General features: G+C 42.9%; 39 protein-coding genes. 19 read left to right on the plus strand and 20 right to left on the minus strand.

Features of this window, described 5'->3' with window-relative positions; all coding sequences use genetic code 11:
- Positions 1–167: 167 nt before the first annotated feature.
- The 3 genes from AC6CHI_RS15670 to AC6CHI_RS15680 form a co-directional block, all read right to left on the minus strand.
- On the minus strand, positions 168–737 hold the full coding sequence (locus AC6CHI_RS15670) for a peptidylprolyl isomerase (RefSeq protein ID WP_498122404.1): 570 nt from the start codon (positions 735–737) through the stop codon (positions 168–170).
- Positions 738–936: 199 nt separating this feature from the next.
- On the minus strand, positions 937–1,998 hold the full coding sequence (locus tag AC6CHI_RS15675) for an alpha/beta hydrolase (protein ID WP_498122406.1): 1,062 nt from the start codon (positions 1,996–1,998) through the stop codon (positions 937–939).
- 267 nt (positions 1,999–2,265) lie between these two features.
- Positions 2,266–2,502, minus strand: a complete 237-nt coding sequence (locus AC6CHI_RS15680; RefSeq protein ID WP_498122408.1) for a hypothetical protein — start codon at positions 2,500–2,502, stop codon at positions 2,266–2,268.
- Between the two features lie 814 nt (positions 2,503–3,316).
- On the opposite strand from AC6CHI_RS15680, the gene grpE reads away from it, so the two are divergent.
- The 4 genes from grpE to AC6CHI_RS15700 all read left to right on the plus strand — a co-directional run bounded on the left by grpE (position 3,317) and on the right by AC6CHI_RS15700 (position 7,441).
- Entirely contained in the window at positions 3,317–3,865 is a 549-nt protein-coding gene (grpE, locus tag AC6CHI_RS15685) for a nucleotide exchange factor GrpE (RefSeq protein ID WP_458893538.1), read from the plus strand.
- A gap of 121 nt (positions 3,866–3,986) precedes the next feature.
- On the plus strand, positions 3,987–5,930 hold the full coding sequence (dnaK, locus tag AC6CHI_RS15690) for a molecular chaperone DnaK (protein ID WP_458893537.1): 1,944 nt from the start codon (positions 3,987–3,989) through the stop codon (positions 5,928–5,930).
- A 116-nt stretch (positions 5,931–6,046) separates the two neighbouring features.
- Positions 6,047–6,943 (plus strand): matrixin family metalloprotease, encoded by an 897-nt coding sequence (locus AC6CHI_RS15695; protein WP_498122411.1) that lies wholly within the window; start codon positions 6,047–6,049, stop codon positions 6,941–6,943.
- Positions 6,944–7,063: 120 nt separating this feature from the next.
- On the plus strand, positions 7,064–7,441 hold the full coding sequence (locus AC6CHI_RS15700) for a hypothetical protein (protein ID WP_458893535.1): 378 nt from the start codon (positions 7,064–7,066) through the stop codon (positions 7,439–7,441).
- Positions 7,442–7,493: 52 nt separating this feature from the next.
- Here AC6CHI_RS15700 and AC6CHI_RS15705 read toward each other — a convergent pair whose 3' ends face one another.
- The 4 genes from AC6CHI_RS15705 to AC6CHI_RS15720 all read right to left on the minus strand — a co-directional run bounded on the left by AC6CHI_RS15705 (position 7,494) and on the right by AC6CHI_RS15720 (position 11,749).
- Complete coding sequence (locus AC6CHI_RS15705; RefSeq protein WP_498122439.1) at positions 7,494–8,789, minus strand: lytic murein transglycosylase; 1,296 nt, start codon at positions 8,787–8,789, stop codon at positions 7,494–7,496.
- 674 nt (positions 8,790–9,463) lie between these two features.
- Complete coding sequence (locus AC6CHI_RS15710; protein ID WP_498122413.1) at positions 9,464–10,585, minus strand: 5-(carboxyamino)imidazole ribonucleotide synthase; 1,122 nt, start codon at positions 10,583–10,585, stop codon at positions 9,464–9,466.
- Between the two features lie 14 nt (positions 10,586–10,599).
- Positions 10,600–11,115: a 5-(carboxyamino)imidazole ribonucleotide mutase gene (purE, locus tag AC6CHI_RS15715; protein WP_458893533.1), complete on the minus strand. Its 516-nt coding sequence runs from the start codon at positions 11,113–11,115 to the stop codon at positions 10,600–10,602.
- A gap of 295 nt (positions 11,116–11,410) precedes the next feature.
- Positions 11,411–11,749 (minus strand): DMT family protein, encoded by a 339-nt coding sequence (locus tag AC6CHI_RS15720; RefSeq protein ID WP_458893531.1) that lies wholly within the window; start codon positions 11,747–11,749, stop codon positions 11,411–11,413.
- A 253-nt stretch (positions 11,750–12,002) separates the two neighbouring features.
- Between AC6CHI_RS15720 and mpl the strand changes: the two genes are divergently transcribed.
- A complete protein-coding gene (gene mpl / locus AC6CHI_RS15725) occupies positions 12,003–13,370 on the plus strand; it encodes a UDP-N-acetylmuramate:L-alanyl-gamma-D-glutamyl-meso-diaminopimelate ligase (protein ID WP_498122415.1) in 1,368 nt (455 codons plus the stop codon).
- A 63-nt stretch (positions 13,371–13,433) separates the two neighbouring features.
- Here the strand turns inward: mpl and AC6CHI_RS15730 are convergent, their stop codons facing one another.
- Positions 13,434–13,718: a GNAT family N-acetyltransferase gene (locus AC6CHI_RS15730; protein ID WP_458893529.1), complete on the minus strand. Its 285-nt coding sequence runs from the start codon at positions 13,716–13,718 to the stop codon at positions 13,434–13,436.
- A 635-nt stretch (positions 13,719–14,353) separates the two neighbouring features.
- Between AC6CHI_RS15730 and AC6CHI_RS15735 the strand changes: the two genes are divergently transcribed.
- From AC6CHI_RS15735 to AC6CHI_RS15755, 5 genes are all read left to right on the plus strand, one after another.
- Positions 14,354–15,316, plus strand: coding sequence for a TerC family protein (locus AC6CHI_RS15735; protein ID WP_498122417.1), 963 nt, complete (start codon positions 14,354–14,356; stop codon positions 15,314–15,316).
- A 188-nt stretch (positions 15,317–15,504) separates the two neighbouring features.
- Positions 15,505–16,560, plus strand: coding sequence for a Rieske 2Fe-2S domain-containing protein (locus AC6CHI_RS15740; protein ID WP_498122419.1), 1,056 nt, complete (start codon positions 15,505–15,507; stop codon positions 16,558–16,560).
- Between the two features lie 52 nt (positions 16,561–16,612).
- Positions 16,613–17,944, plus strand: a complete 1,332-nt coding sequence (gene guaD, locus AC6CHI_RS15745) for a guanine deaminase (RefSeq protein WP_498122421.1) — start codon at positions 16,613–16,615, stop codon at positions 17,942–17,944.
- A 193-nt stretch (positions 17,945–18,137) separates the two neighbouring features.
- The gene (hpt, locus tag AC6CHI_RS15750; RefSeq protein WP_458893525.1) at positions 18,138–18,665 is read left to right on the plus strand and encodes a hypoxanthine phosphoribosyltransferase; all 528 of its coding nucleotides are present in this window, start codon (positions 18,138–18,140) and stop codon (positions 18,663–18,665) included.
- A gap of 206 nt (positions 18,666–18,871) precedes the next feature.
- Positions 18,872–19,129 (plus strand): GlsB/YeaQ/YmgE family stress response membrane protein, encoded by a 258-nt coding sequence (locus tag AC6CHI_RS15755; RefSeq protein WP_458893523.1) that lies wholly within the window; start codon positions 18,872–18,874, stop codon positions 19,127–19,129.
- Between the two features lie 57 nt (positions 19,130–19,186).
- Here the strand turns inward: AC6CHI_RS15755 and AC6CHI_RS15760 are convergent, their stop codons facing one another.
- Together AC6CHI_RS15760 and dmeF are read right to left on the minus strand one after the other, a co-directional pair.
- The gene (locus AC6CHI_RS15760) at positions 19,187–19,888 is read right to left on the minus strand and encodes a DsbC family protein (protein ID WP_458893521.1); all 702 of its coding nucleotides are present in this window, start codon (positions 19,886–19,888) and stop codon (positions 19,187–19,189) included.
- Positions 19,889–20,016: 128 nt separating this feature from the next.
- On the minus strand, positions 20,017–20,964 hold the full coding sequence (gene dmeF, locus AC6CHI_RS15765) for a CDF family Co(II)/Ni(II) efflux transporter DmeF (RefSeq protein ID WP_498122423.1): 948 nt from the start codon (positions 20,962–20,964) through the stop codon (positions 20,017–20,019).
- A 53-nt stretch (positions 20,965–21,017) separates the two neighbouring features.
- Between dmeF and AC6CHI_RS15770 the strand changes: the two genes are divergently transcribed.
- Together AC6CHI_RS15770 and AC6CHI_RS15775 are read left to right on the plus strand one after the other, a co-directional pair.
- Positions 21,018–21,284: a metal/formaldehyde-sensitive transcriptional repressor gene (locus AC6CHI_RS15770; protein WP_458893519.1), complete on the plus strand. Its 267-nt coding sequence runs from the start codon at positions 21,018–21,020 to the stop codon at positions 21,282–21,284.
- A 91-nt stretch (positions 21,285–21,375) separates the two neighbouring features.
- On the plus strand, positions 21,376–22,560 hold the full coding sequence (locus AC6CHI_RS15775) for an MFS transporter (protein WP_498122441.1): 1,185 nt from the start codon (positions 21,376–21,378) through the stop codon (positions 22,558–22,560).
- 48 nt (positions 22,561–22,608) lie between these two features.
- On the opposite strand, the gene mnmE is transcribed toward AC6CHI_RS15775, so the two are convergent.
- From mnmE to rpmH, 5 genes are all read right to left on the minus strand, one after another.
- Positions 22,609–23,964: a tRNA uridine-5-carboxymethylaminomethyl(34) synthesis GTPase MnmE gene (mnmE, locus tag AC6CHI_RS15780; RefSeq protein ID WP_458893518.1), complete on the minus strand. Its 1,356-nt coding sequence runs from the start codon at positions 23,962–23,964 to the stop codon at positions 22,609–22,611.
- 101 nt (positions 23,965–24,065) lie between these two features.
- A complete protein-coding gene (yidC, locus tag AC6CHI_RS15785; RefSeq protein ID WP_498122425.1) occupies positions 24,066–25,820 on the minus strand; it encodes a membrane protein insertase YidC in 1,755 nt (584 codons plus the stop codon).
- Positions 25,821–25,825: 5 nt separating this feature from the next.
- Complete coding sequence (yidD, locus tag AC6CHI_RS15790; RefSeq protein ID WP_458893515.1) at positions 25,826–26,146, minus strand: membrane protein insertion efficiency factor YidD; 321 nt, start codon at positions 26,144–26,146, stop codon at positions 25,826–25,828.
- Positions 26,147–26,155: 9 nt separating this feature from the next.
- A complete protein-coding gene (rnpA, locus tag AC6CHI_RS15795; protein WP_498122427.1) occupies positions 26,156–26,545 on the minus strand; it encodes a ribonuclease P protein component in 390 nt (129 codons plus the stop codon).
- A 30-nt stretch (positions 26,546–26,575) separates the two neighbouring features.
- On the minus strand, positions 26,576–26,710 hold the full coding sequence (rpmH, locus tag AC6CHI_RS15800) for a 50S ribosomal protein L34 (RefSeq protein WP_000831329.1): 135 nt from the start codon (positions 26,708–26,710) through the stop codon (positions 26,576–26,578).
- A gap of 649 nt (positions 26,711–27,359) precedes the next feature.
- On the opposite strand from rpmH, the gene dnaA reads away from it, so the two are divergent.
- The 5 genes from dnaA (at position 27,360) to AC6CHI_RS15825 (ending at position 34,110) form a co-directional block, all read left to right on the plus strand.
- Positions 27,360–28,739, plus strand: a complete 1,380-nt coding sequence (gene dnaA, locus AC6CHI_RS15805) for a chromosomal replication initiator protein DnaA (RefSeq protein ID WP_458893513.1) — start codon at positions 27,360–27,362, stop codon at positions 28,737–28,739.
- A gap of 110 nt (positions 28,740–28,849) precedes the next feature.
- Complete coding sequence (gene dnaN, locus AC6CHI_RS15810; RefSeq protein WP_458893512.1) at positions 28,850–29,998, plus strand: DNA polymerase III subunit beta; 1,149 nt, start codon at positions 28,850–28,852, stop codon at positions 29,996–29,998.
- Between the two features lie 14 nt (positions 29,999–30,012).
- Positions 30,013–31,095: a DNA replication/repair protein RecF gene (gene recF / locus AC6CHI_RS15815; RefSeq protein ID WP_458893511.1), complete on the plus strand. Its 1,083-nt coding sequence runs from the start codon at positions 30,013–30,015 to the stop codon at positions 31,093–31,095.
- A 43-nt stretch (positions 31,096–31,138) separates the two neighbouring features.
- On the plus strand, positions 31,139–33,607 hold the full coding sequence (gene gyrB / locus AC6CHI_RS15820) for a DNA topoisomerase (ATP-hydrolyzing) subunit B (RefSeq protein ID WP_498122429.1): 2,469 nt from the start codon (positions 31,139–31,141) through the stop codon (positions 33,605–33,607).
- A gap of 131 nt (positions 33,608–33,738) precedes the next feature.
- Positions 33,739–34,110, plus strand: a complete 372-nt coding sequence (locus AC6CHI_RS15825) for a hypothetical protein (RefSeq protein WP_498122430.1) — start codon at positions 33,739–33,741, stop codon at positions 34,108–34,110.
- Between the two features lie 57 nt (positions 34,111–34,167).
- Here the strand turns inward: AC6CHI_RS15825 and tyrS are convergent, their stop codons facing one another.
- Positions 34,168–35,400, minus strand: a complete 1,233-nt coding sequence (gene tyrS / locus AC6CHI_RS15830; protein WP_458893508.1) for a tyrosine--tRNA ligase — start codon at positions 35,398–35,400, stop codon at positions 34,168–34,170.
- 63 nt (positions 35,401–35,463) lie between these two features.
- On the opposite strand from tyrS, the gene AC6CHI_RS15835 reads away from it, so the two are divergent.
- Positions 35,464–36,594: an anhydro-N-acetylmuramic acid kinase gene (locus AC6CHI_RS15835; protein WP_498122431.1), complete on the plus strand. Its 1,131-nt coding sequence runs from the start codon at positions 35,464–35,466 to the stop codon at positions 36,592–36,594.
- A 47-nt stretch (positions 36,595–36,641) separates the two neighbouring features.
- Here the strand turns inward: AC6CHI_RS15835 and erpA are convergent, their stop codons facing one another.
- The 4 genes from erpA to AC6CHI_RS15855 all read right to left on the minus strand — a co-directional run bounded on the left by erpA (position 36,642) and on the right by AC6CHI_RS15855 (position 40,524).
- A complete protein-coding gene (gene erpA / locus AC6CHI_RS15840) occupies positions 36,642–36,977 on the minus strand; it encodes an iron-sulfur cluster insertion protein ErpA (protein WP_458893506.1) in 336 nt (111 codons plus the stop codon).
- 124 nt (positions 36,978–37,101) lie between these two features.
- A complete protein-coding gene (locus AC6CHI_RS15845) occupies positions 37,102–38,109 on the minus strand; it encodes a putative solute-binding protein (protein WP_498122432.1) in 1,008 nt (335 codons plus the stop codon).
- A 175-nt stretch (positions 38,110–38,284) separates the two neighbouring features.
- Entirely contained in the window at positions 38,285–39,295 is a 1,011-nt protein-coding gene (locus AC6CHI_RS15850) for a putative solute-binding protein (protein WP_498122434.1), read from the minus strand.
- 221 nt (positions 39,296–39,516) lie between these two features.
- Positions 39,517–40,524, minus strand: coding sequence for a putative solute-binding protein (locus AC6CHI_RS15855; protein ID WP_498122435.1), 1,008 nt, complete (start codon positions 40,522–40,524; stop codon positions 39,517–39,519).
- Positions 40,525–40,709: 185 nt separating this feature from the next.
- On the opposite strand from AC6CHI_RS15855, the gene AC6CHI_RS15860 reads away from it, so the two are divergent.
- Positions 40,710–42,641: an ATP-binding cassette domain-containing protein gene (locus AC6CHI_RS15860; protein ID WP_498122437.1), complete on the plus strand. Its 1,932-nt coding sequence runs from the start codon at positions 40,710–40,712 to the stop codon at positions 42,639–42,641.
- Positions 42,642–42,900 lie beyond the last annotated feature (259 nt).

Here is a 42,900-nt window from a genome sequence, read left to right on the forward strand (position 1 = left end):
AGTGCATTATAGGGGAAATAAATTCCCATGCAAGTGCTTTTAACTCGCTGTTTTATCGTGTGTTGCATTTTTATGCACTATTTTGGTTCATTTATGCACTAATTAAGACATAAGTATTTAATTATACAGTAGAAATATGAATAAAATATTTCTACTGTATTTTTTTCTTATTTTGATTTGTTCGCCTGTTTAATACTCACACTCAGAATTTTTACAGGTTTTTTCGGTACATCTTGGTGCATACCATAGCTCCCAGTCGGTACTTTGACGATTTTATCCACGACATCCATGCCTTTAGTCACTTTGCCAAATACGGCATAGCCAGCATTCATCGCTCCTTTATTCAAAAAATCATTGTCTGCAACATTAATAAAAAATTGGCTAGTCGCGGAATTAGGATTATTGGTGCGTGCCATCGCTAATGTGCCACGACTATTCTTCAAGCCATTGGATGATTCATTTTGAATTGGTGCTTTGGTTTGTTTTTCTACCATGTTGGCATCCATCCCCCCACCCTGAATCATAAACCCAGGGATGACTCGATGGAAAATGGTGCCATTGTAGAAGTTGGCTTTGGCGTAGTCTTCAAAGTTTTTAGCCGAAATTGGTGCTTTATCATTAAAAAGTTCAATTTCAATATTTCCCATTGATGTTTTCATTTCCACCAGTGTATTGGCTGCATATGCACCCAGACTGAATGTCGTTGCAGTCAATAACGCGAGGCTTTGCTTGAACATGTAATGGCTTCCTAATTGTGGTGTTATCTCGTTGCTTATATTTAACACAACCGCATCAATTCAGCTATTTTTATACGTTGTTGCGCAACGCTACTCTGCAGGCGGCAAGTTTAAAACGGTTCTCCGATTCGGAATCAAGGTCATACTCGACATGCAAGATAAGACTAACTTGAGGTGCCTTTTTCTATTTACCAAACCCTTAACTCTGTTTATTCCAAAATCTTCTAAATTTTTTTGCCATTTCAATATAGTTCTTTTTCGCAGCTTGCGATAAGCCTGTCATATTAATAAAGCCATGAGTCATTGCTGGGTAATCTTGATAAGCCACTGCAACCCCTTGATGACGTAACTTATAAGCATAGATTTTTGCTTCATCATGTAAAACATCATGTCCTGCAGTGACAACAAAGGTCGAAGCCAATTTTTTTAAATTACCATATGTAGGTGAAATAAGCGGATCATCCAGTGCAACCTGATGCTGAGTGGCATAGTGAGCCGTCACCGTATCCACATCATCACCAGTTAAGATCAGACCATCTTTATAGGCAAAAAATGAAGGATGACGGCTTTTGAAATCTAGAGCTGGATAAATCAAAAACTGGACTTGAGGTGCATAAGCCTTCCCCGCACTGCGCTGAGCCACGACCGCACTTAGATTGCCACCAGCACTATCTCCAGCAACGGCTATACGGTTTTTCAGAACTTTTAATTGTTTACGGTTTTGATAAGCCCAAGCCAAGGCATCTTCACAACTTTGTACAACCTGATAAGGCGATGCTTCGGGTGCTAAGGGATAATCGATACTTAAGACCTGTACATTGGCATGCAGTGCCAATAAACGACAGACTTCATCATAGCTATCCATACTACCCACCACAAAGCCCCCACCATGGTAAAAAACCACCAGCGGCAACTTTTTATTCGGTGCAGGATGATAATGCCGCGCAAAGATCGTGCCGCTTTGTAACGGTAGGCGTAAATCTTCAACCTGTTTAATGCGGGTGGCTTTTCCTGTAATCAGTTGGCTCTGTAATTCAAAGGCTTTACGGGAGCGTTGTGCATCGGTAGAAATAAATCCTGTTTTGTTCTGCTTATACTGCACTGCCAAAATACATTTAATAAAAGGATCTAACTCAGGATAGTGATAAGGATAAGACAGTGCCTTTACAATATTTTCTTGGACAAAATTAGGCAGCTTATCCATCAATCGTGCTGCTGTACTTTGATTTTTCTCGATCAGTTCTTGTATTGATACGCCCATAAACGACTTAATCCTTGTTGTTTTATGTTGCAATTGAGCATTCACTCGCTAAAACCAACGTTGTATTACGGTTTTTAGCATAAAAGCTAATCGGCTTTGAAGCGCTTGTCATTAACACTGTTGCAACAAGTTCAAGTCAGAAACATCAATACCATACCCAACACGACAACTGAAATGATGAATAGCCTGATGAAAGACAGCACACCTCATTCAAGTACTGTCTTGACTCTATTTTCAGACTTTAAGGTCTTATTCCATGGCTAAGGTTTACTGCTGCATGGCGTTGGGCTGATTAGGGATTTGTTCCATGTTTGCCTGTGGAGCATTGATATTGGCAGATCCATCCACCTGCGCTGCAATGCCGACTTGTCCTTGTGCGCCAACTTCAGCCCCTGTCGACATTTGAGCTGCTTCAGTCGCTTGTACAGGGTCTTTAGAAGCACAACCCACTGCAAACACTGAAATAGCTAACATAGAAATAGAAAATAAACTGATTTTTTTCATACCTTGTTCCTTTTAACTTAAAAAACACAAAGCCTTGCTCCAGCTTTGCCAGAGCCATGATTCATGCTTTTGATCAGGCTTGCGCACATCTATAGTTAAGGTTTTTTATCTGTTGGTTGCTTTCTGCAAAATTTTATTAAGCGATTCTTTATCAGGATTAATCTTAAAAGCGGTCAAAAAATTCAGACAAACACTTATTTTTCATCAAATTATCTATATTAAGAGAAGATGAACAACCTAAAAATTCATAGATCGTGAACAAAAAATTGAGATCAAACTGCTTATGATTCTTGCCAAGTATCAACACAACAGCCAAATCACAACGTAGTGAGCCTTTTTTTGCTATAAAAAGTAGCAATACTCAGCAATTTCACAAAAAAAAAGCTTATTCGGAGGTTGAATAAGCTTAGAAAATACATTCTGAAAATATCAATCAGAAACTACAGCAACGATTGCTGTAGACCATATTAAAAAATGCTGCAAAAAATGTGAAATATTTAATTCCGTTTACCATGATCGTTTTTTGCTCTTAATCCACTTTTCGATCTGTTCCGTTCTGCCACCGCATCATATGCAATTCACCAAATCATTTTTTCTAAGATTTCTCCGCAAAATGATTTGGTCTAAGTATCAATGATCTGAAAAAGTAAAAATTTGCAAATTTAATCAAGCCTTCAACTTGAATTTTCTATGCCTGCCCCGACCTCTTTAGTAATCATGAATTCCACTATACATGGCAGTTCAGAATTCACCCCTTAGCACTAACGCCAAAGGACTGTACATGTTTAAAAACCCTTTTAAACGGAGTAAATCAATGACAACTGAGCAAAACGAACAAGCTCAAGACCTTCAACAAGAGCCAGCGGATCAACAAACAGCGCAAACTCAAGCTGAAACCGAGCAAGCAGACGTTTCAGTTGAAGATTTACAAGCACAAATTGGCAAGCTTGAAGAAAGTCTAAAATTGGAAAAAGCCCGTACAGCAAATGCAGTTTATGAAGCTCAGAAAAGTGTTGAACGTATTCAACGTGAATCTGAAAAGCATAAAGACACTGTACTGGAAAAATTTGCCAAAGAATTACTCGACTCTGTTGACAATTTAGAACGTGCCATTCAAGCCGCTGGTGCAGAAGAAACGCCTGTACTGGAAGGTGTCAAGCTGACTTTAAAATCATTGCTGACGACACTTGAGAAATTTGGTGTGGTCGAAGCCGATACGCAAAATGGCTTTAATGCCGATTTGCACCAAGCGGTGGGTATTGATCCAAATGCCAAAGCCAATGAAATTGGCACAGTTTTACAGAAAGGTTACACCCTAAATGGCCGTTTACTTCGCCCTGCGATGGTGATGGTTGGTCAATAAGCGCTATAAAAACGAGAGTTTGTGAAATATTTTCAGAAAATCAACTTGAAAAATTTTGAACGGCTCTCATATCGGATAACAAGCGAAAACATTGCACAAGAATTTTTGAGGAACAGATCTAATGGCTAAAATCATTGGTATTGACTTAGGTACTACAAACTCATGTGTTGCTGTACTTGAAGGCGACAAAGTTAAAGTAATCGAGAACGCTGAAGGCGCTCGTACAACTCCATCGATTATTGCGTATAAAGATGGCGAAATCTTGGTGGGTCAATCTGCAAAACGTCAAGCAGTGACTAACCCGAAAAATACATTATTCGCGATCAAACGTTTGATCGGTCGTCGTTATGAAGACCAAGCGGTACAAAAAGATATCGGTCTTGTACCATACAAAATCATCAAAGCTGACAATGGTGATGCTTGGGTTGAAGTTAACGACAAGAAACTTGCACCACAACAAATCTCTGCTGAAATCTTGAAAAAGATGAAGAAAACTGCAGAAGACTACTTGGGTGAAACAGTAACTGAAGCAGTGATTACGGTTCCTGCTTACTTTAACGATGCGCAACGTCAAGCAACTAAAGATGCAGGTAAAATTGCAGGTTTAGACGTTAAACGTATCATTAACGAACCAACGGCTGCGGCACTTGCGTTCGGTATGGACAAAAAAGAAGGCGACCGTAAAATCGCAGTTTACGACTTAGGTGGTGGTACTTTTGACGTATCAATCATTGAAATCGCTGACCTTGATGGCGACCAACAAATTGAAGTGTTATCTACCAACGGTGATACTTTCTTGGGTGGTGAAGACTTTGACAACGCATTGATCGAGTTCTTGGTTGAAGAATTCAAGAAAGAACAAAGCGTTAACTTGAAAAATGATCCACTTGCGTTACAACGTTTGAAAGAAGCTGCTGAAAAAGCAAAAATTGAGCTTTCTTCTTCTAACGCAACTGAAATTAACCTTCCGTACATCACGGCTGATGCGACGGGTCCTAAACACTTAGTGATCAACGTAACCCGTGCAAAACTTGAAGGTTTAGTGGCTGACTTGGTTGCTCGTACCATTGAGCCTTGCCGTATTGCGCTTAAAGATGCCGGTCTTTCGACTTCTGACATCTCTGACGTAATCTTGGTGGGTGGTCAATCACGTATGCCAATGGTTCAACAGAAAGTTCAAGAATTCTTCGGTAAAGAGCCACGTAAAGACGTGAACCCTGACGAAGCAGTCGCAATTGGTGCTGCGATTCAAGGTGCGGTATTGGCGGGTGACAAAACTGACGTACTTTTACTTGACGTTACACCATTAACTTTAGGTATTGAAACAATGGGCGGTGTATTGACTCCGATCATTGAGAAAAACACCACGATTCCTGCGAAGAAATCACAAGTGTTCTCTACCGCTGCTGACAACCAGCCTGCAGTAGACATTTCGGTTTACCAAGGTGAGCGTAAGATGGCTCAACAAAACAAATTGTTGGGTAACTTCCAGTTAGGTGACATTCCACCTGCGCCACGTGGTGTACCACAAATTGAAGTATCGTTCGACATCAACGCAGATGGTATCTTGAAAGTCTCTGCGAAAGATAAGAGCACAGGTAAAGAGCAATCGATCCAGATTAAAGCAAACTCAGGTTTGTCTGATGCTGAAATCGAAGCCATGATTAAAGATGCTGAAGCGAATGCTGAAGAAGACCGTAAGTTTGAAGAATTGGCAAAAGCACGTAACGAAGCTGATGCATTAATTTCAAGCTCACAAAAAGCAGTGAAAGATCTTGGCGAACAAGTGACGGCTGATGAAAAAACAGCGGTTGAAACAGCAGTGTCTGAACTTGAAGCTTCAACCAAAGAAAATGATGTTGAAGACATCAAAGCGAAAACTGAAGCGTTACAAAACATCTTGATGCCAATTACCCAACGTGCTTATGAGCAAGCTCAACAAGCAGGTGGTGCACAAGGTTTTGATCCAAATGCATTCCAAGGTGGCGATGCGGGTCAACAACAAAAAGCGGACGACGGTGTTGTAGATGCTGAGTTCACAGAAGTTAAAGATGACAAAAAATAATTTGTCAGATTGAAAAACCGCGCGTCAGCGCGGTTTTTTTATTTTTAACAGCGGCATATTTGCAGCAGACTGACTTTTCGCTACATTAAGCACAAACGCAAAAGAAAAAATAATCTATGCATCGACTTGGGCTAATGCTTCTCTTCTTGGCTTTACTTTGGTTGAGTTATCAAACTCATGCGCACCATCAACTCCGCTATAATGCCTGGTCAGATCGTCTACTACATCCTTTTGACCAACGCCTGCGCTTTAAGGTGGGCGATGTTGATCCCCGCTTCGGCTTAACCCCCGCACAAGTGATTGAACTGACTCAGGAAGCCGTTGACATCTGGCAGCAAGGTACACAGCAAACACTTTTTGTTTACGATCCCAATGCCAAATTAAGTATTGATCTGATTTATGATCAACGTCAGCAAGATGCCAATGATTTTAAAACCACTCAAAACCATCTGGATCAGCACAACCATCAAAATCAACGCTCTTCGGACAATATTGAACACGCTCGTAGTCAACTTGAATTGACTCAACATCGTTTAGAACAGCAAAAACAGTTACTCGAAACCGAATACCAGCAGTTACAGGCTCAACGTGCGACAGCTCAGTCTCGGCAACAGCAGCAATATTTACAAGACCAACAGCAGCAACTACACCTAAAAATCCAACAGTTTGAACAAGAAGTCTCTTACTATCAGCAACAGAATCATTCTTTTAATCAGAAAGTAGATCAACACAATCTGAATATCCAGCAGTACAATCAACAGATTGTGCAAGCCCAGCAGCGTTTTCCAGCTCGAGAATTTCACAAAGGCGTGTTTATGGGCAATAAAATTGAAATTTATCAGTTTGATGGGCCGGATGATCTCAGACTGACGCTTGCGCATGAATTGGGCCACGCCTTAGGACTGATGCATCACGATGATCCACAAGCCCTAATGTATCCGATTTTAGGGGAACAAAATCTAGTGCATTTTCAACTTAAGCCGACTGATTTACAACTGTTTTTGGCACGCTAGGCCAGCACCTTCAAATACCCATAGGTTTTATAAGGCATTCGGTCGATTTGCACAGCAAAAGATCCAGTTTCATGCTATTGTGATAGAACCATCCACACAGCAAACTGAGCGGAGAACAATGTGAGTTACTATCATATTCTCATTGAAGTGAATGATCATATCAGCACTATTGAACAAACTCGTGATTTAGAATTGTTTGATATTATTGAAATTCAGCCTTATCTCTACTCTATTCTCCTGCCATATTTCAATGAGCAAGAAATTGAACTGGAAGATGAAAATATTGAATTTCAGGATATCTTGCATTTAGAAATCAAGCAGACTTTGCTGCCAATTCAACACCTGATTGAAGAAGAACAACGACTCTTACCAAGCGATACAGATGTCACCATTACCGCACATGAAATTTTCAATAACCGTGATTTAAGTCAGGATGTCACTACTGTGATTTTTGACATTTTAGAAGCGGTGAAACTCGATCCGATCGAAATCGAATAAAGCACCTTAAATGCAATGACGGTGCAGATACACCGTCATATTTTAGTATTTTCTACTGCATCATCAGCTTGGCATTTTCATGACGAAATGCTGTTAAAGTTTGCTGACCAGCTCGTCCTGTCGGATTTAAACCCAAACGCATCTGCTCATCACGAATGGCTTGTCGGGTTTTATCCCCAATCAAACCATCCACTTTGCCAATGTCATAACCACGATTGAGTAAATATTGCTGGATTTCACGGCGTTCTGCACGTGATGTCCCTGCATCATTGGTTGGCCAACTTTGTTGAAACTGACCTTTGCCTTGTAAACGATCGGATAAATGGGCAATTGCTAGAGCATAGCTTTCAGCCGCATTATAACTATAAATGGCATCAAAATTTTTAAACACCAAGAATTTCGGACCATTTTCACCTGCTGGTGCCATTAATCCTGCAGGCGTACTGGCTGATAAATTGCCTTGAATTAAGGCACTGCCATCCGCACGCGTCACGCCTTGATTCATCCAATAGGATAAACTTTTCTTATTGCGACGCCCTTCACCAGAAATCGAGAGACTCACTGGTGTAGTCACCTCAAAGCCCCATGGCATACCAGTTTGCCAACCACGTTTGCTCAGAAAGTTGGCAGTGGAAGCTAACGCATCGGAGGTACTCGACACCAAATCACGGCGGCCATCTCCATCAAAATCTACCGCAAGCTCTTCATAGGTCGAAGGCATAAACTGGGTATGTCCAAATGCACCCGCCCAAGAGCCATACAGTTGATCTACGCTCAGATCACCGCGCTGTAAAATACGCATGGTGGCAAAAAACTCGCCACGGAAGTAACTTTGCCGACGCCCTTCACAGCTGAGTGTGCCTAAAGCCTGTAATAAAGGATAACTCCCTGAAATATTACCAAAATTACTCTCGACACCCCACACCGCAACCACAGTTTCGGCAGGTACGCCATAGGCTTGAGCAACCCGATTTAAGACATTCTGATGTTGGGCAAGTTTTTGTCGTCCCATCTCAACCCGTTCTTCATCCACCAAACCGGAGAGATAATCCCAAATAGGAGTTGAAAATTCTGGCTGATAGTTCAACTTGTCAATGACGCTATAATCTGGCGTCAAATTCTGGGTATAACGATCATAGGTAGAAGCACTGACACCTGCAGCAAGTGCTTGGCTACGCAAATTTGATAAGCAGCCTTGAAAATTTTGCTGCGAACTATAACTCTGCTTTGTTAAGTTATTGTTATAAGTGGAAACAGTAGCTGGTTGCCCATTAATAATCAGCTCTGCCTGAGATGGTGTTGCAACCCAAAAAATGGATCCAAAAATAAAATAATTGACTCGTTTCATCATCACTAAGGTTTTAAATTCAAATTATGCGTTTACCTTAACACTCCAACACAAAATTGACAGATAAGAAACGTAACTTTGAATTCATTTCCTTGGTTTTAAATTCATAATTTACTTTTAAATTTAAAATATTTTATCCACACCCCATATTCAGCTTCAATTTAAATTCAAAAGTAGTGTTTTAAATTCAAAACCCCAGATTTGAATTTAAAACAGGTTATCCACAGCCGTATTTTTTAAATTCAAAGCTAACAACCCTAAGTTTCAGAAGATTGCATGCGAATTATCTGGTTTAGAAGCAATGTTTGAATTCAAAACTCTCATTTTAAATTCATAAACACCTACTTTTAAATTCAAAAAAATGAATTTAAAACTGCACTCCTTTTTTGAATTCAAACCATTTTATCCACAATTGATGATTCACGCTTCTTTTGAATTTAAACTTTCCATCCAAATCCAGTTTTAAATTCAAAGTTTAATTTCTGTTTTTTTATTCTTAATCAGCAAAAAAACATGCTGTATAGCTTATTTTTCATTCTTTCAACCCACAATAAAAAGCTCAAATTTACGATAAAAGGCAACCTCTGAGCCTAGGGTCGCGTAGCATGCCTGAGTTCAAGGCATAAAAAAAGCGATCCACAGAGTGATCGCTTTTTTGCTAAACAGTTCAGGATTTAAATGGTCATATCTTCGCTTAATGCTAAAGGCACTGGCAAAATTTTTGCCAATTGATGGCATAAGCTGGTCAATTGACTGCTGTCATTCGGCATGAGCGTGATGTGTCCAATCTTGCGACCTGCACGTTCTGTTTTGTTATACAAATGCAGATGTGCGCCATTCAAAGCCAAAACCTGTTCAGATTTTGGATATTGTCCAATGATATTAATCATCACAGTCGGGCGCACGACTTCCGTTGAACCCAAAGGTAAGCCTGCAACAGCACGAATATGATTTTCAAATTGCGAACAGACTGAACCTTCAATTGACCAATGTCCTGAGTTGTGCACACGTGGTGCCATTTCATTGGCAAATAGACCTTGTTCTGTCACAAACAATTCTAGGGTGAGCACACCCACATAATTCAAGTGATTCAACAAACGCGTAATGTAGTCTTGTGCAACTGGCTGTAAATCTGCACTGTTTGGTGCAGGAACAATCGAATGCGACAAAATCCCGTTATGGTGATGATTTTCCGCCAAGGGCCAAGTTTTGACTTCACCATCTTGACCACGGACTGCGATAATCGACACTTCACGCGAGAACGTCACAAAACTTTCTGCAATCAAGCTCTTGGCAGGACCCAGTTCTGCCCAAGCCTGTTCAATTTGCTCTTCGCTACGCAGGACAAACTGACCTTTGCCGTCATAACCACCTGTCGCTGTTTTCAACACCAGTGGTAAACCCAGCACTGCAACGGCTTGTTGTAAACTCGCTAAAGAATCTACCGCTTGATACGGCGCGACAGGAATCTGTAATTGATCGAATAAGGCTTTTTCCATTAAACGATTTTGTGCTGTCGCAAGGGCTTGGCGCGGTGGGTGAATCATTTTACTTTGCGTTAAAAGATCCACATCCGCAAGCGGGGTATTTTCAAACTCTAGACTAAAAACGTCCGCGCTTTGAATAAACTGGTGCAAGCCTTGTTCGGTTCGGCTCGAAATCACCGGGCCCAAAGCCGCAGAAGGGCAGTCTGTATCTGCTTCAAAGAAGGTACATTGAATATTCAGTGGCAAGGCAGCCTGCGCCATCATGCGACCCAATTGACCACCACCAAAAATACCGATGGTTTTGTTCATAACCTGTGTCCCGTTTAAGCTTGACCCGGAATGTTATTGCTTGCCACTTTTTCGGTTTGAGCAGCGCGGAAATTTGCGACATTGGCCGCAATCTCTGGGCGAGTTAAACCTAAAATTTGAGCCGCCATAATCGCTGCATTGGTTGCCCCTGCAGGACCAATTGCCAATGTACCGACCGCAATACCTGCTGGCATTTGTACAATTGAAAGCAGTGAATCAACACCATTTAAAATAGAAGATTTAACTGGTACACCTAACACAGGTAAGTCAGTTTTTGCCGCACACATACCTGGTAAATGTGCTGCGCCACCTGCACCAGCAATAATCACTTGAATACCGCGCTCACGTGCAGTTTCTGCATATTCAAATAAGCGATCTGGGGTACGGTGTGCAGAAACAACTTCAGCTTCAAATGGGACACCAAGTTGCTTAAGCATATTGGCAGTGTGTTCGAGAGTCGCCCAATCAGATTGAGAACCCATAATAATTCCGACAAGGGGTTGAGCGTCTTGTGCTGCGGCCGCATTCATTGCTAATGTTCCAGAGACTAGAGTGAAAGAGGTTAAATCTCGACGATAGCCAAGCTTTAAATGGTTCAGAAGCCGAATATTATAGACTGATTTTTCATCTCACCAAAATTTAAGCAGGGCTGTTGTGAAATATTTTTTAGTTTTTTTAACTAAAAGTCGCTAAATGCTGATCCGAATGAAAAAAGCCATGCTGTGCACAGAGCGTCTGGCAGCACAGGCAAAAGTGATTACAAAGCTTGGTCGGCGAGCCAGCAGAGTAGAGCGCAATTCAAACACAGCCCAAACCCTTGCACATTTACTGGCTTCTAAATACAAAATATACGCAACCCAATAAACATAAACCCGCCCAAATATAGTCGAGCTTAAAAGGCTGCTTAAACATATACATCATAAATGGCACGAAAACCAATAAGGTCATGACTTCTTGGGTAATTTTCATTTGCCCCAAAGACCAGCCATCTTGGGCCAATAAGCGTGTGGCAGGAATCATAAAAGTATATTCAAGCAACGCAATCAACCAGCCAAACAAAATCGCTTGCCACAACGGTGCACCATGCAAAAATTTGAGATGCCCATACCAAGCCAAGGTCATAAAACAATTGGAAATCACCAACAATGCAAAAGGGGTTAGCATGGTATGTATCATTACGCTACATTCACAATCAAGACCAAGAATGGGCTGAAAAGTATACGCCAATGTGCCCATTTTAGGGGATTTTATCGACTTTAATCCTAGAAAAGTTCTGGTTAAATTGGCCGTCTAAATTGATACAAGAAAAACTATCTTTTCCCGAAGAGCCTTGCTATCGTTGCTGTCAAATCGATTCAATTCTGACAACAACACCAATGATGAAGTGCTGTGTCAAAAGCAGTGGAGTTAAAAATAGATGCATCTGCATATTTTGGGTATTTGCGGCACCTTTATGGGTTCATTGGCGTTACTTGCACGAGATTTAGGACATCAGGTGACCGGTTCAGACCTGAATGTTTATCCGCCCATGTCCACCCAACTAGAAAATGCAGGCATTACCTTAATGCAAGGCTATGACCGTAGCCACTTACAACCACATCCTGACTTGGTTATTGTTGGTAATGCCATGAAACGTGGCATTGATGCAGTTGAATATATGCTGAATGAAGGACTCCCGTATATTTCCGGTCCACAATTCCTAGCCGATCATGTCTTGCAAGGCAAACATGTGCTCGGTGTTGCAGGTACGCATGGCAAAACCACCACCACCACCATGCTGGCTTGGGTGCTTGATCAAGCGGGTTTAGAACCGGGCTTTTTAATCGGTGGCGTACCACTCGGTTTTTCTGAAAGTGCACGTTTAGGCGCTGGCAAATATTTCTGTGTCGAAGCGGATGAGTATGACTCAGCATTCTTCGACAAACGTTCCAAGTTTGTGCATTACCATCCCAAAACAGCCATTCTCAATAACCTTGAATTTGACCATGCGGACATTTTTGATGATTTGGCTGCGATTCAAAAACAATTCCATCATCTGGTACGTACCATTCCAAGCGAAGGGCGCATTATTGCCCCGATTACCGAAACCCATATTGATGAAGTCTTAGACATGGGTTGCTGGACTCCTGTGCTGCGTACCTCTTTAGAAGCCCATGCTGATGCCGCACTCTCTGCAGAACAGCTTTCCGCAGATGGCTCACACTTTAAAGTCTTACAGCACGGCGTGGTCAAAGGCGAAGTGAAATGGAACATGACCGGACAACATTCGGTTGCGAATGCCTTAGCGACCATTGCTGCGGCAGAACACGTCGGCGTGGCGATTGAAACCGCTTGCGAAGCCTTATCCAATTTTGGTGGTGTGAAACGTCGCATGGAACTGTTGGGAACCATTCAAGGCATTGAGGTTTATGATGACTTTGCCCATCATCCTACTGCAATCGAAACCACATTGGACGGTGCCCGTAAGCGTTTAGGCGAGCGTAAACTATGGGCGATTATTGAACCTCGCTCCAATACCATGCGTATGGGCAGTCATAAAGATGGCTTGGCATATTCAGCGCGTTTAGCCGATGAAGTGATTTGGTATCAACCCGAAGGTTTGGACTGGGACTTACAACCTGTCGTGGATGCAGCACCGAATAAAGCCGTGGTTGCCCGTTCTCTGGAAGATATTATTCACACCGTGGTGACTGAAGCGGGGCAGGGCGATGCCGTGGTGATTATGTCGAATGGTGGTTTTGGTGGCTTACATCAGAAATTAATTCACGCCTTAGAAACACAATAAATACTGAACTGAAAAAGCCCGCTGCAAGCGGGCTTTTTTATTTTTTCAATCCTGTATTAAAGATTAAGCAGCGACATCCAACAGGCTTTGGTCACGTTTAAACATCACATCGACATAAGAACACACGGGGACAATTTTGAGCTGTTGTTCACGAGCATACTCCACCAACACATCCAATAACTGACGTGCCATACCTTGCCCGCGCAAACTGTCATCCACCCAAGTATGGTCAGCCACAATCGTCGTCGCATCGCGCCATACATAGCTAATTTCAGCAATGCGCTGACCCGCAGCATCATTCAGAAAAAATTCACCTTTTTGCGCATTATTTTGATGTTGAAACTGCATTGTTGGCTTTCCTTTATACGGAGAAATTGCAGTTAACATGCCACAAACACTGCAGAAAAAACACCCGGTATTTTTATGCCTCGACCAAAGTTTAAAATCTGGTTACACCTTCATCAAGAAATCACCATTTTAAGGGATGAAGCCTAACCAATTTGTTTCTATGCTTAACATGTAGCACGCACAGGAGCAGCGACATGTTCATTTATTTTGTTTTAATGCTCTGTGGTTCATTATTAGCGAAAATACTAGCGAAATATGACAGCCCAGTTCCGTTAAAACTCTAAAAACCAGAATCAAACTTTTTACTGACCCAAAACCAATGACAACGGGAAAGGGCTTGACGCTATTGTTTTATATTTGCACTTCGGCTCAAAATATGCGATTCTTGCCACATATTTTGGATTCAGTCCAATACAGAATTTGAACAAGGGGAGTAGCCTCCTCCAAACGTCGATCACCATATGGTGTGCAGACGTGTCAGAATATCGTCATTACACTTTGCAAAAAGTCGGTATCTGAGCATTACCTAAGGTAATGTAGGCAAGACCTTGATCATGTTGACACAGATGTTTTTATCATCTGGCAACAGGTCAAGGTTTTTTTGTGACCAATTGCCAGATGCAGAGGATTTTTTTATGGAATCTATCGGCAATTTATGGCTGTATTTGGTCTTCTTCGGCATTGTGATTATCATGCTGTTGATCGACTTTCTTGGGTTTAAACAAAAGCAAGGACAACCAGTTGCCATTAAAACGGCAGCTTACTGGAGTGTTGCTTGGGTCAGTGTTGCCATGCTCTTTGCAGGCGGACTCTGGTTCTATTTACAACAAACGGTTGGGGTAACCATCGCCAACCAAAAAACCATGGAATATTTGGCGGGTTATTTGCTGGAAAAATCGTTGGCGATTGACAACGTCTTTGTCTGGTTAATGATTTTTGCAGCCTTTGCCATTCCACCTGCACTACAACGTAAAATCTTACTCTACGGCGTACTGGGCGCCATTGTCCTGCGGACCATCTTTATTTTCATCGGGGCATGGTTTGTTCAAGAATTCTCTTGGATTTTATACCTGTTTGGCGCGTTCTTGGTCTACACAGGCTTTAAGTTCCTGAAAGGGCAGGACGATGATCCAGACATTGAAAACATGCCGTTATTGAAGTGGTTACGTAAACATTTACGCATTACTCCTACTCTGCAAGGGGATAAATTCATGGTTCGCCAAAATGGCGTGCTGTGGTTCACACCGCTGTTTTTAGTGTTGGTTTTGGTTGAAGCTTCGGACGTTATTTTCGCCGTCGACTCTATTCCTGCAATCTTTGCAGTGACTAGCGATCCATTCATTGTCTTAACGGCAAACCTGATGGCAATTTTGGGTCTACGTGCCATGTTCTTCTTGCTGTCTGGTGCTGCTTCGAAGATGCATTACTTACCTTATGGTCTGGGCATTATCCTGTTATTCATCGGCTTTAAGATGTTAATGCTCGATGTATTCCATATGCCGATCTGGATTTCCCTAGGCTTTATTGTGCTTGTGCTGAGTATCACTGCATGGCTATCGGTTCGTCACAATAACAAGCAATTACCACCATCTGCATAAGCCGAATATTCACACGGCTTGATCAAACAGATTCAGTTCGCTGAATCTGTTTTTTTTTTGCTCAAGATTAATCTGTTCAATTTCCGTTTAAAACAAAAGTTCGAATTTCCCCTCTTCTCATCAAACATTCATGCATTTGGCAAAAAACTTGCTTGATTCAAGACAATAATCCAGATGAGTCAAACCTTATGAATGCGATTCCGACCCTCAATCCCATCTCGATGCCCTGTCAAAGCCAATTTGAACCGAGCGACTGGGAGATTTTAGCCCAATTTTGGTATCCCATAGCCCGTATTCAAGACGTTTCGATACAGCCGCAACGCGTAACCTTACTGGATGTCCACATGGCACTTTATCAAACCGAAGCGGGTGAAATTCATCTGGTTCGGGATCTGTGTCCGCATCGTGGCGTACCCTTGTCCAAAGGCTGGGTGAAAGGCGAGGAGATTGTTTGCCCTTATCACGGACTGCATTACAACACCCAGGGCCAATGTACCAAAATTCCGGCTCAGCCTAATTTAAACAATATTTCCTCACGGTTTAACCTGACACCATTTCCCGTAATTCTGCGTTATGGCTTGGTCTGGACCAGTTTGCATGCCCGAGATATCTCTCAAACCAATATCCCAGTATTAGAAACTTGGGAACAGTCAGAGCATCAATCCATCTTACCGCCCTTTGTCGATATTGCTGGCTCCAGTGGTCGGCAACTCGAAGGATTTATTGATGTTGCCCATTTCGCATGGGTTCATCATCAAGCGTTTGCAGACCGAGACAATCCCGTAGTGCCAAAATACCAGACCGAACGCACCGCATATGGTTTAAAAACGGTGTATATCAGTAATGTCAGCAACTACCCGCATGGCTTACAGCACTTGGCCCCTGATGACTTTGTATGGGTTCGCACTTTTGACGTCTATCCGCCTTTTTCAGCCATTCTCAGCATTGATTTTCCCAACGGCGGCATCTTAAAGATTCTGAATGCTTGCTGTCCGGTATCACACAATCAAACCTGCTTATTTGTGCCCTTAACCCGTAATTTTGATCAAACAGGCGATTTAGAATCGGTTTATGCTTTCAATGCGCAAATTTTTGCCGAAGACCAAGACATGGTGGAATCACAGAAACCAGAAGAACTGCCGCTGGATTTAATGATGGAAGCCCATTTTGAAGCCGATCGTTCTTCTACCACCTATCGCCGTATTTTGGCAGAGTGGGGACTGAGTCAACGTTATACAGTTTAGTCAGACATTTTCAGGTACAATCAATCGAAAAAATAAAAGTTGTAGGTTTTCCATGTCTTCATTGTTGCAGACCACCGTGGTTCGTGGTCGTTTCTTAGATATTCAAAATTTAGTTGCTCAAGCTGCGGATATCGCAGATCAAGTCCGCTATTTAGAAGATGGCGTGCTCATCAGTGAAGCTGGAAAAATTAAATGGTTTGGCCCGTGGCAAGATGCAGCTGCCCATCTGCCAGAAGGAATTGCAATTCAGCATTATCCCGAAAAACTGATTGTCCCAGGCTTTATTGATACTCATATTCATTTCCCACAAACCGAAATGGTCGGTGCTTACGGCGAACAACTGTTGGAATGGCTAAATACCTATACTTTTCCAACAGAAATACAATTTGCCGATCCTGCATATGCAGCTCAAATTGCCGAATTCTTTGTGCAGGAACTGTTAAAAAATGGTACGACGACAGCCTTGGTGTTCTGTACCGTGCATCCTGAATCGGTGGATGCCTTGTTTGAAGCAGCACAGCGCCAGCAGATGCGTCTGATTGCAGGTAAGGTGATGATGGATCGTCATGCGCCTGATGCTTTGTGTGACACGCCAGAACGTGCATATAGCGACTCGAAAGCCCTGATTGAAAAATGGCATGGCAAGGGGCGGGCACTGTATGCCATCACCCCGCGTTTTGCCCCAACATCGACCCCAGAACAATTACAGCTGGCTGGGCAACTCAAAGCCGAATATCCCGATGTGTATGTGCATACCCATCTCAGTGAAAATAAAAATGAAATTGCTTGGGTCAAAGAACTCTTCCCGGCACAGCAAGGCTATTTAGATGTTTACCACCACTATGGACTTACCGGTTCACGTTCTGTTTTTGCCCACTGTGTGCATTTGGAAGACAGTGAATGGGAATGTATGCATGCCACGGATTCTGCGATTGCATTCTGTCCAACTTCCAACCTGTTCCTTGGCAGCGGTTTATTTCCCTTAAAGAAAACGTGGGAAAAACAAGTCAAAGTCGGTTTGGGGACTGATATTGGGGCGGGCACGTCGTTCAATCAGCTACAAACGCTAAATGAAGCCTATAAAGTACAGCAGTTACAAGGGGATAAACTGTCTGCCTTTGAGTCTCTGTATCATGCCACTTTAGGCGGTGCCAAAGCCCTCAGCCTAGAGCATCAACTGGGTAATTTTAATGTCGGCAAAGAAGCCGATTTTGTAGTGTTAGATTTACATGCCACAGCACTGCAAAGTTTAAGACAGCAACGTGCTAAAGGGATTGAAGATGCCTTGTTCGCCCTGATGACGATGGGGGATGATCGTAATATTCATGCCACTTATGTGTATGGCCAAGCTGCTTATGTCCAAGCCGAATCAACCCAGCACTAAGTCATGCTGCACATTCTCGCTATGTCTGCTCTTGCTGGGCTGCAGTGTTGTGCTCCGCGCGGATACACGCAAAAAGGATAAAAAATAAACAACAAAGGATGCATCTGATTTTAACTTGTATTAAAATAGAGGCATATTTTGAGGTGTTGCAGGTCAACACCTTTTTTATTTTTTGATTTTTAGGTATCTGCCCATGACCGTTCAAATGAGCGTAATGATTTCAGCTGAAGAGATCCAAGCGAAAGTGCAAGAGCTTGGTGCTAAAATTAATGCCCACTATGCCCAAAGCGATAAAGAACTTGTCTTGATTGGCTTATTACGTGGTTCCGTTATTTTTATGGCTGATTTATGCCGAACAATTGAAAAACCGCATGAACTCGATTTTATGACGGTTTCGAGCTATGGCAAATCCACGGTGTCGAGCCGTGACGTGAAAATTTTGAAAGATTTAGACGGCGAGATTCGTGGTAAAGATGTCCTTGTGGTTGAAGACATTATTGACTCAGGGCATACCTTAAGCAAAGTCCTGGAAATCTTACAAACTCGCGAACCGAACTCCATCGAGCTGTGTACTTTAGTCAGCAAACCGTCACGTCGTGAAATTGATTTAGATGTCAAATTCCTCGGTTTTGAAGTCGAAGATAAGTTTATTGTGGGCTATGGTCTCGACTACGATCAAAAATATCGCCACATTCCATTTATTGGTGAAATTGGTCTCTAAGTCTTAGACCCGTTCCATTCTTAAAAGCCTTTTAAAGCGGTGATTCATCGTGTTTAAAAGGCTTTTTTTCTGCTGCAGTTAAAATGTCCACCACACAAAAACACGACACTCGGTTGCATTTTTACTGTTGGGTCGCACCAGCATATTCTTCAAAATCATAAAGATCACTTAATGCTTCATGCAATGATAACAACAAGGAGAACTCTATGTGGTCACTGATAGTTGCCATTTTTGTCGGTTTTATTGCGGGTCTAATTGCGCGTGCCATCCATCCCGGTGACGACAAAGCTGGCTTTTTGTTTACCACCTTATTGGGGATTGCGGGTTCGTTATTAGCAACTTATGGCGGACGTATGCTCGGACTTTACGCCGATCATGCCGCAGCAGGATTCTTCGCTTCGGTCCTTGGTGCGATGATTATTTTGTTTATCTACAATCTGTTCAGCAAAAAATCATCAGCTTAATGCATAAAAAAAGCCTTTTCAGCCTGAGCTGAAAAGGCTTTTTGTTGCCTGTGTTAATTACAAACCGAATTCCTTCCAGATCAACTCAATTTGCTCCGCAGGGAAGCCACCTGAGGTTTTAAACCCATTTGAGAAAATAATGGTTGGTGTACCTTTCACCCCTAAGGCTTGTCCGAGCTTTAAATTCCGCTCGATTGGATTAGCACAGCTCTTGTTGCCCGCAGGAGCAATCCCTTTGGCAATCAAGTTTTCCCATGCATAACTCTGATCTTTTGCACAATAGACGGCTTTAGAAGGTGCAACCGACTGCGGCTTAATTGGATAGATGAAAGTATAAATGGTCACGTTATCCAGTTTCTTTAGTTCAGCCTCAAGTTGTTTGCAATACGGGCAATTTGGGTCAGAAAAGATGGCCAACTGACGTTTACCAGTACCTCGTACAGTTTTCACCGCATCCTGTAACGGGAGTTTTTTCCAATCAACTGAATTTTGTTTTAGGATCAAGTCTTTGGTCAAGTTCTGCTGATCCTTGAGTCGGATCATCGACCCGACCAGCATATGCTGTGCATTTTCCCCTAAATACACCACCTGACCATCCATAGACCCACTGTAAATGCCCGGCATTTCTGTGGCTTGAATATTCTGTATTTTCAACTCTGGATGTTGTTTGGCAAGATTAGTTTTGACCTGCTCGACACCTGCAAAACTCGACCAAGATGCTAAAGCGGCCACTACAGCGACCATGGTTTTTTTCAACATGAATTCGGCTCGTTCACGTAAGTTATCAAAGTGCCTCAGTTTAATCATAATTATTATGCTGATTGAAAGTTTTTATCAGGTATTTGGTAAAGCAAAGCCCTAAAGGTTTCACGTGGAACCAGCAGAACTCAAACCGATAATGGATTAATCTCAACTGAAATATGCACAATTTCATCATGCACAGCCAAGGCCTCGCGGACTTGATCAGCCGTTAAGGTTGCATCACTACTCAGGGCCAAAATGCAGGCAAATTTGCCTTTGGCCACTTTCCAGACATGTAAATCGGTCACTTCCACCGCAACCCCAAAATCTGCAACCACTTGCCAAATCTCATTCACTACGGGATGGTTCATCTCTGCATCCAACAAAGTTTTTGCCGTTTCCTGCATCAGCGCTACAGCCCAGCGTGCCACCAAGATTGCCCCGACAATCCCTAACAGCGCATCAAGAAATGACCACCCCATATATTTCCCTGCAAACAAGGCCATAATGGCAAATACTGAAGTCACTGCATCCGCCAACACATGTAAAAATGCGGCTTTTTGATTGAGATCTTGCTCATGCGAAAATGTAGATTCCTCATGATGGTGATGGTGATGGTGATGGTGATGGTGATGGTGATGGTGACCATCATGCAAAAGCCAAGCACAAATCAAGTTCACCAGCAAGCCTAAAATCGCAATTGGAATCGCCTGATTATATTGAATATCAACAGGATTAATCAGACGCTGTAGTGAATGCACTGCCATAAACACAGCAACCACCAACAGTAAAATCGCACTGCTATAACCCGCTAAAATTTCAATTTTCCACGTCCCAAAACTAAAGCGCTGATCCTGTGCATAATGCCGCGCTGCCCGATAAGCAAAATACGCCAAGCCCAGCGCCAACATATGCGAACTCATATGCCAGCCATCCGCCAGTAATGCCATGGAGTTAAAAAACCAGCCGCCAATCACTTCTAATAACATCATCACTGCCGTTAAAATAGTCGCGATTAAGATTCGTTTTTGTGCGAGAGGATTGCCAGTATCAAATTGATGACTATGGCGTCTGGGCATTGCGGAATGTTGCATAATGTTCTCACCAATATACTCCCCAGTAGTATATTTATTTTTTGGAGGAAAGTGTGGGCCATTTATATGAAGATAAAAAAATTAAGAATCGAGTCAAACGTCTGCAAGGGCAGATTCAGGCAGTCGATCAAGCACTGATGCAACCTGACAGTTCATGTATTGATGTGCTGCAACAAGTTGCAGCGGTGAGGGGGGCCGTGAATGGCCTGATGAATGAGCTGGTTGAAGCACATCTGCGGCACCATGTGTTGAAACAGCATAGTGAGCTGGATGAAGCTGAACTTGCAGAATTTTTAAAATTATTAAAACGATATGGTTAATCATTGTTAAAGCGCTACTTTCAGCATAAGCTGTCAAAATTCCTTCATTCCTACAGGTCTAATTTTTGACCGCTTTTTGTGACGCTTTATGATGGTTCAACACGCGTGGCGACCTTTTGCCATCATCAGCTTGGCCTTATGCATGGGTACCATTGGCACAGCACTCGCAAGCCCACTGTATCCACTCTACCAAGAGTTGTGGCATTTGCTGCCGAGCCAAATTACCTATATTTTTGTCGCCTATATGTTTGGTTGTTTAGCCACGTTGTTATTCTTCGGACGCGCCAGCAATAGCTTCGGTTTTTTACGCACCTTGCAAGTGGGTTTGATCTTTGTAACTGCAGGCTTGCTCCTCTCTGCCTTGGCCAGTCATGCCTTATGGCTGGGTGTCGGGCGTTTTATTATTGGTATTGCTTCAGGACTGATCAGTACCTCGGCCATGTTGGGCTTAATGCACACCATTCCAGCCAGCCATAAAGCCCATGCTCCACAGCTCAGTTCCATCATCACGGTCATTGGTTTTAGTCTCGGCCCATTTATTGGTGGGGCTATTGCTCAATTTTCTTCCGCACCGTTACTGACACCCTACCTGCCGATTATTGCCGGTGCTATCCTGTGTTTCATGGCATTATTGTATTTAAAATCACCGGTAATTGAAGCACAGCCTTTCTCAATTGCCCCGCATTTAGAATTGCCTGTAGCGGCTGCACGTACCCATTTTTTTATCGCGGGTTTGACCGCATTTTCCGCCTTTGGTGCCTTTAGCTTATTTGCCTCACTGTCAGCCACCTTTGTCAAAGATCTGATTCCTTGGCATGGTCCCTTGGTCAGTGGTCTCGCCATCTCCAGTATTTTATTTATTTCTGCTGCGGTGCAATTTAGCGCCAAATCGCTTTCTGCTGTGTGCAGCTTAAACTATGGCTTAATCTTCATGCTGGTGAGCTGCCTGTTGCTGGCGCTGTGCATGTATACGCAGTGGAGCCTGCTGTTTGTAATCAGTGATATCGGGGTGGGTTTAGGGCATGGTCTGGGCATTATGGGGTCTTTTGGGCTGATTCATCAGATGACCAATAGCCAGAATCGAGCGGCTGTGATTTCCACGTATCTGTTCATGGGATATTTAGGGACCATTGTACCGATTGTCGCCGTAGGCTACTGTGCGGATGTATGGGGTTTAAATCTGGCCGTCATAGGATTTGGCATAGGCATGGCGCTGCTCTGTGGCATCTTGTTTTTTTGGCACCGCCAACAAAAGGCTTTACTCCTCACGGAATAAAGCCTTTTTAATGCCCCCTAAAGGGACAATCGTGTTATGTACAGACTATTACTTGCCAATACAGAATGAACCAAAGATTTTTCCAAGCAAATCATCCGCGCTAAATTCCCCAGTAATTTCACCCAAGGCATTTTGCGCCAGACGTAATGATTCTGCGACCAGTTCCCCCGCATGAAACACCACCAGCTGCTCGTGCGCTTCTGCAAGATAGTGCTGTGTGCGCTTCATTGCGTCTAAATGACGTGTTCGAGCAATAAAGGTATCTTCTTCTGGCTGAAAGCCTGCATGCGCTGTAATCGCATCTATGAGCGACTGAACACCTGTTTCTTGCTTCGCCGAGACAGTAATATGTCTAAAACCCTGAAAATCGGAAATTTGTGCCGCTGTTGCAGTCAAATCACATTTGTTACCAATCAACATTAAACGTTTCGGTTCCAAATGATGCTCAAAATATTCACGGGCCAATTGTAACGGATCTTCACCTTGGCTTAAGTCATACACCAATAACAATAAATCGGCCTGTTCAATCTCTTTAATGGCGCGACGAATCCCTTCTTTTTCAACCACATCACCTGTTTCACGCAAGCCTGCAGTATCTGTCAAGGTGATCGGCAAACCATTCAGACTAATCTTCTCATGCAAAACATCACGGGTTGTCCCAGCAATATCAGTCACAATAGCGCGCTCAATGCCCGCCAGAGTATTTAACAAGGAAGATTTACCCGCATTCGGTTTACCCGCAATCACCACCTGTAAACCTTCACGCAGCAATTGTCCTTGGCGTGCAGATTGCTGGACTGCGGCAACTGAGTGCTGCACCTCTTCCAACAACGCCAAAATCTTGCCATCCGCCAAAAAATCAATTTCTTCTTCAGGGAAATCAATCGCGGCTTCCACATGCAAACGCAAGTGAATCAACTTTTCCAGAACTGTATTAACTTTAAGCGAAAAGGCGCCCTGCAAAGAGCGCACAGCTGAACGTGCAGCCGCTTGCGAAGTGGCATCAATTAAATCGGCAATTGCTTCTGCTTGCACCAGATCCAGCTTGCCATTTTCAAAGGCACGCATGGAAAACTCACCTGCTTTGGCTGCGGTTGCACCTAATTCCAAGCAACGTGACAGCAGGGCATTTTGAATCACAGGTCCACCATGTCCCTGCAGTTCAACCACATCTTCGCCAGTAAACGAGTGCGGATTTGGAAAGCAAATCACCAAACCTTCATCCAAAACTTCTTCTGCGGCATCCCAAAACTGACGGAATCCAGCCATACGCGCTTGCGGTAATTTTTTTTGCGTGAGTTTTTCCGCAATTCCATAGGCTTGAGGCCCTGAAAGACGAATTACACCCACCCCACCACGACCTGGCGGAGTAGCAATCGCTGCAATAGTGGTTTGATGTTGCATAAAATTCACCTAACGTTTAGCCCGAATCGAACCCAAAGAAAAATCCGCCTAAGATTACCATCTTAAGCGGATTTAATCAGCTAGTTGCTGTGAGAAGCTGCTTATGCAGCTTCTTTCGAGCTACGTGCCTTTTCAACCGATTTATTAATAAACCATTGTTGGGTAATGGTAATCGTGTTGTTCACAATCCAGTACAGTACCAAGCCTGCTGGGAAGAACAACATAAATACCGTGAACATGATCGGCATAATCTTGAACACTTTTGCCTGCATTGGATCGGCAGGTTGCGGGTTCAACATTTGCTGAATGAACATGGTCACACCCATCAACAACGGCAAGATAAACCAAGGATCCATGGCTGACAGATCTTGAATCCATAGAATCCAAGGTGCATGGCGTAGTTCCACACTTTCCATCAAGACCCAATACAAGGCCAAGAAGATCGGCATTTGCAGTAATAATGGTAAACAGCCTGAAAGTGGATTCACTTGCTCACGCTTGTACAATGCCATCATTTCTTGAGAGAAGCGCATACGGTCTTCACCGAACTCTTCTTTCATGCGCTGCATTTCTGGTGCAATCACACGCATTTTCGCCATTGAGCGATAGCTCTTCGACGACAATGGCCACAAGATCAGTTTCACCAATACTGTGAGCAAAATGATTGACCAGCCCCAGTTCCCCACCAAGTTATGGAAGAATTGAAGACCTAAAAACAATAATTTTGCGATTGGCCATAACCAACCATAATCCACAGTCTGATTCAGACCTACAGCCAAATCTTTCAATTCAGACTGAATTTTAGGACCTGAATAGAACGTCGCATCGACTTCCGCTACTGTCCCTGCAGGCACATTGATGGTTGGAGAAGTAAAACTCAGGATGTTCATATCATCACTTGATTTACGCGATTCCAATTTGGCGCTATAAGTTTGACCATTAGCTTGGGTCAACTTCAACTCGCCAGGAATCCATGCGCTCACAAAGTAATGCTGCACCATCGCAATCCAGCCGCCTTTTGCTTCAACACTTAACTTTTCATCGTTAAAGTTGGCAAATTTAAGCTTATTGTAGTGCTCTTCAGGTGTTCCCCATGCGCCACCTAAGAAGGTACCCAAGGTGAAAATCCCTTGATCCGATTTACCTGGATCTTCTGAATTGTCACGCTTTAATTGACCAAACATCTGGCCTTGCCAGTTTTGACCACTGCGGTTCACCACTTTGTGGTTCACAACAACTGGGTATGCACCTTGTGTGAAGGTAAAGGTTTTAATGATTTCTACACCATCAGCCGTTTTAAAGACCATTGGAACAGAAAGCACTTGAACTGACTTGCCGTCTTTATCTTTCGCTGCTTTTGCATCAGCCAAAGTATAAGCAGATTTCTCAATTTCATAGACAGGACGACCATTACGACCACTGTCAGGTCCATTCAGACCAATTAAACCAGATTGAGCAACATACGTACGTTTGGCATCGCTTTCCAGCATAACAAACGGTTCATCGCTATCTTTGTTTTTATCATGATTGAGTAATTCAACACGAACAATATCACCACCTTTAGGATTAATCCAAAGATGATAAAGGTCAGTTTGAACTGAAATAAGCTGTTGACTTGCTGCCGCAGTCGATTCTGTCGTTTGCTGAGCGGCAATATTTGCTTGTGGCACATCTGAAGCAGCTACTGCTGTATGTCCATTTGGCAGGTCGGCAGAAACTTCATGTGAAACAACTGCTGCAGTTTGTGGCTGCGGTGCTGTTTCCTGATGACCGTAATCCTTTTGCCATGCCAAAATAAGCAAATATGCGACGACAAACATGGCTCCTAGAATTGCAATCCTGGCCCATTGTTGCATATCTATTACCCCAAAAAGTTAGAGTGATTTTGATTCCATAAACATCTACGAAAGGGTACAGCAACGTGATGCGTTTGAGAATCGATTTGCTGAAATGAAATAAAACGAATTGCTTTTAAGGGAACAGGATCATAACCCGAGCCTCCCCATGGATGACACCGACAAATACGATTTGCAGCCAACCACACACCCCGTACAGCTCCATGCGTATGGATTGCTTCCAATGAATATTGAGAACATGTAGGTATATAACGACAGCGCGGCCCCAATAAAGGACTGATCGCGATCTGATAGAATCGAATGAACCAATGCAGCACACGTACCATTGGCTTTCTCTACTTCTGTGGGGAGGGAGCTATTTTTGAATGCTTTTTGACAATGCGTTGCAGCTTTTGCCAAGCAAATTGTAATTGCTGATGCAATTCAGAATTGGGTACTGCTTCTATACCTACTTTAGGCATAACAACAATATCCAAGGCATCCAAATGCATTTGATGCAGGCGAAAACTTTCGCGAGCAAGTCGTTTTACTCGATTCCTTTCATGCGCACGGCGCACTTTTTTCTTGGCAACAACAATTCCCAAACGACTATGAGGTTGTTTGGAATGTGTTGCAAGAAACAAGAAGTGGGGTTGGTGCACTTTAAAAAGCGCACCATCAAACACGACTTTATAATCGGCAGCACAGCGAAGACGCAGCTCTGCGCCGAAGTCATAAAGTGTCATAACACCCAAAATCGTTTAAGCATTAACAGATTAAACAGTTAAGCTGTGACGACCTTTTGCACGACGGCGAGCTAATACTTGACGACCAGCTTTAGTAGCCATACGAGCACGGAAACCATGAACGCGCTTACGCTTTAATTCAGATGGTTGGAATGTACGTTTCATATCGAAACTCCAAAAATTGATCTTTCTATAAAGGTCCGCGATTTTAGTGTTCATTGCTTGAGCTGTCAATCAAAAACACGGTTTCAGACCAAATAAACTTTGAATAAATAAAAACTAGACGGTAAGCATGTTATTCACGTTTTTAGACCGTCATTATTTATTCACACCATAATAACTTGTTAAATAATGAAAAATAAGTTATAAACAATATTATGCACAAATTTATCCACATAGCTATAAACAAGATCCGGTTTTAAATTTAAATTTATTCGTAATCGAAGTTATCCACATCAAAAGCAATCCTTATAAATAAATTCAAATTTTAAAATTTAAATTTATTCTTATTAGGGAGCTGTTTTTCTGTGGAAAACCACTTTTTACCCTATAAAAACAAGAGTTAATATTGTGGATATCTATGTTTTTAAGATTTTAACGAATTGTGGATAACTTGGGTGTTATTTTTATCCACAGGCTGTGAGTGTTTTTATCCACACTAGGTTTTGAATTTAAATTTAGATTGTTTATTTCTTTTTTGAGCAATTTCTGCAGAATTCTTCATGACAGATGTGGATAACTTGGTTAGAATGGCGACCCGCTTTGGCGGACACTGGTGTTTTTAAATTTAAAAATGGATGAATAGGGGTTTCACATGCTTTGGACAGACTGCTTAACTCGCTTGCGACAAGAGCTCTCTGGAAATGTTTTTACAATGTGGATTCGCCCTTTAGTTGCTGAAGAGTTAGATGACACTTTGCGACTATATGCGCCTAATCCATATTGGACGCGCTATATCCAGGAACATCATTTAGAACTCATTACGATTTTGGCAGAGCAGTTGTCTGAAGGTCGCATTCGTCACGTCGAAATTATGGTCGATTCTCGTCCAGGCGCGATTTTGTCTCCACATGAACAACCTGCGACAACAACTGCTGCATTGGAATCGGCTCCGCCGTCTCCTGTGGCAAAAATGAAGAAAGAAAAAGACGATTCACCATTAAAGAACAAAAAACGCTTGTTGAATCCGTTATTTACTTTTTCTTTATTTGTTGAAGGTCGTTCCAACCAAATGGCGGCAGAAACTTGCCGTAAAGTATTAACTCAATTGGGTGCATCGCAACATAACCCATTGTTTTTATATGGTCCGACCGGTTTGGGTAAAACTCACTTAATGCAAGCCGTGGGTAATGCCTTATTGCAGGCAAAACCGAATGCACGTGTGATGTATATGACCGCTGAGAGTTTTGTTCAGGATTTTGTTAGCTCTTTACAACAAGGCAAAGTGGAAGAGTTTAAGAAAAACTGTCGTTCATTAGATCTGCTCTTGGTTGATGATATTCACTTACTGGCAGGCAAAGAAGCCAGTTTGGTGGAGTTTTTCTATACCTTTAATGCGTTATTAGATGAATCTAAACAGATTATTTTAACTTCTGATCGTTATCCAAAAGAATTGACCGAGTTGGACGCACGTTTAGTCTCGCGCTTCTCTTGGGGGTTGTCGGTTGGGGTAGAACCCCCCGATATTGAAACCCGGATTGAAATTTTATTGAAGAAAGCGCAGAGCAGTGGGGTAGATTTACCGCGTAACTGTGCTTTGTTTATTGCACAACAAGTCGTGGCCAATGTGCGTGAATTAGAAGGCGCCTTGAATAAAGTGGTTGCAATTTCACGTTTCAAAGGAACATCGATTGATTTGGATGTGGTACGAGAATCGTTAAAAGATGTGTTGGCGATTCGTGCGCGCACCATCAGTACAGAAAATATTCAGCGTGTAGTGAGTGAGTATTTCCGTATTCCGCTCAAAGAGCTGATTGGTCCAAAACGAACTCGAATTTATGCGCGTCCACGTCAATTGGCGATGGGGCTAGCACGTGAACTCACGGGAGATAGTTTTCCTGAAATTGGCATGGCATTTGGTGGTCGTGATCATAGTACAGTCATGCATGCCTGCGAAAAAGTGCAAAGCCTAAGAGAAGGTGATCCGATCTTTAATGAGGATTACAAAAACTTGCAACGCTTGCTGCAAAGTTAATCTAAACTGATCAAATTCTATTCTTGCAATGCGGTATATTCTGCCGCATAGTACACTGCTAAAAAATTAATTCATTTATTTTTCATCTTCAGTTTTTCGAGGAATGTATCGTGCGTTTAAAAATCGCCAAAGAAAGTTTACTTAATGTTCTTTCACATGTGGTAGGAGCGGTGGAACGTCGCCACACCTTAAACATTTTATCGAATGTTAAAGTACAAGTGAGTCAAAATGCTTTGGCGATTACAGGTTCGGATTTAGAAGTTGAATTGGTGGCGAGCACCAATTTAAGCGAAGGTGCGTGCTTACAAGCTGGTGAGACTACGGTTCCTGCGCGTAAACTGATGGATATTTGTAAGTCTCTGCCAAGTGCGGCATTAATCGATATTCAAATTACCGAAGACCAGCGTTGTATTCTTAAATCTGGCAACAGTCGTTTTGTTTTGGGGACATTACCTGCAGAAGACTATCCATTGCTGAATACTGAAAACACGCAGGGCACGCAAGTTGCTGTGACTCAACGTGAATTAAAGCGTTTATTCGAAAAAACGGCTTTTGCCATGGCGGTTCAAGACGTTCGTTTTTACTTGACTGGTACTTTATTAGAAATTGATGAAAATCAATTGCGTGCAGTAACAACGGATGGTCATCGTTTGGCACTGTGCGAGACATTAGCTTCATCCAATGCGCAGCAATTGATTCAAGCAATTGTGCCGCGTAAAGCTGTGGGTGAATTACAGCGTCTACTCAGTATTGAAGATGAGCAATTGTCGTTATTGATTGGTCGCGAATTATTGAATGTCACTATCAATACCCCAAGTCGTGATAAAGAGCAGGGTTCCATTACGGTTCGCTTTACCACCAAACTGATTGATGGCAAGTTCCCAGATTATCGCCGTGTGATTCCACGTGGCGGTGATAAAAATGTCCTGATCGCACATGATGTGTTCAAGCAATCTTTACAACGTGTTTCGATCTTGAGTAATGAAAAACTGCGTGGGGTATTTTTGAATTTTAGTACGGATACTTTGCAGTTACGTGCCAATAACCCAGAACAAGATGAAGCGATTGAAGATTTAGCCATTCAATATAACGATGCCCCGTTAGAAATGTCATTTAATGCCCAATATTTATTGGAGGTATTGAGTGTCTTGGACGGGGATGATGTTTCGATGACCATGACAGAAGCCAATCAGTCAGTATTGGTTCATGATCCAGCACATACTGATCAAACTTATGTCGTAATGCCAATGCGTGTGTAATATCTAGATTTATTATGCATATTACGCGTTTAAATATCGAACGTGTTCGTAATTTGGAAACGGTTGCACTCACTGAGTTGCAGCCGTTTAATGTCTTTTATGGCGCGAATGGTTCAGGTAAAACCTCAATTTTAGAAGCGGTACATTTGCTGGCTACGGGTCGTTCTTTTCGAACCCACATTCCCAAACACTACATTCAACATGATGCTTCCAATGCGGTGATTTTTGCGCAATCTGCCAGTGAAAAAGTGGGTATGCAAAAACATCTGAGCGGTGAGCAGGTCATGAAAGTGAATGGGGATCATATTGCCACACAAGGGCAATTGGCAAAATTATTACCTTTACAACATATAGATCCACAAAGTACCGATATTATTGATCATGGCGCGAAGCCACGGCGGCAATTGCTCGATTGGCTCATGTTTCACGTGGAACCTGAGTTTTATCATGCTTGGCAATATTATTCACGGGCACTGAAGCAACGTAACAGTTTGCTGAAGTCGCAGCGAAATCTAAGTCTGCAAAGCTTAGAACCGTGGAATAAAATGCTGGCCGAATATGGCGAAATTTTACATTCGCAACGGGTAGCGATTGTGGAACAGTGGAACGTATTTTTTCAGCAGGATTTGCAACAGTTATTGCCCAATTTAACCATAGAGGTGGATTATGTTGCAGGCTTTCATACTGAACATGGACTGCTGCACGATCTGTGTAGTCACCATCAAAAAGACCTTGATCGACGCTATACCGAATATGGTCCGCACCGTGCCGATTTACGCCTTAAAACCCCGATGGGAGAGGCGGATGTTGTTTTATCACGTGGCCAAAAAAAGCTCCTCATCATGGCACTAAAACTCTCTCAGATTGCAATGCTACATGCCTGTAATAAGGAAACTGTGGTATTATTAGATGATCTGACAGCAGAATTAGATTTAGCCGCACAACAACGTTTAATTGAGCGATTAAGCCAACTTGGTAGTCAAGTTTTTATTACCACTTTAGAGCATGAATCTGTGCAAAAACATTTACATGACTTGTCTATTTCCCACCAATTGTTCCACGTGGAAAATGGCCGAGTTGCATGTGTTGTGCAATGATTTCCCATCTTTGGATAGACCGATTTTTCACTAGGGAGTAACCATGAGTTCAGAAGACCAATCTGTCACTCAAACAGAACAAAGCAACGAAAAGGCTTATGATTCCTCCAGCATTAAAGTTTTGCGTGGTTTGGATGCCGTTCGTAAGCGCCCAGGTATGTATATTGGCGATACTGATGATGGTACAGGTTTGCATCACATGGTGTTCGAGGTGGTGGATAACGCCATTGATGAAGCTTTAGCAGGTCATTGTGATGAAATCTTGGTCACGATTCATGAAGATGAGTCAGTCAGCGTTTCCGATAACGGGCGTGGTATTCCAACCGATATTCACCCTGAAGAAGGGGTTTCTGCAGCAGAAGTAATTTTGACCATTCTGCATGCAGGCGGTAAGTTTGATGATAATAGCTATAAAGTTTCAGGTGGTTTACACGGGGTAGGTGTTTCTGTTGTAAATGCTTTATCGAGCAAGCTTGAATTAATCATTCATCGTGCAGGGCATATTTATCAACAAGAATATCGTCATGGTGATCCACAGTATCCACTCAAAGAGATTGGTAATACTGAAACTACAGGAACTATTGTACGTTTCTGGCCAAGTGCTGAAACTTTTAGCCAAACCATTTTTAATGTCGATATTTTGGCACGCCGTTTACGTGAATTGTCATTCCTAAACGCGGGTGTACGCATTGTGCTTCGAGATGAACGCATCAACCTAGAACATGTCTATGACTATGAAGGTGGTTTGTCTGAGTTCGTTCGATATATCAATCAGGGCAAAAACCACCTGAATGATATTTTTCACTTCACTACTCAAGCTGAAAATGGCATTGGGGTTGAAGTGGCGTTGCAATGGAATGACTCGTATCAGGAAAATGTCCGCTGCTTTACCAACAACATTCCGCAAAAAGACGGCGGAACCCATTTGGCCGGTTTCCGCGCAGCATTGACCCGTGGCTTAAACAGCTATATGGAAAATGAAAGCCTGCTGAAAAAAGAAAAAGTAGCTGTGACCGGGGATGATGCGCGTGAAGGTTTAACCGCCATTATTTCTGTGAAAGTGCCTGATCCAAAGTTCTCTTCGCAAACCAAAGAAAAATTGGTTTCAAGTGAAGTGAAACCTGCAGTCGAACAGGCGATGAACAAAGCGTTCTCTGAGTACTTGCTAGAGAATCCTGCTGCAGCGAAATCGATTGCTGGAAAAATTATTGACGCTGCGCGTGCCCGTGATGCGGCACGTAAAGCCCGTGAAATGACCCGTCGTAAAAGTGCCTTAGATATTGCCGGTTTGCCAGGTAAGTTGGCAGACTGTCAGGAAAAAGATCCTGCCATGTCTGAATTGTATCTGGTCGAGGGTGACTCTGCGGGTGGTTCAGCCAAGCAGGGCCGTAACCGTAAAATGCAGGCAATTTTACCGTTGAAAGGTAAAATCCTGAACGTGGAACGTGCACGTTTTGACAAGATGATTTCTTCACAGGAAGTCGGCACACTGATCACCGCATTGGGCTGTGGTATTGGGCGTGAAGAATATAACCCTGATAAGTTGCGTTATCACAAAATCATTATTATGACCGATGCGGACGTCGATGGTTCGCATATTCGTACCCTGTTATTAACTTTCTTCTTCCGTCAAATGCCGGAGTTGGTGGAACGTGGGCATATCTATATTGCTCAACCACCGCTATATAAATTGAAGAAAGGTAAGCATGAGCAATACATTAAAGATAATGATGCACTAGAAACCTTCCTGATTTCGAATGCGATTGATGATCTTGCTTTGCATATCAGTGCAGAAGCCCCTGCGATTCGGGGCGAAGCACTGGCGAAAGTGATTGCAGATTATCAAACCTCACAGAAGAGTTTGCAGCGTTTAACTCAGCGTTATCCTGCAAGCTTATTGGATGGTTTAATCTCCCTCGAAGCGTTTAAGTTTGATCATTCTCAAGATCTGGCTTATGTGCAACATTGGGGTGAGCAGTTACGTGCAACGGTTGAAAAGTTACAACCGAGCTTACGTCCTGAATTGACTTTGGAAGCCTTCGATAAAGAGTTGGCCGATGGTCAAAAGGAAGTGGTGTATTTCCCGCGCATTACTCTTTATGTGCATAATTTACCGCACAGTTATGTACTTGATGCGGGTTTACTGTCTTCGACTGAATATGTCCGTTTACTCAAGAATTCGAAGAGCTGGTTCAGTTTGCTCGAAGCTGGGGCTTATTTACAAAAAGGTGAGCGTAAAATTACGGTCAATAGTTTCCATCAAGTATGGCAGCATATTTTACAAGACTCGCGTCGCGGCATGATGATTCAGCGCTACAAAGGTTTGGGTGAGATGAATGCGGAACAGCTTTGGGAAACCACAATGGATCCTGAAAACCGCAATATGTTGCAAGTCACCATTGATGATGCGATTGAAGCCGATCGCATGTTCTCTTGCTTGATGGGGGATGATGTGGAACCACGTCGTGCCTTTATTGAAGAGAATGCCCTAAATGCGGATATCGATGCATAAGCGTGTGTAATGTTAAAAGCAGCCTGAGGGCTGCTTTTTTTTATGCCTCAGCTTTGTTTGGTTTTTGTGAAGGTTATCAAACTGTCTTATTCTTTTGGCATGCTAAGCAAAAACCATAGAGAGGGAAGAACATGGACTTAAGTTTGGAACAACAACGCGATCATTGGCTAAATGCTTTTTATACCGGACAAGTTGAGGTCCTGATGCAATGTGAGCATGCTGAATTTAAAGTTGTCTATGAGGCACAAGGGAAAGTTGAAAGTAGTTTCAGCCGCTATAGCAGTATTCAACATGCTGTACAGAATGGCGTATGGAAGCCACAGCATTTAGAGATTCAGACTGAGGTATTTGAGTTTAATCCCGAGCAGACCCAATGCCGAATTGTGCTGCATTTGCTACGGCCCGTTCAAACCATTCAAGAAACTTGGCAATATCATGCGGGGAGCTGGCAGATTATGGAATTACGTTTTTGCAAAAAGAAGTTTGTTGCAGTTTTTGATTAAACGAAAAATGGCATAAAAAAAAGCAGGTCCTGAGACCTGCTTTGGATTGATCTTGGATTAGTCGGTGAACGTCACTTTGGCAATGGCTTTTTTACCCGCCTGTACGATCAAGGTGGTGTTCTCTTTTACCGAGAAGCTCGCGTCGACCACGTTCCAGTCCACTTTAACGGCTCCACGTGAAACAGCATCCTTCGCTGCGGCTGCATTCTTGGTTAAGCCTGCAGCACGAACAATCGAAGCAATAAACATTTCACCGCCAAACTCAGCACGTGAAATAGTCACTTCAGGTGTGCCCTCTGGAAGTTCACCTTCGGTAATGATGTTACCGGCACCTTTGTGGGCATTGGCCGCGGCTTCCGCACCGTGGAAACGTTCAACCAACTCCAGTGCAAGAATTTTCTTCACGTCTTGTGGGTTGCGGCCTTCTTCAATTTCTTTTAGCAATACTTGGATGTCTTCAACCGATTTAAAGCTGAGTAGATCAAAATAGCGCTCAATCAAAGCATCAGGCATAGACAGCACTTTTTGGTACATGGCCCCTGGGGTATCAAAGACACCAATGTAGTTGCCCAAAGATTTAGACATTTTGTTGACGCCGTCTAAACCTTCAAGAATAGGCACGGTAATGCAGACTTGAGCTTCTTGATCATAACGACCTTGTAAGGTACGCCCCATGAGCAAGTTAAAGGTTTGATCTGTTCCGCCCAGCTCGACATCAGCATGCAAGGCTACCGAGTCATAGCCCTGTACCAATGGATACAAGAATTCATGAATCGCAATCGGTTGTTGGTTGTTATAACGCTTGGTGAAGTCATCACGCTCCAACATGCGCGCAACGGTTTGCTGTGAAGCTAACTGAATTAAATCAGCCGCGGTTTTGGTCGCAAACCATTCCGAGTTAAACACCACTTTGGTTTTGTTCGGATCAAGAATTTTAAACACTTGCTCTTGATAGGTTTTGGCATTTTCCAAGACTTGCTCACGCGATAATGGTGGGCGAGTCGCGCTTTTCCCCGTTGGGTCACCAATCATGGCGGTGTAGTCACCAATCAAGAAAAACACTTCATGACCGAGGTCTTGGAAAGTTTTTAATTTATTGATTAAAACCGTATGACCTAAGTGCAAGTCAGGTGCAGTAGGATCGAAACCTGCTTTAATTTTTAGAGGACGATTTTCTTTGAGTTTCTTTAGCAGATCCTCTTCAGAAATAATTTCATGAGTGCCTCGTCGAATGAGGGCAAGTTGTTCTTCAGCTGGCAGGAAATTTGACATCACAAAACCCAAACACATCAGTTATTCAATTTGTGCGATATACTAACACTTTTTCAGCACATTGCAGGCTTTAGAATAATCATGACAGCAATCTATATTGGCGTAATGACCGGCACCAGCATGGATGGGGTAGATATTGTAGCCGCTTCGTTCGATCCATTGCAGTTGCATGCCACGCTCACCTTAGCTTTTGACCCTGATTTACGTGATCAACTCATGGCACTGACTTTGCCGGATGACAACGAAATCGATCGTATGGGCAAGGCTGATGTGGCTCTGGCAAACATGATTGGAGAAGGCATCAATACGCTGATTGAGCAACATCAGCTTGACCGGAGTCAAATTAAAGCCATTGGTTCGCATGGGCAGACCATTCGTCATCGCCCAGAGCATGGGTTTACTCTACAGATTGGCGATCCGAATATCATTACTGAAATTACCCAAATTCCGGTTGTTTCGGATTTTCGTCGCCGTGATATGGCGGCAGGTGGGCAGGGCGCACCTTTAGTGCCTGCCTTCCATCAAGATATTTTTCAACACGACAGTATTCATCGCGTGATTCTGAACTTGGGTGGCATTGCCAATGTCAGTCTGTTGCCTGCAGGTGCACCTGAGCAAGTTTTAGGTTTTGATACAGGTCCTGCCAATATCCTCATGGATGCCTGGTGTCATCGCTATACTGGGCAGCCCTACGATGAAAATGGCAATTGGGCCGCTTATGGTCAACCGATTCGCAGTTTATTAGAGCGTTTACAGGCCCATGACTTTTTTGGCAAAGAACCGCCCAAAAGTACAGGGCGTGAAGATTTTAATCTAGATTGGCTTGATGATCAGATCATGGACTGGCGCAATGATGAGCTGGCCTATGATGAATTAGAAGATACGCCTGAGAATGTGCAAGCAACCTTGCTTAAACTGACGACGCGTGCGATTAAAAAAGCGATCTATCGTTCTGGCATGGATACCGGTGAGGTCTATGTCTGTGGTGGGGGAGCTTATAATTCGCAATTGTTAGAACAATTGCGCTGGCGTTTACGCAAGCATCAGTGGACTGTACAAAGTACTGCAGATTTAGGCTTAAGCCCAACGTGGGTAGAGGCGACTGCATTTGCTTGGTTAGCCATGCGCTTTGTGCAACAGCTCAGTGGTAACTTACCCGCAGTCACAGGGGCACAGGGCTATCGTATTTTAGGCAGTATCACTGTGGTTTAAATACAAAAAAACCTCCGCTATGCGGAGGTTTTTTCTTAGTATGCCACTTAAATCGAAAACGATGAGCCACAGCCACAAGTAGTGGTCGCATTTGGATTTTGTACAATAAAACGCGAACCTTCCAAACCTTCCACATAATCCACGATAGAACCAACAAGGTATTGATAGCTCAGTGAATCCACCAGCATTTTGACATCACCATTAATGAATTCAGCATCATCTTCATTCATATTGTCGGCAAAGTTAAAGCCATAAGAAAAGCCTGAACAACCCCCGCCCGTTACATAGACACGTAACATTAAATCTTGGTTGCCTTCACTATCGCGCAATTGGCGTACTTTATTTGCAGCATTGTCGGTCAACACAAGCGCTGGAGCAGTCATGATAGATTCCTCTGTTCGGTTTCGCGTCTTTTAAAAATCAAAAAGACCAATATCTAGTATAGCATACTCAATATATGGTCAATATTCGAAGATTAAAAGTCAAATCAGAGTAATTTTATCAAGATTATTTGTAGTTTTCATCTTGTAAACCACATTCGAAGTTTTTGGCATCTTCCTTACAGCGGAACTGCCATAACAGTTTCATCATGCGCTTGTCATAGACGCCTTGTTGAGTCAAATTAATCCGTGCTTCCCGCATCATTTTTTGATAGCCAGGCTTGTCTGCTGCAGGGACGTCCATCCAGTATTTGCTCGGAATGTCGGCTTTCATCTTCCCTAAAATGCCAAATGCGCGGGGCAGTTGTGATTTGACCCATTCACGGGATTGCTGACCATAACCGTGAGGAAAGCGCTCTGGGCGAATAATAATATTGCCTGTGACCTGTAAAATCGGATAGTTCACAATTGCCCCTTTACTGCCTAAACCTTTATGCAATTCCAAAGGTTTAAATGCAGCCGCAGGTGCACCAATAATATCGACCTGACCATTATTAAATTTGCTGCCAAAATTAGTGACGTCTGCACTGACGGCTTGTGCACCGACTTGCTGCACCATAATTTTTTGTGCCTGATCATAATCGAGTACAGCAATTTTTTTACCTGCCGCTTTGGCAACGGTATTGATATTACGGTCATTCACCATTAGAAATGCATCGCCAACAGGAATCACTCCGGCAATTTCATATTTGCCTTTCACCATATATTTGCTAAAGGTTGGGCTTGCCAGACCTTGCATGACTTTGACCGCCAATTTCAAATTCGGGATCGCACCAATGGCATCTAATGAACCGGTAAAATCATTAAATTGGCGTCCCCGCATGCCTGTGACACTAATGCCATCGCATTTACCAGCTTTGAAGTCCTCGGTAATCACGGCTTCATTTTGTGCAACTCGTAGTTCAATATCTGCGCCCCAATTTTTTGCAGCCAGTTGATAGTCTTTCATGAGCGCGTAGACATCGCCACTTTTACCGACCAAGTCAAATACACACACCACTTGTTTCGCTTGGGCAAAGTTGCTTGCTAGGCACAGTCCCAGTCCTAACAGGGTCGTGCTGTAATAATTTTGCATAGCTGAAATTTCCTTATCGTTTTATTTTTATTGAGTTGTAAGCAGTCAGGGCAAAGGTATACATCTTCCTAGAATCTAAGCTGCAATGAAAAAGCACAAAGATCGATGGATGATGCTTGAATGGAAAACTGATATTAAAAAGCCTAGAACAGTCTAGGCTTTTTGAGAACAGGGGTTATTCGCCAGCCATGGAACATTCGAAGTTGGCTTTATCAACAGAACAACGTGCCTTTTTCAGGACACTCATCATACTGGCATCGTAAATACCTTGCTTGGTCAGATCCATACGACCATCACGTAGCATTTTTTGGTATTTGATTCTATCTTCGGCACTCAAGTTCATACGATATTTAGCCGGAATAGCTGCTTCTAGGCGATTAATCATGGAGAAACTCTTCGGCAGGTTTTTAACGAACCAATCACGAGATTTTTGTCCAAATCCTGCGGGGAACTGATCGGGGCGAATCACAAAGTCGGCAGTCACTTGCAGCACAGGGAAATTAAACATTGCACCACTGTTGCCTAAGCCCTTGTAAATTTCTAGAGGTTTGTAGGCGTAGGCTGGTGCACCGACCATGTCGACCTGACCATTATTAAATTTAGCCACAAAATTAGAAACATCGGAAATGACCGCTTGTGCACCGACACGTTGCACCATGATTTTCTGTGCTTGGTCATAGCCTAAAACGGCAAACTTTTTACCTGCGGCTTTTTCGATTGAATTGATGTTTTTATCACGCACGAAAATAAAGGCAGAGCCGAGTGGTGCAATGCCTGCAACTTCATATTTTTTGCCACCGAGGGTCGTGACCATTTTGCTGGCATTCCGTTGGTCTAAGGCAAAGCTAATGGCTTTTTGTGCAATGGCATTGCTGGGTACGCCCCCCAAGGCATCAATCGAGCCTGCAAATTTGTTGTACTGACGGGCTCGCATGGCTGTCATAAACACGCCGTCACATTTACCAGCTTTAAAATCATTATCTGCAACGGCTTCATCTTGTCGCGGAATCAGGTTGACTTCAGCCCCCCAGCTTTTGGCTGCCAGTGCCCATTCTTGTGCCATTTGATACGACTCACCAGACTTACCGAGTAAGTCGAACACACAGACATCGACTTTTGCTGCTTGAGTCGTGGTAGAGAGTCCGATTGCGGTCATCGCAGCGAAACCCAACATGACTTTTTTCATTGTATTCATCCTGTTCAGATTGATTCTTGTTCTTAGTGTCCTTACACGTAGAGCATATTAAGCAAGTTTTACACGTATAAATAGAGTATTTACTCCATTTCAAAATAAAAAAATGACAGTGTACTGAACAAAATGCTGTCAAATTGTCCAATGCTCTGGAACGTTTAAATAAAAATCATTGGGTTAAGCACTGTTACTGCACTTAAAAAAAAGATGCAGGGTTATTCTCCAGCCAAAGAGCATTCAAAGTTGGTGCGCTCCACGGTACAGCGCGCCTTTTTTAACACAGTCATCATGGTTGGGTCATAGATCCCTTGTTGGGTCAGGTCTATGCGAGCATCACGTAACAGTTTTTGATATTTTTCTTTATCATCCCGGTCGAGTTCCAGGCGATATTTAGTTGGAATGGTCGCTTCTAGGCGCTGTACCATGGCAAAGCTTTTAGGGAGTTGACGAATAAACCATTGACGGGATTGAGGTGCAAAGCCTTGTGGAAACTTGCTGGGGCGGATAATGAGGTCAGCGGTAACATTTAATACCGGAAAATTCAGCATTGCGCCGTTTGAACCTAAGCCTTTGTAAATTTCCAGAGGCTTAAATGCATATGCGGGAGCAGGTACGACATCGACTTCATTCTGATTAAATTTTTTCACAAAATTGGAAATTTCTGACATCACAGGAACAGCATTGATGCGTTTCACCATAATTTTCTGGGCTTGATCAAACTCCATAACCGCAATTTTTTTTCCATGCAGTTTTTCCACACTATTAACAGACTTATCTCGAACAAATAAATAAGCGGGACCAATTTGACCAATCCCAGCGACTTCATAACTTTCATTGCCAATTTTGGTGAGCAGACGTTTATTGTTTCTTTTATCTAAGACATAAATAATGGCTTTTTGTGCAATCGCATGATTGGGCACACCACCAAGGGCATCAATTGAACCAGCAAATTTATTATAGTTACGGGCGCGCATGGAGGTCATATAAAAACCATCACAGGTTCCTGCCTTAAAGTCTTGATCTAGCTTGGCTTCATCTTGATAAGCTGTCAGGTCTATATTTGCGCCCCAGTTCTTACTGGCTAAAGCCCACTCTTCCAGAAATTTATAAGATTCTCCAGATTTGCCCAATAAATCAAAAACACAGACATGAATATTGGCGTGAGCCAAAGTGGTTAAATTGCAGAGTGTTGCCGTGGATAAGATAAAAAAGGCTTTTTTCATTATTTCACCTCATTATTTTCATTTTTTAGGAAGCGCTTCATCTAAACATGATTTATGGGAATAAAATAGAGCTATTACTCTATTTCCGACCAATAGCTCAATGTGCGGTTATTTCACGCTGCTTTTTTCATTTCTAAACGACTTCCTTTAGAATAGCGTTAATTTTTTATCCGCCAGTATTTGTCATGATTCAATTAGACCAACTTTCCATTCGCCGTGGAGGGCGTGTCCTCTTTCAAAAAGCCTCGATGCAATTACATCCAGGTTGGAAAATTGGTCTTACTGGCGTGAATGGCGCCGGGAAGTCGACCTTATTCGCGGCATTTTTAGGGGAATTGGGTGCAGATGAAGGGAGTCTAACCCGTCCTGCGGTGTGGACGGTTGCCCATATGGCTCAAGAAATCAAAGCTTTAGATATGAAAGCCATTGATTTTGTTTTATCGGGTGATGAAGAATATTGGGAAATTCAGCACAAACTGGATCATCCTGAAAACTTAAGCAATGATGAACTGGCGCATTTATATGGCCGCTTTGATGAAATTCATGGCTATTCGGCAGCTGCTAAAGCATCGCAACTTATGGCGGGTCTAGGTTTCTTTGAGCATCAATCCCAGCTCGATGTGTCAAGTTTCTCGGGTGGATGGCGGATGCGTCTGAATCTGGCACGTACTCTCATGAGCCGCTCAGATTTATTGTTATTGGATGAACCGACCAACCATTTAGATTTAGATGCGATTCTGTGGTTAGAAGATTGGCTTAAAGCTTATGAAGGCACTTTGGTGCTGATTTCACATGACCGTGATTTCTTGGATGCTATCACCGATCATATTTTACATATTGAAAATCAAGAGCTCACCTTATATACAGGCAATTACTCGACTTTTGAACGGACCCGCAGCGAAAGGTTAGCGCAACAACAACAGGCCTATGAAAAGCAATTAGAAACCCGTGCGCATTTGCAAAAATATATCGACCGCTTTAAAGCGCAAGCCACCAAAGCCAAGCAAGCACAAAGCCGAATTAAACAATTAGAACGCATGCAGGAACTATCTGCTGCGCATGTGGATACGCCGTTTACTTTTAGTTTCCGTGAACCGTCAAAAATGAGTTCACCTTTATTAGAACTTGAAAGTGCGGATATTGGTTATGGTGAAAAACTGATTGTGACCAATGTGAACCTGCAAATTACCCCCACCAGTCGAATTGGTTTATTGGGCATGAATGGTGCTGGTAAATCAACCCTGATCAAATCCTTAGTGGGTGATCTTCCTTTATTGGCCGGGCAACGAAAAGCCTCTGAATTATTGAATATTGGCTATTTCGCTCAGCACCAGATGGATGCCCTAGACGGGAATGCTAGCCCAATGTTGCAATTGGCCCGTATTGCAGATCCTAAAATCAGTGAAGCAAGTTTACGTTCGTTCTTGGGCAGCTTTGGCTTTAGTGGCGAGCGTATGGATACACCGAGTGAAAGCTTCTCAGGGGGAGAGCGTGCCCGTTTAGCCTTAGCATTGATTGTCTGGCAACGCCCGAATGTTCTTATTCTAGATGAACCGACCAACCATTTAGATTTGGATATGCGACATGCCCTGACCATGGCTCTACAAGATTTTGAAGGGGCTGTGGTATTGGTGTCGCACGAACGTCAACTCATTGCTAGCGTTTGTGACGAGCTATTGTTGGTACACAAAGGCACTTGTCGTGACTTTGATGGTGACTTAACTGCTTATGCAGAATGGCTCCGTCAAGCACGTATTGAAATGATGAAAAGTGGGCAACAACCTGCTGCCCCAGTTCAGTCACAAGTCGAAGCCAAACCCGCGATTTCTAAACTGGATAAAGAAGCTCAGCGTAAAGAAGCAGCCCGACGCCGTGAACAAACCCGTCCGATTCGTAAAAATATTGAAAAATGCGAAGCACAGATGGAAAAATTACAGCCACGTTTGCAAGACATTGAAACCTTGCTGGGAGATAGCAGCCTATATGAAGCTGAGCGCAAGCAGGATTTGTTGAAATTGATGGATGAGCAGAATCAGCTCAAAGCGAAGCTGGAACAGATTGAAGAAGAGATGTTGAGCTTGATGATGGAATTAGAAGAACTCGAAAGCGCCTTTTAATCTAGCCCAGCGAAATAGAAAAGCACAACGTAGCGTTGTGCTTTTCTTATTTCGGAGAGATGGCTAAACACAAAGGAGAAGACTCAGACCTAATATAAAACTAAGGAAATGAAAATAAATATGCGATTTCTTTATAAAAATGCTTAAAAAATGAGTGAAAAAGCATTTTTTTGCGTTATTTTGTGGAAAAAAACAACACCTGTGCAAAATAACCCAAAACAGGGGTTGCACAACAAATAAAACTGTATAGAATACGCAG

Source organism: Acinetobacter sp. GQ146 (genome assembly GCF_059758585.1).

Coding starts and splice junctions, on each gene's coding strand:
- AC6CHI_RS15680 (WP_498122408.1), bottom strand. CDS start 2,502: ATGAAAAAAATCAGTTTATTTTCTATTTCTATGTTAGCTATTTCAGTG.
- mpl (WP_498122415.1), top strand. CDS start 12,003: ATGCATCTGCATATTTTGGGTATTTGCGGCACCTTTATGGGTTCATTG.
- AC6CHI_RS15710 (WP_498122413.1), bottom strand. CDS start 10,585: ATGAACAAAACCATCGGTATTTTTGGTGGTGGTCAATTGGGTCGCATG.
- dnaA (WP_458893513.1), top strand. CDS start 27,360: ATGCTTTGGACAGACTGCTTAACTCGCTTGCGACAAGAGCTCTCTGGA.
- mnmE (WP_458893518.1), bottom strand. CDS start 23,964: ATGCAACATCAAACCACTATTGCAGCGATTGCTACTCCGCCAGGTCGT.
- tyrS (WP_458893508.1), bottom strand. CDS start 35,400: ATGTGTTTGGGTTTTGTGATGTCAAATTTCCTGCCAGCTGAAGAACAA.
- guaD (WP_498122421.1), top strand. CDS start 16,613: ATGTCTTCATTGTTGCAGACCACCGTGGTTCGTGGTCGTTTCTTAGAT.
- dmeF (WP_498122423.1), bottom strand. CDS start 20,964: ATGCAACATTCCGCAATGCCCAGACGCCATAGTCATCAATTTGATACT.
- erpA (WP_458893506.1), bottom strand. CDS start 36,977: ATGACTGCTCCAGCGCTTGTGTTGACCGACAATGCTGCAAATAAAGTA.
- gyrB (WP_498122429.1), top strand. CDS start 31,139: ATGAGTTCAGAAGACCAATCTGTCACTCAAACAGAACAAAGCAACGAA.
- AC6CHI_RS15775 (WP_498122441.1), top strand. CDS start 21,376: ATGGTTCAACACGCGTGGCGACCTTTTGCCATCATCAGCTTGGCCTTA.
- AC6CHI_RS15695 (WP_498122411.1), top strand. CDS start 6,047: ATGCATCGACTTGGGCTAATGCTTCTCTTCTTGGCTTTACTTTGGTTG.
- yidD (WP_458893515.1), bottom strand. CDS start 26,146: ATGGTACGTGTGCTGCATTGGTTCATTCGATTCTATCAGATCGCGATC.
- hpt (WP_458893525.1), top strand. CDS start 18,138: ATGACCGTTCAAATGAGCGTAATGATTTCAGCTGAAGAGATCCAAGCG.
- yidC (WP_498122425.1), bottom strand. CDS start 25,820: ATGCAACAATGGGCCAGGATTGCAATTCTAGGAGCCATGTTTGTCGTC.
- AC6CHI_RS15730 (WP_458893529.1), bottom strand. CDS start 13,718: ATGCAGTTTCAACATCAAAATAATGCGCAAAAAGGTGAATTTTTTCTG.
- purE (WP_458893533.1), bottom strand. CDS start 11,115: ATGAATGCGGCCGCAGCACAAGACGCTCAACCCCTTGTCGGAATTATT.
- AC6CHI_RS15855 (WP_498122435.1), bottom strand. CDS start 40,524: ATGAAAAAAGCCTTTTTTATCTTATCCACGGCAACACTCTGCAATTTA.
- grpE (WP_458893538.1), top strand. CDS start 3,317: ATGACAACTGAGCAAAACGAACAAGCTCAAGACCTTCAACAAGAGCCA.
- AC6CHI_RS15705 (WP_498122439.1), bottom strand. CDS start 8,789: ATGAAACGAGTCAATTATTTTATTTTTGGATCCATTTTTTGGGTTGCA.
- AC6CHI_RS15740 (WP_498122419.1), top strand. CDS start 15,505: ATGAATGCGATTCCGACCCTCAATCCCATCTCGATGCCCTGTCAAAGC.
- AC6CHI_RS15850 (WP_498122434.1), bottom strand. CDS start 39,295: ATGAAAAAAGTCATGTTGGGTTTCGCTGCGATGACCGCAATCGGACTC.
- rnpA (WP_498122427.1), bottom strand. CDS start 26,545: ATGACACTTTATGACTTCGGCGCAGAGCTGCGTCTTCGCTGTGCTGCC.
- AC6CHI_RS15835 (WP_498122431.1), top strand. CDS start 35,464: ATGACAGCAATCTATATTGGCGTAATGACCGGCACCAGCATGGATGGG.
- rpmH (WP_000831329.1), bottom strand. CDS start 26,710: ATGAAACGTACATTCCAACCATCTGAATTAAAGCGTAAGCGCGTTCAT.
- AC6CHI_RS15845 (WP_498122432.1), bottom strand. CDS start 38,109: ATGCAAAATTATTACAGCACGACCCTGTTAGGACTGGGACTGTGCCTA.
- dnaK (WP_458893537.1), top strand. CDS start 3,987: ATGGCTAAAATCATTGGTATTGACTTAGGTACTACAAACTCATGTGTT.
- recF (WP_458893511.1), top strand. CDS start 30,013: ATGCATATTACGCGTTTAAATATCGAACGTGTTCGTAATTTGGAAACG.
- AC6CHI_RS15825 (WP_498122430.1), top strand. CDS start 33,739: ATGGACTTAAGTTTGGAACAACAACGCGATCATTGGCTAAATGCTTTT.
- AC6CHI_RS15675 (WP_498122406.1), bottom strand. CDS start 1,998: ATGGGCGTATCAATACAAGAACTGATCGAGAAAAATCAAAGTACAGCA.
- AC6CHI_RS15860 (WP_498122437.1), top strand. CDS start 40,710: ATGATTCAATTAGACCAACTTTCCATTCGCCGTGGAGGGCGTGTCCTC.
- AC6CHI_RS15720 (WP_458893531.1), bottom strand. CDS start 11,749: ATGCTAACCCCTTTTGCATTGTTGGTGATTTCCAATTGTTTTATGACC.
- AC6CHI_RS15755 (WP_458893523.1), top strand. CDS start 18,872: ATGTGGTCACTGATAGTTGCCATTTTTGTCGGTTTTATTGCGGGTCTA.
- AC6CHI_RS15735 (WP_498122417.1), top strand. CDS start 14,354: ATGGAATCTATCGGCAATTTATGGCTGTATTTGGTCTTCTTCGGCATT.
- AC6CHI_RS15760 (WP_458893521.1), bottom strand. CDS start 19,888: ATGTTGAAAAAAACCATGGTCGCTGTAGTGGCCGCTTTAGCATCTTGG.
- AC6CHI_RS15670 (WP_498122404.1), bottom strand. CDS start 737: ATGTTCAAGCAAAGCCTCGCGTTATTGACTGCAACGACATTCAGTCTG.